General features: G+C 63.1%; 54 protein-coding genes and 1 tRNA gene (1 of these 55 cut by a window edge). 38 read left to right on the plus strand and 17 right to left on the minus strand.

The window, feature by feature from the left end:
* Window positions 1–444 carry the beginning of a class II fructose-bisphosphate aldolase gene (fba, locus tag KKP04_RS06405; RefSeq protein WP_215028163.1) on the minus strand. The gene continues 621 nt to the left of window position 1, outside the view, so only the first 444 of its 1,065 coding nucleotides appear in the window; it begins with the start codon at window positions 442–444; the stop codon falls past the left edge of the window.
* Window positions 445–585: 141 nt separating this feature from the next.
* Window positions 586–1,794, minus strand: a complete 1,209-nt coding sequence (pgk, locus tag KKP04_RS06410) for a phosphoglycerate kinase (protein WP_215028165.1) — start codon at window positions 1,792–1,794, stop codon at window positions 586–588.
* A 376-nt stretch (window positions 1,795–2,170) separates the two neighbouring features.
* Between pgk and KKP04_RS06415 the strand changes: the two genes are divergently transcribed.
* The 10 genes from KKP04_RS06415 (at window position 2,171) to KKP04_RS06460 (ending at window position 12,650) form a co-directional block, all read left to right on the plus strand.
* Window positions 2,171–2,794, plus strand: coding sequence for a class I SAM-dependent methyltransferase (locus tag KKP04_RS06415; RefSeq protein WP_215028167.1), 624 nt, complete (start codon window positions 2,171–2,173; stop codon window positions 2,792–2,794).
* Window positions 2,795–3,029: 235 nt separating this feature from the next.
* Complete coding sequence (locus tag KKP04_RS06420; RefSeq protein ID WP_215028169.1) at window positions 3,030–4,316, plus strand: OmpP1/FadL family transporter; 1,287 nt, start codon at window positions 3,030–3,032, stop codon at window positions 4,314–4,316.
* Window positions 4,317–4,668: 352 nt separating this feature from the next.
* Complete coding sequence (locus tag KKP04_RS06425) at window positions 4,669–6,021, plus strand: OmpP1/FadL family transporter (protein ID WP_215028171.1); 1,353 nt, start codon at window positions 4,669–4,671, stop codon at window positions 6,019–6,021.
* A 455-nt stretch (window positions 6,022–6,476) separates the two neighbouring features.
* Window positions 6,477–7,190: a metallophosphoesterase gene (locus tag KKP04_RS06430; RefSeq protein ID WP_251133937.1), complete on the plus strand. Its 714-nt coding sequence runs from the start codon at window positions 6,477–6,479 to the stop codon at window positions 7,188–7,190.
* Entirely contained in the window at window positions 7,190–8,239 is a 1,050-nt protein-coding gene (locus KKP04_RS06435; protein WP_215028172.1) for a glycosyltransferase family 1 protein, read from the plus strand. Before KKP04_RS06430 ends, KKP04_RS06435 begins: the two co-directional genes overlap by 1 nt.
* 22 nt (window positions 8,240–8,261) lie before the next feature.
* Window positions 8,262–9,281 (plus strand): threonine/serine dehydratase, encoded by a 1,020-nt coding sequence (locus KKP04_RS06440; RefSeq protein ID WP_251133938.1) that lies wholly within the window; start codon window positions 8,262–8,264, stop codon window positions 9,279–9,281.
* 27 nt (window positions 9,282–9,308) lie between these two features.
* A complete protein-coding gene (locus KKP04_RS06445; RefSeq protein WP_215028174.1) occupies window positions 9,309–10,226 on the plus strand; it encodes a metallophosphoesterase in 918 nt (305 codons plus the stop codon).
* A gap of 148 nt (window positions 10,227–10,374) precedes the next feature.
* Window positions 10,375–10,794 (plus strand): L,D-transpeptidase, encoded by a 420-nt coding sequence (locus tag KKP04_RS06450; protein ID WP_215028176.1) that lies wholly within the window; start codon window positions 10,375–10,377, stop codon window positions 10,792–10,794.
* 335 nt (window positions 10,795–11,129) lie between these two features.
* Entirely contained in the window at window positions 11,130–11,573 is a 444-nt protein-coding gene (locus KKP04_RS06455; protein WP_215028178.1) for a hypothetical protein, read from the plus strand.
* A gap of 246 nt (window positions 11,574–11,819) precedes the next feature.
* Window positions 11,820–12,650 (plus strand): YdcF family protein, encoded by an 831-nt coding sequence (locus KKP04_RS06460; RefSeq protein WP_215028180.1) that lies wholly within the window; start codon window positions 11,820–11,822, stop codon window positions 12,648–12,650.
* Window positions 12,651–12,772: 122 nt separating this feature from the next.
* On the opposite strand, the gene KKP04_RS06470 is transcribed toward KKP04_RS06460, so the two are convergent.
* Entirely contained in the window at window positions 12,773–15,454 is a 2,682-nt protein-coding gene (locus tag KKP04_RS06470) for a hypothetical protein (RefSeq protein ID WP_215028183.1), read from the minus strand.
* 203 nt (window positions 15,455–15,657) lie between these two features.
* Between KKP04_RS06470 and KKP04_RS06475 the strand changes: the two genes are divergently transcribed.
* The 6 genes from KKP04_RS06475 to typA all read left to right on the plus strand — a co-directional run bounded on the left by KKP04_RS06475 (window position 15,658) and on the right by typA (window position 21,923).
* Window positions 15,658–16,596 carry a DnaJ C-terminal domain-containing protein gene (locus KKP04_RS06475; protein ID WP_215028190.1) on the plus strand — a complete coding sequence of 313 codons (939 nt, stop codon included), beginning with the start codon at window positions 15,658–15,660 and terminating at the stop codon, window positions 16,594–16,596.
* Window positions 16,597–16,598: 2 nt separating this feature from the next.
* Window positions 16,599–16,934: a hypothetical protein gene (locus KKP04_RS06480; RefSeq protein WP_215028192.1), complete on the plus strand. Its 336-nt coding sequence runs from the start codon at window positions 16,599–16,601 to the stop codon at window positions 16,932–16,934.
* A gap of 108 nt (window positions 16,935–17,042) precedes the next feature.
* Complete coding sequence (locus tag KKP04_RS06485; RefSeq protein WP_215028194.1) at window positions 17,043–18,215, plus strand: FAD-dependent oxidoreductase; 1,173 nt, start codon at window positions 17,043–17,045, stop codon at window positions 18,213–18,215.
* 60 nt (window positions 18,216–18,275) lie between these two features.
* Window positions 18,276–19,253 carry a radical SAM protein gene (locus KKP04_RS06490; RefSeq protein ID WP_215028197.1) on the plus strand — a complete coding sequence of 326 codons (978 nt, stop codon included), beginning with the start codon at window positions 18,276–18,278 and terminating at the stop codon, window positions 19,251–19,253.
* A complete protein-coding gene (locus KKP04_RS06495) occupies window positions 19,226–20,017 on the plus strand; it encodes a TVP38/TMEM64 family protein (RefSeq protein ID WP_251133939.1) in 792 nt (263 codons plus the stop codon). The genes KKP04_RS06490 and KKP04_RS06495 overlap by 28 nt, the downstream gene beginning before the upstream one ends.
* 76 nt (window positions 20,018–20,093) lie before the next feature.
* Window positions 20,094–21,923 (plus strand): translational GTPase TypA, encoded by a 1,830-nt coding sequence (gene typA / locus KKP04_RS06500; RefSeq protein ID WP_215028199.1) that lies wholly within the window; start codon window positions 20,094–20,096, stop codon window positions 21,921–21,923.
* 103 nt (window positions 21,924–22,026) lie between these two features.
* Here the strand turns inward: typA and KKP04_RS06505 are convergent, their stop codons facing one another.
* The 5 genes from KKP04_RS06505 to KKP04_RS06525 form a co-directional block, all read right to left on the minus strand.
* The gene (locus tag KKP04_RS06505) at window positions 22,027–22,467 is read right to left on the minus strand and encodes an ArsC/Spx/MgsR family protein (RefSeq protein WP_215028201.1); all 441 of its coding nucleotides are present in this window, start codon (window positions 22,465–22,467) and stop codon (window positions 22,027–22,029) included.
* A gap of 5 nt (window positions 22,468–22,472) precedes the next feature.
* Window positions 22,473–23,357 carry a xanthine dehydrogenase gene (locus tag KKP04_RS06510; protein WP_251133940.1) on the minus strand — a complete coding sequence of 295 codons (885 nt, stop codon included), beginning with the start codon at window positions 23,355–23,357 and terminating at the stop codon, window positions 22,473–22,475.
* Between the two features lie 74 nt (window positions 23,358–23,431).
* Window positions 23,432–24,022: a hypothetical protein gene (locus KKP04_RS06515; RefSeq protein ID WP_215028203.1), complete on the minus strand. Its 591-nt coding sequence runs from the start codon at window positions 24,020–24,022 to the stop codon at window positions 23,432–23,434.
* Window positions 24,019–24,405 carry a group II truncated hemoglobin gene (locus KKP04_RS06520; protein WP_215028204.1) on the minus strand — a complete coding sequence of 129 codons (387 nt, stop codon included), beginning with the start codon at window positions 24,403–24,405 and terminating at the stop codon, window positions 24,019–24,021. The genes KKP04_RS06515 and KKP04_RS06520 overlap by 4 nt, the downstream gene beginning before the upstream one ends.
* A 138-nt stretch (window positions 24,406–24,543) precedes the next feature.
* Window positions 24,544–24,993, minus strand: a complete 450-nt coding sequence (locus KKP04_RS06525) for a response regulator (RefSeq protein ID WP_215028206.1) — start codon at window positions 24,991–24,993, stop codon at window positions 24,544–24,546.
* A gap of 382 nt (window positions 24,994–25,375) precedes the next feature.
* On the opposite strand from KKP04_RS06525, the gene nifH reads away from it, so the two are divergent.
* The 11 genes from nifH to KKP04_RS06580 all read left to right on the plus strand — a co-directional run bounded on the left by nifH (window position 25,376) and on the right by KKP04_RS06580 (window position 36,222).
* Entirely contained in the window at window positions 25,376–26,254 is an 879-nt protein-coding gene (gene nifH, locus KKP04_RS06530) for a nitrogenase iron protein (RefSeq protein ID WP_215028208.1), read from the plus strand.
* A 97-nt stretch (window positions 26,255–26,351) separates the two neighbouring features.
* Window positions 26,352–27,809 carry a nitrogenase molybdenum-iron protein alpha chain gene (gene nifD, locus KKP04_RS06535; protein WP_215028210.1) on the plus strand — a complete coding sequence of 486 codons (1,458 nt, stop codon included), beginning with the start codon at window positions 26,352–26,354 and terminating at the stop codon, window positions 27,807–27,809.
* 102 nt (window positions 27,810–27,911) lie between these two features.
* A complete protein-coding gene (gene nifK, locus KKP04_RS06540; RefSeq protein ID WP_215028212.1) occupies window positions 27,912–29,471 on the plus strand; it encodes a nitrogenase molybdenum-iron protein subunit beta in 1,560 nt (519 codons plus the stop codon).
* A 76-nt stretch (window positions 29,472–29,547) separates the two neighbouring features.
* On the plus strand, window positions 29,548–31,224 hold the full coding sequence (gene nifE, locus KKP04_RS06545) for a nitrogenase iron-molybdenum cofactor biosynthesis protein NifE (protein WP_215028214.1): 1,677 nt from the start codon (window positions 29,548–29,550) through the stop codon (window positions 31,222–31,224).
* Window positions 31,225–31,231: 7 nt separating this feature from the next.
* Window positions 31,232–32,614: a nitrogenase iron-molybdenum cofactor biosynthesis protein NifN gene (nifN, locus tag KKP04_RS06550; protein ID WP_215028216.1), complete on the plus strand. Its 1,383-nt coding sequence runs from the start codon at window positions 31,232–31,234 to the stop codon at window positions 32,612–32,614.
* A 46-nt stretch (window positions 32,615–32,660) separates the two neighbouring features.
* Complete coding sequence (nifX, locus tag KKP04_RS06555; RefSeq protein WP_215028218.1) at window positions 32,661–33,074, plus strand: nitrogen fixation protein NifX; 414 nt, start codon at window positions 32,661–32,663, stop codon at window positions 33,072–33,074.
* A complete protein-coding gene (locus KKP04_RS06560) occupies window positions 33,067–33,531 on the plus strand; it encodes a NifX-associated nitrogen fixation protein (protein ID WP_215028220.1) in 465 nt (154 codons plus the stop codon). The genes nifX and KKP04_RS06560 overlap by 8 nt, the downstream gene beginning before the upstream one ends.
* A gap of 13 nt (window positions 33,532–33,544) precedes the next feature.
* The gene (locus KKP04_RS06565) at window positions 33,545–33,745 is read left to right on the plus strand and encodes a CCE_0567 family metalloprotein (RefSeq protein WP_215028222.1); all 201 of its coding nucleotides are present in this window, start codon (window positions 33,545–33,547) and stop codon (window positions 33,743–33,745) included.
* 191 nt (window positions 33,746–33,936) lie between these two features.
* Window positions 33,937–34,245 carry a ferredoxin III, nif-specific gene (gene fdxB / locus KKP04_RS06570; protein ID WP_215028224.1) on the plus strand — a complete coding sequence of 103 codons (309 nt, stop codon included), beginning with the start codon at window positions 33,937–33,939 and terminating at the stop codon, window positions 34,243–34,245.
* Between the two features lie 156 nt (window positions 34,246–34,401).
* The gene (locus KKP04_RS06575; protein WP_251133941.1) at window positions 34,402–35,070 is read left to right on the plus strand and encodes a nitrogen fixation protein NifQ; all 669 of its coding nucleotides are present in this window, start codon (window positions 34,402–34,404) and stop codon (window positions 35,068–35,070) included.
* A 108-nt stretch (window positions 35,071–35,178) separates the two neighbouring features.
* On the plus strand, window positions 35,179–36,222 hold the full coding sequence (locus KKP04_RS06580) for a 2-hydroxyacid dehydrogenase (RefSeq protein WP_215028226.1): 1,044 nt from the start codon (window positions 35,179–35,181) through the stop codon (window positions 36,220–36,222).
* A gap of 37 nt (window positions 36,223–36,259) precedes the next feature.
* On the opposite strand, the gene KKP04_RS06585 is transcribed toward KKP04_RS06580, so the two are convergent.
* From KKP04_RS06585 to KKP04_RS06600, 4 genes are all read right to left on the minus strand, one after another.
* Window positions 36,260–36,574, minus strand: coding sequence for a ribbon-helix-helix domain-containing protein (locus KKP04_RS06585; protein WP_371818724.1), 315 nt, complete (start codon window positions 36,572–36,574; stop codon window positions 36,260–36,262).
* 83 nt (window positions 36,575–36,657) lie between these two features.
* Window positions 36,658–38,070 (minus strand): class II fumarate hydratase, encoded by a 1,413-nt coding sequence (gene fumC, locus KKP04_RS06590; protein WP_215028229.1) that lies wholly within the window; start codon window positions 38,068–38,070, stop codon window positions 36,658–36,660.
* A 103-nt stretch (window positions 38,071–38,173) separates the two neighbouring features.
* The gene (locus KKP04_RS06595; protein WP_215028231.1) at window positions 38,174–38,614 is read right to left on the minus strand and encodes a gamma-glutamylcyclotransferase; all 441 of its coding nucleotides are present in this window, start codon (window positions 38,612–38,614) and stop codon (window positions 38,174–38,176) included.
* An 18-nt stretch (window positions 38,615–38,632) separates the two neighbouring features.
* Complete coding sequence (locus tag KKP04_RS06600; RefSeq protein WP_215028233.1) at window positions 38,633–39,607, minus strand: NADPH:quinone oxidoreductase family protein; 975 nt, start codon at window positions 39,605–39,607, stop codon at window positions 38,633–38,635.
* A 42-nt stretch (window positions 39,608–39,649) separates the two neighbouring features.
* On the opposite strand from KKP04_RS06600, the gene KKP04_RS06605 reads away from it, so the two are divergent.
* From KKP04_RS06605 to KKP04_RS06625, 5 genes are all read left to right on the plus strand, one after another.
* Window positions 39,650–40,141: an RNA methyltransferase gene (locus KKP04_RS06605; RefSeq protein WP_215028235.1), complete on the plus strand. Its 492-nt coding sequence runs from the start codon at window positions 39,650–39,652 to the stop codon at window positions 40,139–40,141.
* A 73-nt stretch (window positions 40,142–40,214) separates the two neighbouring features.
* On the plus strand, window positions 40,215–40,859 hold the full coding sequence (locus KKP04_RS06610; RefSeq protein WP_215028237.1) for an invasion associated locus B family protein: 645 nt from the start codon (window positions 40,215–40,217) through the stop codon (window positions 40,857–40,859).
* A gap of 155 nt (window positions 40,860–41,014) precedes the next feature.
* Window positions 41,015–42,076, plus strand: coding sequence for a dihydropteroate synthase (folP, locus tag KKP04_RS06615; RefSeq protein WP_215028239.1), 1,062 nt, complete (start codon window positions 41,015–41,017; stop codon window positions 42,074–42,076).
* 237 nt (window positions 42,077–42,313) lie between these two features.
* Entirely contained in the window at window positions 42,314–43,684 is a 1,371-nt protein-coding gene (glmM, locus tag KKP04_RS06620) for a phosphoglucosamine mutase (RefSeq protein WP_215028242.1), read from the plus strand.
* Between the two features lie 203 nt (window positions 43,685–43,887).
* On the plus strand, window positions 43,888–44,535 hold the full coding sequence (locus KKP04_RS06625; protein ID WP_215028244.1) for a hypothetical protein: 648 nt from the start codon (window positions 43,888–43,890) through the stop codon (window positions 44,533–44,535).
* A gap of 58 nt (window positions 44,536–44,593) precedes the next feature.
* On the opposite strand, the gene KKP04_RS06630 is transcribed toward KKP04_RS06625, so the two are convergent.
* Window positions 44,594–46,495, minus strand: a complete 1,902-nt coding sequence (locus KKP04_RS06630; protein ID WP_215028246.1) for a pentapeptide repeat-containing protein — start codon at window positions 46,493–46,495, stop codon at window positions 44,594–44,596.
* A gap of 186 nt (window positions 46,496–46,681) precedes the next feature.
* Here KKP04_RS06630 and KKP04_RS06635 point away from each other — a divergent pair, with 186 nt between their 5' ends.
* Complete coding sequence (locus tag KKP04_RS06635) at window positions 46,682–47,074, plus strand: CidA/LrgA family protein (RefSeq protein WP_215028248.1); 393 nt, start codon at window positions 46,682–46,684, stop codon at window positions 47,072–47,074.
* Entirely contained in the window at window positions 47,071–47,793 is a 723-nt protein-coding gene (locus KKP04_RS06640) for an LrgB family protein (protein ID WP_215028250.1), read from the plus strand. Before KKP04_RS06635 ends, KKP04_RS06640 begins: the two co-directional genes overlap by 4 nt.
* 26 nt (window positions 47,794–47,819) lie before the next feature.
* On the opposite strand, the gene KKP04_RS06645 is transcribed toward KKP04_RS06640, so the two are convergent.
* Window positions 47,820–48,548, minus strand: a complete 729-nt coding sequence (locus KKP04_RS06645; protein WP_215028253.1) for an SIMPL domain-containing protein — start codon at window positions 48,546–48,548, stop codon at window positions 47,820–47,822.
* Window positions 48,549–48,680: 132 nt separating this feature from the next.
* On the opposite strand from KKP04_RS06645, the gene KKP04_RS06650 reads away from it, so the two are divergent.
* A tRNA-Ile gene (locus tag KKP04_RS06650) sits at window positions 48,681–48,756 on the plus strand.
* A 263-nt stretch (window positions 48,757–49,019) separates the two neighbouring features.
* Window positions 49,020–49,220 (plus strand): CsbD family protein, encoded by a 201-nt coding sequence (locus tag KKP04_RS06655; RefSeq protein ID WP_215028255.1) that lies wholly within the window; start codon window positions 49,020–49,022, stop codon window positions 49,218–49,220.
* A 214-nt stretch (window positions 49,221–49,434) separates the two neighbouring features.
* Here the strand turns inward: KKP04_RS06655 and KKP04_RS06660 are convergent, their stop codons facing one another.
* The 3 genes from KKP04_RS06660 to KKP04_RS06670 form a co-directional block, all read right to left on the minus strand.
* A complete protein-coding gene (locus KKP04_RS06660) occupies window positions 49,435–50,922 on the minus strand; it encodes a DEAD/DEAH box helicase (protein WP_215028257.1) in 1,488 nt (495 codons plus the stop codon).
* A gap of 285 nt (window positions 50,923–51,207) precedes the next feature.
* Entirely contained in the window at window positions 51,208–52,122 is a 915-nt protein-coding gene (locus KKP04_RS06665) for an SDR family oxidoreductase (RefSeq protein ID WP_215028264.1), read from the minus strand.
* A 137-nt stretch (window positions 52,123–52,259) separates the two neighbouring features.
* Complete coding sequence (locus KKP04_RS06670) at window positions 52,260–52,760, minus strand: Lrp/AsnC family transcriptional regulator (RefSeq protein ID WP_215028266.1); 501 nt, start codon at window positions 52,758–52,760, stop codon at window positions 52,260–52,262.
* Window positions 52,761–52,989: 229 nt separating this feature from the next.
* Between KKP04_RS06670 and trxB the strand changes: the two genes are divergently transcribed.
* Window positions 52,990–53,952: a thioredoxin-disulfide reductase gene (gene trxB, locus KKP04_RS06675; protein ID WP_215028268.1), complete on the plus strand. Its 963-nt coding sequence runs from the start codon at window positions 52,990–52,992 to the stop codon at window positions 53,950–53,952.
* A 38-nt stretch (window positions 53,953–53,990) separates the two neighbouring features.
* Window positions 53,991–54,881, plus strand: coding sequence for a LysR family transcriptional regulator (locus KKP04_RS06680; RefSeq protein WP_215028319.1), 891 nt, complete (start codon window positions 53,991–53,993; stop codon window positions 54,879–54,881).
* Window positions 54,882–55,193: the final 312 nt, after the last annotated feature.

Here is a 55,193-nt window from a genome sequence, read left to right on the forward strand (position 1 = left end):
GCTGCCCAGCACGCCGAGTTCGCCTTCGACCGACACGCCGACATAATGCGCCATGCGCGTCACATCCGACGTGATGCGAACGTTGTAATCATAGTCGGCGGGCGTCGAGCCGTCGGCCTTCAGCGAGCCGTCCATCATCACGCTGTCGTAGCCGAGACGAATGGCGCTGGCGCAAGTCTCTTCGTTGTTGCCGTGGTCCTGATGCATGCAGATCGGGATGGTCGGGTACTGGGCTTCGAGGCCCTCGACGAGCTTGCCGAGGAGGAGGTCGCCCGCATAGGAGCGCGCGCCGCGGCTCGCCTGGATGATCACGGGGCTGTCGGTTTCCTTCGCCGCTTCGAGGATGGCGATGCCCTGTTCCATGTTGTTGATGTTGAAGGCGGGCACGCCGTAACCGTGCTCGGCTGCGTGATCCAGAAGTTGCCTCAGCGTGATACGGGCCATTCTAAGCCTCTCCCTATTGGAACGAAATCGTCGGTTATTAGAAAGGAGCGCCCCGCATGCGTCCATACAACGCAGTGTGACGCTCCGTGCGAAATCATGTCAATGCGCCGCGAACGGGTTTTTCATCCGAGGGCGGAGCCTTTAACGGATGAGCGCCGCGACGCCCGGCAATGTGCGTCCTTCGAGCCATTCGAGGAACGCGCCGCCCGCCGTCGATACATAGGTAAACTTGTCCGTAACGGAAGCCGTGTTCAGCGCCGCGACCGTGTCGCCGCCGCCCGCAATGGTAACGAGCGAGCCGTCCTCCGTAAGTTTCGCCGCTTCGCGCGCGAGCGCGAACGTGCCCTCGCCGAAGGGCGGGATTTCGAACGCGCCGACGGGACCGTTCCAGAGAAGCGTCTTGCAGCCCTCGATGAGGCCGCTGAACTCGGCGACGGAGCGAGGCCCGATGTCGAGGATCATGGCATCGGCCGGGACTTCGCCCACCGGAACCACTTCTGTTGCCGCATTCGCCTTGAACTCGCGCGCGACGACGGCGTCGACCGGCAGCACGATCCGGCAGCCCGCCGCTTCGGCCTTCGCGCGGATTTCCTTCACGATGTCGATCGCATTCGGTTCGCAGAGCGATTTGCCAACCGCGACGCCGTCCGCGTAAAGGAAGGTGTTCGCCATGCCGCCGCCGATGAACAGATAGTCCATCTTTTCAGCGAGGTTGCCGAGCACGGCAATCTTGGTCGAGACCTTCGAACCGCCGACGATGGCGGCAACGGGGCGGTTCGGATTATGCAGCGCCACTCGAAACGCGCCGATTTCCGCGAGGAGCGACGGCCCGGCATAGGCCGGCAGGATGTGCGCCACGGCTTCGGTCGATGCATGCGCGCGGTGCGACACGGAGAACGCGTCGTTCACATACATATCGCCGAGCTTTGCGAGTTCGGCGGCAAAGGCGGGCTCGTTTTCTTCCTCTTCGGCATGAAAGCGCACGTTTTCGAGCATCGCGATCTGGCCCGGTTCGAGCGCGTCGACGACCGCTTCGGCTGCGGGCCCGATGCAATCATCGGCGAAAGCCACGGGTGCGCCGAGCATCGCGGCGAGCTTGTCGGCGACCGGCTTCAGCGAATATTTCGCGACGGGCTTGCCGTCGGGTCGGCCGAGATGGGAAAGGATGACGATTTTCGCTCCCAGCGACGCAAGGACGCGGAAGGTCGGCAGGAGCCGTTCAATGCGGGTCGCGTCCGTGATCTGTCCGTCCGCCATGGGAACGTTGAGGTCCGTGCGGATGAGCACGCGCTTGCCCGCGACGTCGGCGGACGCAATATTCTTCAACGAATCGAAAGCTGCTGCTGTCATTTCTCTCCCCTGACGGCGCTTTTACTGACCGGTCTTTTTTTCCGACAACGGGGCGGCCCCCTTCCGCTGGACAGGCGCGGCCGAGACTTCCTCAAGCGAGCCTAAGGTCGCTGCGTTGCGGTTTGCTGACGCTTTCTTGATTACCTGACACTTCTCGGTGCAATAGACAAGTCAGAGATATTTAACGCGCTCTTCATGCAAGCTGACTGCGGCCGATTGCAATTGTGAAGCCAGAGTCGTATGTCTTACGCTTGTCACATTCGAGCAGGTATTCAGATCACTTACGTGCCGCTGAAAGCGCGAACTTGTCCGAGGGCACGGGTATCCGATTCATTAGACGATCCCGCTTCGGCGGGGGTTTGAGATAGCGCCCTTCATGAGTAAACTCATAGAATTATCGGATCTTCCGCAGGTTGCCCAGGGGCCGGTCCTGTTCTGGCAACGCGCGATCGAAAATCCCCTCCAGGTTTGCAGCCTGTTTCCGTCGAGTCCTTTCGTGGGCCGCGCCATGACGGAGGTTCTCGGCAAGAGGATCGACTCTCATGTCATCGAGCTTGGCGCGGGCACCGGCGCGGTAACGCGGCAATTGATCCGGAACGGCGTCAAGCCTGACAAACTCACCCTCCTCGAAATCGACGCGCGCCTGGGCGGCCATCTGCGCCGCGGTTTTCCCGACGTGGATGTGTTGATCGGCTCGGCGCAGGATCTCGCGAAGCTCTGGCAGGAGCGCAACGGCGAAAATGTCGGCGCCATCGTGTCGACGCTTCCGATGCGGCTCTTCTCGAAGAAGCTCATCTACCTCGTGATGAAGAACAGCCTTCAGGTTCTGGACGAGGGCGGCATGTTCGTTCAGTTCACCTATCGCCAGACCAGCCCGGTTCCTCCGCGCGTGGTGAACGCGCTCCGGCTCAAGGCGTGGCGCTACACGCGTGTTTGGCTCAACCTTCCGCCCGCCGCGATCTGGGTCTACGAGCGCATGCCGCAACCGCGCCAAATCTGACGGCGGCACCGTGTTGTTTATGCCACTGCCAACCGTGGCGTAAATGCAGCCATCCGCCATCTTGAAGACCATCTTCTCCCAAGTCGTTGTCTTCCCGTCTCTTTTTGAGACAGTCGGCTGTGAGAAGCAACCCTTGCGGATCGGCTTGCGCCAGTTTCCGGCAAGCTGAAGCCGTTACCGCTTGCTCGATGGGCGATGCTTTTACCGCGCTCGTCCTGGAAAAGCGGGGGAACTAATGACAAGCGGCCATCATGTGAAGCACTGCCTGACGGCGGGCAGCATCCTGATTTTCGCCGTGGCAGGCGGCGGCGCGGCGAAAGCGGCCGACGCATTCGGCCTGAGGCCGCAATCCACATATTTTCTCGGCGCCTCAAATGCGGGCGCTGCCGCCGGCGGAGACGTCAGCTCGGTGATCTGGAACTCGGCCGCGACCACCGTCGCGCCCGGCCTGAATTCGTCCTCATCCTACACGGCCATAGCGGTCTCGCTGGATGAAACCGCGTATGGCGGCGATCTCGTCGACTACGGATTGCGGACCAACACGGATTCGGGAACCACGCGCGCGGCGGCGGCGTCCGTCTACACATACCAGATCAACGATCAGCTTTATGCCGGGCTTGCGATGTACGCGCCGTTCGGCCTCGTGACGAAGCCCGACAATTACTGGGCGGCCTCTCCCGTCGCCTCGACGCAGCGCATCTTCTCGGTCGATGTGAATCCGACGCTCGGCTACAAGATCACGCCGACGCTCTCCGTCGGCGTGGGCGTGCAGGCGCTCTATTATCAGACGCGGCTGAACTCAGGCCCGCTTGGCCCCTTCGCGGGCACCGCATTCCGTGGCGAAGACTGGGGCGTCGGCGGTACGGCCGGCATTCTCTGGGAGGTCGCGCCGGGCACGAGCGTCGGCGTCGGTTATCGCTCGGCGGTGAGCCTCGAACTCGACGGCAGTTATCGAGGCCCCAACGTTTACACGCGCGCAACGCTCGACCAGACCATGCCGGATCAGGTCACCTGGAGCTTGCGGCATACCGTGCTGCCCGGTTTCGCTCTCCTCGGTACGGTACAATGGGAGAACTGGAGCCGCATCGACAATCTGGTGGTTGCTTCGGGGCGCGGCACGGAAACAGTCATCAACCTCAACCTGCGCGATTCCTGGTACTTCGCCATCGGCGCGGAATATCAGTACACCCCGGACGTAACGATTCGCGCCGGTATCGGCTACGATTCATCGCCGGTGACCGATTTCAACCGCAATCCGGGCCTGCCCGATTCAAACAATCTGCTCCTTTCGCTCGGCGGCTCCTACAACTGGTCGCAGAGCATCCGGCTCGACGCGGCCTACGCTCACGCGTTTTTCGACGATGCGCCGTTCTGCGTTGCCGAGGGAGGGGGGACGTCCCATTGCGTCGGCGGCGGACAATCGGTCCTCGTGCGCGGCAGTTCCGACAATTCGGCGGACGTGTTCTCCGTCGGTCTCAAATACAGCCTCGTCCCGGCCGTGGAGCTTGAACCCTACAAGTAACGATTTTACGTCTGGCGCTTGCAAGCCTGTCGAAAATTGCGTGACAGCCATGCAACAGTGACAGGGCAAAACGCCGAACAAGTGCGCCGTCGAAACTGATGAATTCGTCAGTTTCGACGGGTCGCAGCAATTGCGTTTTATCCATCGGCGATCACCCAAACCATTATTTTAATTGGTATTGTATTCGACACGCCGCATCCACCGAAGGGCTCTTGCGGCCTGCGTTCACGCCAGTTCCGGCTTCCCGTTCCGACCGTTCGGCCCATTGCCAGCCTCCGGAATTTGATGATTTAGTTTCCTCACGAGAAAGAAAAGGCGCGGGGCATGCGCCGGGCTCGCTTGGGAGGGGACTATGGGCACATCGAAATTCGTGCGGCTGGCGTGTATCAGCACGGCCGCGTTATTGGCTGGGGCCGCGCTGACGGACGATGCGAACGCCGGTTCGTTCGCGGTGCGCGAGCAGTCCGCCTATTTCCAGGGCATGTCGTTCGCCGGTTCGGCTGCGGGCGGCGACATCAGCTCGATGTTCTGGAACTCGGCCGCGACGGCGACGCTTCCGGGCTTCAACACGTCGACCAACGGAACGATTGCTTTCGGCGACGCGGAACTTACGTCGACGGGGGGTCGGCTAACCACTACAGGTCTTCCAACCTCGACAAATATCGGCACGGATGCCTTTATTCCCGCGTCTTACGCAACCTACCAAATTAGCGACCGCCTTTACGGCGGTATTGCGATGAACGCGCCGTTCGGCTTCATTACTAAACCGGACTCCCTCTGGGCCGGTTCCGCCGTCGGCTCTACATCAAAAATCTTCTCTCTCAACCTCAACCCAAACATCGCCTACAAGCTCACTCCAGATCTTACCATCGGTGTCGGCGCCCAAGTCGAATACTTCAAGATCAGGCTCGCGCGGTCTGGTTTTGGTCCCGGCACCGGTACGTCCAATCGCAGTTACGAAGCCGACGATTGGGGCGTTGGAGCAACCGCTGGCATCCTGTGGCAACCGACATCCAGAACGTCTATCGGTCTCGGCTATCGTTCCTCCGTATCGGTTGATGTGGAGGGAACATACAAGCGTGGTGACACTTCGGTTCCCGACGGGCAAGGAGGTGTCCAGAGCATCTTGCCTCCCGTGGCTGGAGCTACAGCCACGGGCACGATCCACTTGCCCGATGAAGTGACGTTCTCGGTTCGTCAGGGCCTGTCGGATCGCCTCACCGTCTTGGGCACCGTGGAATGGCAGAACTGGAGCCGGGTCGGTGTCGTTAACGCAACGGGTTGCGCCGGGGGGACTTGTGAAAGTCTGCACCTGAACTACCGCGACGGCTGGCTTTATGCGGTCGGCCTCGAATATGCCTACAGCCCGTCGCTTACGGTTCGCACCGGCGTCGCCTATGAAACCTCGCCGATCACGGACGACACGCGAAACATTCTGATCCCGGACAGCGACCGCATCCATGTAAGCGCAGGCGCGAGCTACAAATATTCGGACAAGATCACTGTCGACTTGGCCTACTCGCATATCTTCTTCGATGAAGGGACTTTCTGCATCGACCCGGGGACCGCGAACACGCATTGCTCCTCGTTCTCAACGCCTAGCGCAGCTCTCAAAGGCACCACGGACGTCGCGGTCGATGTCGTCTCTGTCGGCCTGAAATACAAATGGAGCGATCCGGTTCCCGCTCTCGAACCCTACAAATAAGCTGAACCGGACCGCGACAAAGGGGGTCAGCGCAAGCTGGCCCTTTTTGCGTTCCGGCGGCTGCGTTACGCGTGGGCGCGGTGGAGACGCAAGGTCGCGGGGCGCGGCTTGACGGCCTGCGCGATCCCGAAGAGGCTTGTCGCGCCAGCCGCCAGCAGATCGATCACCGCTCATCGCGCGCGCGGCTTTCGCGCACTCAGCCGCAAAGCTCCGCGCCGCGCGCCCGCCCCACCTCCGCGCGCCAGCAAATCCCGAGAATCCCGGCGGCGTGTATTTTTCGTCGTAAGCTTCACCGGCGCCCGGTTCATCTGCCGTTAACGCGCTTAAAATAATCGTCTTTCCTATCCGGGGTGGATCGATGCGTTTCGACGCGATATAAGACGAGCGTGAGATACCGCGCCATCTTTCTCTCGGACATGCACCTCGCCGCGCGAGCATGCCGCTCCGAGGACTTATTGAGTTTCTTGAAGTCCCACGACGCCGCCGTGATCTTCCTCGTAGGGGATGTGATCGATTTCTGGCGGCTTCGGCGGGGACCGAGTTGGCGCGCCTCGCAGACAGAGGTCATCCAGCAGTTGCTGGCCAAGGCGCAGGCCGGGACACGCCTCGTCTATATTCCCGGCAATCACGACGAAGAGCTGCGCATTCTCGCTGGCACCACGCTTGGCCCGCTCGAGGTGCGCCTGCGCGCGATTCACGACACGGCGGACGGCCGCCGCTTTCTGGTCGTGCATGGGGACGAGTTCGACGATGTCGTGAACAAGGCGCGTTGGCTTGCCGTGCTGGGCGACATCGCCTACGACGTGGCATCGGCTGTGAATGTCGGGGTCAACGTCGTGCGCCGCGCGCTGGGCATGTCCTACTGGTCGCTGTCGGCGTGGCTGAAATACCGAGCGAAGCGCATTTTCAACGGCAGCAAATTCGAAGGCCTGCTCACGGCGGAAGCCCGGCGCGTCGGCGCCACCGGCGTGATCTGCGGCCACATCCATCATGCCTGCGTGCGCATCATCGATGGCGTGCAGTACGTGAACACCGGCGACTGGGTGGACAGCGGAACCGCCGTCGTGGAGCATTTCGACGGGCGGCTCGAAATCGTCCGCTGGACGGATCAACTCCGCGCGGTCCAGTCGAAGCCGTCCAAGACGCCGGTCGCACCCGTGACCTCGTAATGCGCATCCTGCTCGCGACAGACGCCTGGAAACCTCAGGTCAACGGCGTCGTAAACACTTATCTGAACCTGGACCGGGAAGCCGCCGCCGAAGGCTTCGACCTGTCGTTTCTCACGCCCGAGGGCTTCCGCACCCTCCCGCTGCCGACCTACGACGAGATCCGCCTCGCGCTCATCCGGCCGAGCGATGTCGCCGAGCGCGTGGACTATACGCGGCCCGATTTCATCCATATCGCCACCGAAGGGCCCATCGGCCTTGCAACGCGCGCCTTCTGCCTCAAGACGGGCAGGCCTTTCACGACGAGCTACCACACACGCTTCCCCGAATATGTGGCTGCGCGCACGCCAGTGCCCGTATCCTGGGGCTACGGCTTCGAGCGCTGGTTCCATAATGCCGGCGTGGGCGTGATGGCGGCCTCGCTGTCGCTTTGTCAGGAACTTGCGGAGCGCGGCATCCGCCGCGTACACCTCTGGTCGCGCGGCGTGGATCTCGACCTGTTCCGGCCGCGCGCCGTGGATCGCTTTCCCGATCTGCCGCGGCCGATCTTTCTTTACGCAGGCCGCGTGGCGGTCGAAAAGAACCTCGATGCCTTTCTCGGTCTCGACCTGCCGGGAACGAAAGTCATCGTCGGCAAAGGCCCGCAGCTTGAAGATCTGCGCAACCGCTATCCCGACGCGGTGTTCACCGGCGCAAAGTTCGGCGACGACCTCGCCGAGCACTACGCAAGCGCCGACGCGTTCGTTTTCCCGAGCCTAACCGACACGTTCGGTAATGTGCTCCTCGAAGCGATGGCATGCAATGTCCCGGTTGCGGCCTTCAACGTCACCGGCCCGAAAGACGTTGTCGATAACGGCCGCGTCGGTATCATCGGCGACGATCTTCGCGCAGCGGCACTCGGCGCGCTCCAACTCGACCGAAGCGCCTGCCGCGCCTATGCCGAGCGCTTCAGCTGGGCCGCATGCGCTCGCCGCTTCCGCGACATCATCGTCGAGGTCAACTGCCCGAAACCCGAAGCCTCGCGAATCGGTACCGAAAATTGCTCGAATTGAGCTATGATCCAGGCAAAACCAGATGCGGGACGCCTCCATGCAGACGCCGACGATTGACGACATTGTTGACGCGGACAAACGGATCCGGCCTTTCGCCGTCGAAACGCCGCTTCTCGAATACGGCACGCTGAACGAAAAGCTCGGCGGGCGCATCCTTTGCAAGGTTGAGGCGCTTCAGCGCACCGGAAGTTTCAAGTTTCGCGGCGCATATAACCGCGTGTCGCGCGTCGACCGGCAAGCGTTCCCCGGCGGCGTGGTGGCCTGCTCGTCGGGCAACCATGCGCAAGGCGTGGCCGAAGCCGCGCGGCTCTGCGAAATCGACGCCGCCATCGTGATGCCGTCCGACGCGCCGCAGATCAAGATCGCGCGCACGAGCGCCAGCGGTGCGGACATCGTCTTTTACAACCGCGACACCGAAGACCGCGAGGCCATCGCGCGCGATCTCTGCCAGAAACTGAATGCGGATTTCATCGCACCGTTCAACGATCCTTACGTGATCGCGGGGCAAGGCACGGTGGGGCTTGAGCTTGCGCGGCAGACGGAAGCGGCGGGGGCAATGCTTGACGCGGTGCTCGCACCCGCAAGCGGAGGCGGCCTTATCGCGGGCGTGGCGCTCGCCTTGAAGGACCGCGTGCCCGAGGCGGAGATCCATTCCGTGGAGCCGAAGGGCTTCGACGATTATGCGCGCTCGCTTGCGGCAGGCAAGCGCGTGCGAAACGAACCCGGCGCGAAGTCCATCTGCGACGCGCTGCTCATGCCCGAACCCGGCGAACTCACATTCGCGCTGAACAGGGATCGGCTCGCGGGCGGCCTCGTCGTCAGCGACGCGGGCGTTCGCCAAGCTGTGGCCTACGCCTGGCGAGACCTGAAGCTCGTGCTGGAGCCGGGCGGCGCCGTTGCTCTCGCCGCCATCCTCTCCGGCGCTCTCGACGTGGAGGGCCGGACTGTGGCCATCGTGCTGTCCGGCGGGAACGTGGATCCGCATCTGTTCGCCGAGATCATCGCCGATAACAAAGAATTGGCCACGTCGCGCCATGAATAGGTAAAAGAGCGGCTGTATCATCGCCGCATGATCACACGCCGCAGCTTTCTCACCCTTGGCGCCGCGACTGTCGGCTCGGGCCTCATCGGTGCGACGAACGCGTTCGCCATGGAGCCGCGTTATCGGCTTGCCGTAACCGGCTGGGATGTCGAGCACGCGGCCTGGCCCACTTCGGCGCCGCCGCTGCGCATCGGTGTGATGACGGATATCCATGCCGTCGAGCCGTGGATGCCCGCTCGGCGCGTCGGCGACATAGCCGCCCGGCTTACCGCGCTGAAGCCGGATATGATCGTGCTGCTCGGCGATTATGTAAACGCGCTGCGCCCGCGCTTCGTGTCGCGGCCGGTTCCGGTCAGGGAATGGGTTGCGGCGCTTGCGGAGCTTTCCGCCCCGCTTGGCGTGCATGCCGTGCTCGGAAACCACGACTGGCTCTCCGGCGAGGCGCCTGCGATCCGGCGGGCCTTCGAAAGGGCGGGGATCGGCGTTCTCGAAAATCGCGCGGTGAGGCTATCGCATCGCGGCTCGCGGTTCTGGCTGGCCGGGGTCATCGATCAGATGGTCTCGCCGACATGCGGTATCCGCGACCTCGAAACCGCGCTCGATGCCGTGACGGGCGACGATCCGCTCATCCTGTTGACGCATGAGCCGGACATTTTTCACGTAACGCCGAAGCGCGTCGCGCTGACGCTCGCCGGACACACGCACGGCGGACAGGTCTACATCCCGTTCATCGGTCGCCCCGGCCTGCCACGGCAATACAGCGGCGCCAACGCGGATTTCGCCTACGGCCATATCGAGCGGGACGGCCGCCACATGGTGGTGTCAAGCGGCCTCGGCCTCTCCGGGCTGCCGGTGCGTTTCCTCGTGCCGCCGGAAATCGTGATGATCACCCTACGCGGCGCGGGAACTTTCGGCGTCAAACTTCCTTTAACAACCGAAGCGTAAACTCTGGCATTAAGGCAAGATGCGCGTTCCGGCTGGACATGCATCGAAGCGCTTTGAAGCAAGGCGAGGCAGGCCTCTCTGCTTCAATCCAAGGCGAAGCAGCTTATGCTGTTTCGTCGGCACTTATCCGGTTGTGGGGCATTTCTCTATGGGCAAGGTTTCCGTTGCCGTTGCGAGCATCGTTGCTTGCGGCGTATCCTTTTCTGCTGCGCTGGCCGATGTGGAAGTCCGCATCAGCAAGTCGCGTCAGATGATGTATGTCTATGTCGACGGCGAACATTACTACTCATGGCCCGTCTCGACCGCGCGCGGCGGCTACAACACGCCGAACGGCGTCTATCGCCCGCAGCGTCTTGCCGTCTTCCATCGGTCTAGCAAGTACAACAATTCGCCGATGCCCTATTCGATCTTCTTCCACGGCGGATACGCGATCCACGGCTCCTACGACATCCGAAACCTCGGACGCCCCGCCTCGCATGGCTGCGTCCGTCTCCACCCGGAGGACGCGCGCGAACTTTTCGGCCTCGTCAGCGACAGCGATTACACGCGCATCGTCGTGGCGTATTAGGAGCGTTTCCACGTTTACTGCGGAGCGCCGATTTTGATTTACGGCATGACGCTATAGCGCACAATTCAGCCATCAAGGCGCAGAAGTCCCGTCCTACACGCAAAACACCTAATAACAGTACTTACGAATGACAGAAAAATAGAACTTCATTGTCTACGGCGAAGTGTTATCACGGCGTAAATCCTATCAGAAGAGGTCGTTTATGTGGCGCGCACAAGTTGCATGCCGCCGCCACACTTCCGTGGGCGCGGCTCCAATGTGAACATATTGTGTCGTATTCTAGCCAAAGATTTCAGGTAAGCAGACAGCCTCTCAAGAATACAGGGAAATTGGACATGAGATTTTTATCGGCCGCTCGCGCCGTGGTGATTGCGCTTGCCGCCTTCGTCGGCACGGCCTCAACGAGCTACGCAGACAGCGGAGCGGTAACGCTTACAATCTACAAGGCCGGCTGGATCATCGGTGGCTCCGGTGGCAGCGGCTCACTCACCTTTCAGGGCAGGCGCTATGCGCTCTCAACCGGAGGGCTGGATTACGGCCTCGTTTTCGGCGGTTCGAAGACCGTGCTGCATGGAAGGGTGAGAAACATCCGTTCGCCGCGGGATGTCGAGGGCGTCTATGGCGCAGCGGGCGCGGGGCTTGCGGTCGGTCGTGGCGCACGCGCGATCGTGTTGACCAACCAGAAAGGCGCGGTGCTGGAACTCAACGGCAGGCAGGTCGGGTTGCTGGCTAACTTGGACTTGAGCGGCCTTGCCATTACGATAGACAGACGAAGATAAGGGAAACGGCGCGCGCACTCCCCGCTTGGGAGTTCCGCGCCTCTTCCAATCAGCAGACTGCCGTTCTCAAGATCTGCGGCGCGTGGCACGCATCCGCCCCGTTGAGGACAACGAAAGACTGCGCTTTCGATCGCGCCATCATGCTGGATAATGAGACGGTCGAGCGAGATTGCCGGAACTTCCCAAAAGCGTAGCATTCTCCTCTATCGACTTGTTCCGTCGTCAGATTGAGAGCTGCGAATCTCAATGTTTTATCTTTCGAAATTTGCGTGGGCGGTGCTCCAGCCCTCCAACTTCATCGCGATCCTTCTCGTGCTCGGCGTTGTGCTGCTCGTCCTGCACCGACGCGCCGCCGCGCTTCGGTTGATCGTCGCCGCAACGGCTCTTTATGTCGTCGCCGCGTTCTCGCCGCTCGCGAACCGGCTTCTCCATCCGCTGGAACACACCTCGAAGGCGGGCACGGAACGCGATGTGGCGGGAGCGGCGGGCATCATCGTGCTCGGCGGCGGCGTTTCGGCCGCGATTCCGACCGAGGATGGCGGGATCCCGATGGGGGCATCCATCGAGCGCGTGACGGAAACGGCGCGGCTCGCTTTGCGCCACCCCGATCTGCCCGTCATTTTCTCGGGCGGAAGCGGCCAGATCCTGCAATTCGGCGACGCGCCGAACGAAGCCGACGCCGCGCGGCGCTTCTTCGGCGGCTTCGGCATCGTGCCGCCGCGTCTCAGGCTGGAAGACCGCTCGCGCAACACGCTGGAAAACGCGAAACTGAGCGCGGCGATGCTTCAGCCGAAGCCCGATCAGCGCTGGATCCTGGTGACTTCGGCGTTCCACATGCGGCGCGCAGCGGCGCTGTTCGAGGCGCACGGTTTCCGCGTGGTGCCTTGGCCCGTCGGCTTCATGACGAGCGGTGCAGGCGATTTGCGGCAGCCGTTCGGGCGCGGTTCGGAGGGGCTGCGGCGAATGGACCTCGCCACGAAGGAGTGGCTCGGGCTTTTCGTCGGGTGGTTGCGCGGCGACCTTGAGCGGACGGAACGCGAGAAACCGGGAGAAGCTTCGCGCGTTTCAGGCTCATGACCAAAGAGCCGAGGGCTGGGCCGCGAGCGGCCGCGACGTGTTCGTGTACTTCATCAACGGCGCGAAGGAGCGTGCGCCCGCCGCGGCTCGGGCCTTCCTCGCAGGGTTATGAAGCGCCGCCGTCACGGACGCAGGAACGCTTTCGCCTGCTCCGTGAGATAGGCGAAAGCCCGCGCGCGTTTCGCGTCGTCCTGAAGCGTGGACGGCAATACGCCATAAAGCGCGATCTTGTCCGTACGCGATCCGGGCATGCGGCACACATAGACGCCTTCCGGGGCGCTCGGTGCGGGCCTGATGCGCGAAACATGGAGCATGCTGCGCGCGGCTTCTTCGCTCCAGATTTCCAGCGCGAATGTGCGCCGCGCGAGGCGCAGCCATTTCGGGCTGCCGAACGGATCCGCGTCGCGACTTACCGGCTCCTGGCAGAAATAGCTGCCCTTTTCGTTCTTCACGTCGCCGGTGACGACGAGCAGCGTTTCCTGCTTCACGCCGGACCGGGTGACGATGCCGGCTTGCGCGCGGATGACGTCGAGGGCGGTATCGAGGTAGTAGCGCTCCAGAGAACCCGGTTCGAAGATCGCCTCGGGCGTGGGGCTGACATGCGAGGCGGCGATCAATTCGCGCAGGAAGTCATTCCGCGCGGCTCGGTCGGCGAGCGGCGTCGCGCCATCGGCGACCTCGACCTTTTTCGTGTCGAGGTTCACGCCCGCCTGAGCGCGCGCCAATACTTTCCTTTCATAGCGCGCCGAGGATACCTCGCGCACCAGATCGAAAATAGTCGACCACGTGGCTTCCACGGCCGAAGCGCCGATCGATCCCGCAAGTTTCGAATCGGCCGAGAGCACCGTGATCAGTGTTGAACCCGCCCGCTGCAACGACCGCACGATCGTGCCGCTGCGGAGTTCCTGCGCGGTCACGAGGGGCCTCGCTTCAAGTTCGCACAGGGGTGCGTTCGGCCCGTTGAGGATAATGGCGGCGGCCCCTGCTTCGGCCGTGCTGATGAGAAGCTCGCCCGCGTCGATGGAAGGAGGCAGGCGCAGGCGATAGGCGCTGCCGTCACTGACGGTGAAGGGCAAGCCGCGCGGGCGCTCCTGCGGCTGGAATTTCGGCCAGCCCTCGCCGATGCGCCGGTTCATGGACACGTCGAGCGCGAGGTCGCAGCCGCGAACCGGCTCGCCCTGCGCGCCCGCGATTTTGATGGCGAGGTCGGCGGCGCGCACGAAAAGCGGCTCGACCGTCACGACCACGCGCTGTCCCTCGGTCTTCACCTCACCGATACGGAAATGCGGCATCTGCATTTCCAGATACGCGGCGTCCTGCGCGCGCTTGAAGGAGGCTTCAAGCAGGTCGGCCACGAGACCGACAGGCGTGGGCGTCAGGATTTTGCCGTCGATGCTGATGCTGCCCTCTGCGCGAAGCACGTCCTCAGCGGGGAACGGCTCGCCCGACCGGCGCCGGAACACCAGCGTGAGGCGGCGCGTGGTTGAGGTCGCCCCCTTCTCCGAAGCGGGAGCGGCAGGAGCCTGCGGGGCGGCTTGCGGTGGTGGCGGCGCGGCGGCGCGGTCTTCGTCCTCCCCATTAGGAGACGGTTGAGGCAGCGGCGGCGGCTCGGGGATCGTCTGGCCGGAAGGAGCGCCTTCCTCAGGTGCCTCGGTCTGTGTTTTCGGCGCGGCTTTTTCGCTGTCGGTTGAAGGCGCGGGAGTGTCCTGAGGCGCGGGCTTGCCCGCATCCGGCGGTGCGACGGGTTCGGGCGCGGGCTTCGCGTCAGCGGGTTTGGCGTCGGCGGGCGAAGCGGCCTCGGGGGACGCCTCCGGCGACGATGGAATTTGGGGCGAGGACGGCGGAGGCGTCGGGCGCACGGTGTCGGCCTTCGGCGCGGGCGCTTGCTGTCGCGGCGCGGCTCCAGTAGTCGGCGGTGTAATCAGCGACGGCGTCGGCGGAGGGGCGAGGGGCGTAGGCCGGGAGAGCGCGGGAGGCAATACGCGACGGGGCTGCTCCGTTGGCGCAGGCGGCAGCGAAGGCGCGGGCTTGTCCTTCACCTCGGGCTTGAGCGGTTCGGCAGGCTTTGGATCGGCCGACTTCTCAGGCGCGGAAGGCGTCTTCAGCGGCAGTTCTTTCAGCGGCTTTTCCGGTTTGACGGTTCGCGGCTCCTCCGGGCGCACCGCCGCGGTCTGCTTCGACTTGACGAGGTCGTTCACGAGCGATGCGCCGAGCGTCACCGAGTCGGGCGGGCAAGACCCCTGGCAGATGAGGAGCGCAGGAACGCCGCACAGGAAGAAAGGCCGGATTTCGTCGAAACGCGAGCCGCCGCGCTTCAGGCGGAAGCTCACATCGGCGAAACTCGCGTTGAAGTCGAGCAGCTTCGATGGCGCGAAGGCCACCATCTCCGCGTCCTCTTTCAGGTCTTCTCGCGAAGCACCCTGCCGCCCCACGAAGAAGACGGGCACCTTCATGGGCGCTTGCTGGGCGCCGTCACGCGCGAGAATGCAGGTGCGCGGCGCGCGGCTTGTGAAAAGCCCGATGCGATCCGAAACGTCGAGATAGAGAGCAAACGATTTCTGATAGGTGCTGCGCCCGGCGGACGACGGGAAAAATGGCATCACCTTCGCAGGGTCGCCGAATGGTTCGAGAAGGAAGCGGCGCGATTGCAGGTCGTGGCCGATGATGAGCCTGTTTTGCGGCCATTTGGTGCAGGCATCGGAAAGCCGGTCCGCAGCCGCCGGGGCAGCGCAGATTGCAGGCGCGAGACCGGCCAGGAGGGCCAGCGCGCTGATAACGCGACGATAGACGGGCGGTGCGGGCATGCAGGGAAGCGGCCGGATGGTTGATCCGCGCAATTTACCTCGAATTGCACAGTTTCGCAAAAGCACGCGCACGGCATCGTTAATCGAGTGTCGCTTTACAGCGGTGCGAGAACAAGAACCTTCGCGGCCATGGAAACGAAGTCTTGTCTTGGCGCATGTTACGGCTAAATGAATGGCGAGTTTTAGGACATCCCACAGCGATCATGGCTGACCCTTATACAATTCTCGGCGTCGCCAAGACGGCGACCGAAGACGAGATCCGCAAGGCATACAAGTCCCTCGCGAAGAAAAATCATCCCGATCTGAACCCGGGCGACAAGGACGCGGAAGCCCGCTTCAAGGACATTTCCGCCGCGCACGCATTCCTCAGCGACAAGGAAAAGCGGCGCGCTTTCGATGCAGGCGAAATCGACGAACACGGCCAGGAAAAACCGCAGCGGCGCTATTACCGCGACTACGCGGATGCGAGCGGAAGCGAGCGCTATTACACGAGCCCCGAGGGCGGGTTCGAGGGCTTCGGCGGTTCGGGCGATTTCAGCGACCTGTTCGGCGACATCCTCCGCCGCCGCGGCGCGGGCACCGGTACGGGCGCGGGGACGGGCGGCGCGCAGTTCCGCATGCGCGGCGGCGACGCCCATTACGCGCTTCCGGTCGACTTCCTCGAAGCGGTCAACGGCGCGAAAAAGCGCGTCGACATGCCCGACGGCAAGACGCTCGACATCTCTATCCCCGCAGGCGTGGAAGACGGCCAGACGTTGCGCCTGAAGGGGCAGGGCATGCCCGGCATCGGCGGCGGCCCCGCCGGCGACGCGCTCATCACCGTCAGCGTCTTGCCGCATCCCGTTTTCCGGCGCGAGGGGCTGGACATCAGGTCCGTGTTGCCGGTCACGCTCGGCGAAGCGCTGGCGGGCGGGTCCGTCCCGGTCGAAACCGTCACCGGCACGGTCAACGTCAAGATCCCGAAGAACTCGAACACCGGGCGCGTGCTGCGACTGCGCGGCAAGGGCGTGCAGGGCGGGGCGAAGGGAGATCATCTCGTGGAGCTTCAGGTGATGCTGCCGCCCGAGCCGGACGCCGCGCTCGAAGAGTTCGTGACGGCATGGGAGCGCGACCACCCCTATAATCCGAGGCAGGGAGGCTAAAAATGATGATCGGCGAAACCGAGATCGTCGCCCGCTTCAGGCTCGACGAAAAGGTTCTCCAACGGTGGATCGCCGCGGGGTGGGTGAAGCCGAGACGCGGCCCGCAGGGCTTCCTGTTCGACGAGATCGACGTGGCGCGCACGCATTTCCTGTGCGACCTCAGCTACGACATGGACCTCGGCGACGAGGAAATGACCATGGTGCTGTCGCTCGTCGATCAGCTTCACGGCGCGCGCGCGCTTCTTCGGGCGATGACGGAGGCGGTTCATAACCAGCCCGATCCGGTCCGCGAGGCGATCCTGACACACGTCCGCGTCGTCGTGCGCCCGCGCGAATAGGCGCGGCAAAGCGCCGCCCGCCGCGCGGCGATCCGCGTTCATTATCTTGACGCGTGGCAACGCACTCGCTTTATGCTCGGCGCGAGCAAAAGAAGGCAGGGTGAGCGCGTGGCGCCGACGAAGGAAATCGTGCTGATCGGAGCGGGCCTCGCGCACGCCAACGCCTTGCGCGCGATGTGCAAGAGCGTGCATGACCACGCCCGTCTCACCGTCGTCACCCGTCAGCCGCGTACCCCTTATGCCGCGATGCTGCCCGGCTTGATGGCGGGGATCTATTCGAGCGACGACATCCATATCGAAATTGCCGCGCTCTGCCGGTTCGCGGGCGCGAAGCTTGTCTTGGGCGAGGTGTCCGGCATCGACCTCGACGCGCGCCGCGTGTTCTGCGAGGGGCGCGATCCCATCCGGTTCGACATCCTGTCCATCGACACCGGCTCGACGCCGAACACGCACGACGTGCCGGGCGCGAACGCGCACGCCGTCGCAATCAAGCCGGTCGACAAATTCCTCGCGGGCTTCGAGGCGGCGCGGGCGCGGCTCCTGCAACAACGGGGCGCGACGAAATTCGTGATCGTGGGCGGCGGCGCGAGCGGCGTGGAACTCATCTGCACCATGGAGCGCGTCCTGCGCGCCGATCTGAAGCGCGAGGGGCTTGACCCCGCCGCCGTCACCTTTACGCTGCTGACGCGCAAGGCGGCGATCCTCGACATGTTTTCACGCGGGCTCGCCGCGCGCTTCGAGAAAATCCTCGTCGCGCGCGGCATCGAGGTCGTCACCGGAAAGAACGCGCGCCGGGTTGCGGCGGGCGCGGTCATCACCGATTGCGGTACGGTCGTGCCCTATGACGAACTGTTCTGGACGGTCGAAGCCTCCGCCGCGCCGTGGCTTGGCGACACCGACCTCGCGCTCGACGAACGCGGGTTCATCGAGGTTCAGCCCACCATGGAAAGCACGTCGCATGCGGATGTTTTCGCGGCGGGCGACGTGGCGTCGTTCATCGGGCGAACCGTGCCGAAGGCGGGCATCTATGCCGTGCGCCAAAGCGTCGTGCTGGCCGAAAACCTTCGTTTGGCCGCCGAGCGGGCGCCGCTCAAGCCTTTCATCCCGCAGAAACATTACCTTCAGCTCATCACCGCGGGCGAACATTACGCGGTAGGCGCGCGCGGGGGCCTCAGCTTCGAGGGGCGCTGGGTCTGGCACCTGAAGGATCGCATCGACCGGGGCTTCGTCGCCGGGTTCAAAAAACTTGCTCCGATGGCGGAAATGGTCAAGTCGGCGTGAGAACCGCTTGGCGAGACGCCGCCGCATCCCTTATCCGCATGTGAAGCATACGGAGCCCCAATGCATCAGGCCGCACCCGCATCGAACAGCCGCCAATCGAGCGCGGCGGAAAAGTTCGCCGACCCTGTCTGGACCGCGAACGGCGAGCGGCGCGCATCGGTGTCGCTGACGCGCCTCGATACGGTGTGGTTCAACACCGGCACGCTATGCAACATCGCCTGCGAGCATTGCTATATCGAAAGCTCGCCGAAGAACGACCGGCTCGCATGGCTGACCCTTGCCGACGCCCTGCCCTTCCTCGACGAGATGGCGCGCCTGCCGCGTCCGGTCTCGCTCGTCGGCTTTACGGGCGGCGAGCCCTTCATGAATGCGGACTTCGTCGCCATCCTTGAGGAGACGCTCGCGCGCGGCTTCGAAACGCTGACGCTCACCAACGCGCTGAAACCGCTGGAGCACAGCAAGGCGGACATCGCGCGCCTCGCGGCGGCCCATGGCGCGCGCCTTCGCATCCGCGTCTCGCTCGACGATTTTCGCGAGGGCACGCACGACCGCGAGCGCGGCGGCGGGGCTTTCGCCCTTGCGCTCGACGGGCTGGAATGGCTGTGGCGCGCGGGCGTTCGCATCGAGATCGCCGCGCGCTCCCTTCAAAGCGATAGCGAACACGCGATCCGAAGCGGCTTCGCGGCGCTGTTCGCGACGCGCGGCATCTTACTGGATTGCGACGACCGCCAAGCGCTCGTGCTCTTGCCCGAGATGCGCCCCGATGTCTCGCCGCCCGAAATCACCGAAGCTTGCTGGGGCATCCTTCGCAAGACACCCGACGACGCGATGTGTTCGAACGCGCGCATGGTGGTGAAGCGCAAGGGCGCCGCGCGGCCCGCAGTCGTGGCTTGTACGCTGCTGCCGTATGACGAGCGCTTCGAACTGGGCGCGACGCTCGATGCAGCGGCCGGCGCGGTGCCGCTCGTGCATCCCTGGTGCGCGACGTTCTGCGTGCTTGGCGGCGGCTCATGCGGCTCGATGCGGGCCGCTGGCTGATGCGCGCCCGCCTGAAAGATCCGCTGTTCTGGCTCGCTCTCATCGCAATCGGCCTTGCGCTGACGGTGCATGTCATCGGCTGGCCGAGTTTTCTCACCTTCACGCATCTGAAGGCGCACCGGCAGGAAATCCTCGCCTTCGTCGCGCAGCATTACGCGCTGTCCGCCGCCGCCTATGTCGCGCTTTATATTTTCGTGGTGGCGATGTCGCTGCCGTCCGCCGTGCTGCTCACGCTCACCGGCGGGTTCCTGTTCGGCGCGGTTGCGGGCACGATCCTGACCGTGATCGGGGCGACGACGGGCGCGGCACTCGTTTTTCTCCTGGCGCGCGCGCTGGCGGGCGACACGCTCATCGACCGCTTCGGCGCCACGGGGCAGAAGCTTGTGTACGAAATCCGCGCGAACGCATGGTCCTATCTGCTCGTGCTGCGGCTCGTGCCTGTGTTCCCGTTCTTCCTCGTGAACATCGTGCCCGCCTTCGCGGGCGTGCGCCTCGCCACTTTCGTGCTGACGACTTTTTTCGGCATCATGCCGGGCACCGCGGTTTATTCGATGTCCGGCGCGGGCCTCGGCTCGATCCTCGATAGCGGCGAAACGATTTCGTTCAGCGCCATCATGACGCCCGAAATACTCGGCGCGCTCATCGGACTTGCAGTCCTGAGCCTCGCCATGATCCCGATAAGGCGCAGATTTTCGAGGGCGGCCGAAAAGAAGCAGGCTTGCAAGCCGGATGAAACACATCCCGTTCGCGAGCATTCTCATTGACGCGGGCGCGCCTTTGCCGCACATCTAGCCCCAAATCTCGCATTGCAACACGACGGAAAGAAAGGCGCGGCTCGGCATGGACTTGCGCAACATCGCCATTATTGCCCACGTTGACCATGGCAAGACGACGCTTATCGACGTACTTCTGAAGCAATCCGGTTCGTTTCGCGACAACCAGCGCGTCGCCGAACGCGCGATGGATTCGAACGACCTCGAACGCGAGCGCGGCATCACGATCCTTGCGAAGGTGACATCCATTCACTGGAAGGATGCGCGCATCAACATCGTGGATACGCCCGGCCACGCCGATTTCGGCGGCGAGGTGGAGCGCATCCTGAACATGGTGGATGGCGCCATCGTGCTGGTTGACGCGGCCGAAGGCCCGATGCCGCAGACAAAATTCGTCGTGTCGAAGGCGCTGAAGATCGGCCTTCGCCCCATCGTTGCGATCAACAAGATCGACAAGCCGGAAGAGCGCCATGTCGAAGTGGTGAACGAGGTGTTCGACCTGTTCGCGAACCTCGACGCGACGGAGGAACAGCTCGATTTCCCGATCCTCTACGGCTCCGCGAAACAGGGCTGGATGGCGCTCGACCCGCATGGCCCGCGCGAAAACATGGCCCCGCTGTTCGATCTAGTGCTGAAGCATTTCAACCCGCCGAAAGCCGAGGGCGGCCCGTTCCGCATGCTGGCTACCACCATCGAAGCCGATCCGTTCCTTGGCCGCATCCTCACGGGGCGCGTGTCGAACGGCATCGTGAAGCCGAACATGGCGATCAAGGCGCTGTCCCGCGACGGCAAGGTGATCGAACAGGGCCGCATCTCGAAGGTGCTCGGCTTTCGCGGTCTTGAGCGCACCCCCATCGACGAGGGCACGGCGGGCGACATCATCGCCATCTCGGGCCTGACCAAGGCAACCGTCGCCGACACCATCTGCGACATGTCGGTGACCGAGGCGCTCGAAGCGCAGCCAATCGATCCGCCGACGCTGACCATGACCTTCCGCATCAATGACGGGCCGTTCGCCGGTCAGGAAGGCGACAAGGTCCAGAGCCGCGTGATCCGCGAGCGCCTGCTTCGCGAGGCGGAAGGCAACGTCGCGCTGCGCATCGGCGAGACGCCGGACGCCGACGCGTTCGAGGTTTCCGGCCGCGGCGAACTCCAGCTCGGCATTCTCATCGAGACCATGCGCCGCGAAGGCTTTGAGCTGACCGTGTCGCGCCCGCGTGTCGTGTTCGACATCGACCCGGCCACCGGCCAGCGCCTCGAACCGGTCGAGGAAGTCATCATCGACGTGGACGAGGAGCATTCGGGCGCGGTCGTGTCGAAGCTCTCCGAGCGGCGCGGCGAACTCATCGACATGCGGCCTTCGGGCGGCGGGCGACAGCGGCTCATCTTCTATGTGCCGACGCGCGGCCTCATCGGCTATCAGGGCGAGCTTCTCACCGACACGCGCGGGACGGCCATCATGAACCGGCTGTTCCACAATTATTCGCCGTACAAGGGCGAAATTCAGGGGCGCCGTGCGGGCGTGCTGATCTCGAACAGCACGGGCGAGGCTGTCGCCTATGCGCTGTGGAACCTCGAAGATCGCGGACCGATGATGATCGATCCGCAGATGAAGGTTTATCCCGGCATGATCGTCGGCGAGCACACCCGCGAAAACGACCTCGAAGTGAACGTGATCAAGGGCAAGCAGCTCACCAACATCCGCGCGGCGGGCAAGGACGAGGCGGTGCGCCTTACGCCTCCGATCAAGATGCCGCTCGAAAAGGCGCTGGCCTACATTCAGGACGACGAACTCGTCGAGGTGACGCCGAAGTCGATCCGCCTGCGCAAGCGCTATCTCGATCCGAACGAACGGAAGCGCATGGAGCGCGCGGCGTCTGCCGCGAATGCGGGCTGACCGCTTTTCTTTAACGGACGACCGTTCCAAGCGCCGCACGAGCGGCGCTTTTTATTGCATGCCGCTGCCCTGACGCCGCGCCTGAACGACGCTGCGCGGCCCATCAAGCAGGCGGCGAGCAGTCGGGTTCGGGCTTTCCTGCCGCGCGCGCCGTTTCCTGCACGCAGGCGTCGGTGACGGGCGCCGCAGTATCGGCGAGCCCGATCCAGGCGCGCACCCGCTCCGTGTCGAAGCCTGCTTCGCGACGGCCATCCACTTCCATCAGCGGGCGCCGGATCAGAAGGGGATCGCCGAGCATGAGCGCGATGGCTTCCTCGGGTTCGAGCGCCGCGGGCACGATCTCGCCGGACTTGACGCGCGGCGAGGACATGTTGAACCACTCCGCCACGGGGCGCGCGCCGAAAAAGCTGCGGAGCCGCGTGGCGTCCCAATCCTCGGCGAGGACGCTCTTCACGTCGAGCGTATGGCCGCTCGCCTTGAGCAGCGCCTTCTGCCTCGCGTTGCCCGCGCAACCGGGCTTCTCCCAGAAAAAGATATGCGCCATTGAAATCAACCCGATTGCCGCGCGGAGAACCGCTTCGCCGCAGCGACCTTCGCGGGGCGCGGCTGGCCATAGGTCAGCGCCGTGATGATCGCCTGCGCGATGTCCCGGCCGCCCTTGTCGACGCCTTCCCATGAGGCGGAACGGCCGCGCGGATCGATTTCCAGGATTTTCGTCCCGGCAAACACCTCCGTACCGTCGCGGACGATGCCGCGCACGATTCCGTCGATCGGTGCCGTAACAGCCTCGCGATTGAGGAGGCCAACCGGAAAATTCCTGAACACACGCGTGCCGATCTCGACGGCGCAATGCCATCGGCCCGGCGATTTGGCGATGGCGAACCGCTCCGACCCCACCGCGCCAAGACGGCGCTCCTTCGAGGCTGGCGCGGCGGTACGGCCCGCGAAAAGCGTGATGCCGTTTTTCGTCGGCTGCGTCTCGATGGCGATATCGCAGTTTTCGCCGACGCTGAAGCCGGGACCGACGCCGACGGTTATGCTTGCGAGATGGCGAATATCCGGAACGATGGCCCGATCCTGCATGCGCGCGTCGACAAGAAGATGCACGGTGGCCATCGGAATGAGGTCGAGCAGGCCGAGCCGCGTGACGGCAACGCAATCGCCGCTGCCGAGCAGCGTCGCGGTCGCAAGCGTCGTTTCAGCATATCTGGCCTTGACGCCTTCAAGTTCGGCGCAATCGCCGAACAAGGCGTCGTGAAAAGCCATCTGCCGCCGTATCACGGGCGGGTGCGGATCGTGGGAGAGGACGGCGCTCCAGCCCGCGCGATGAAGATCGACGGCAATGGCCGAGGCGATCTCGTTCGTACCGAGGATCACCGCGAAGGCGGAGCGGAAGCTGCGAGGCGAATGGGGGGGACGCGGCATTATGGTCATGATGGACCCCTTGGCAGGGAACCGGAGGCGCGGCCATTGCGGCCATGCTCTCCGGCGCACCTTTGTGCCGCTCGTTAGACCGGACGATGCTCGTACTTGTTGCGGACCGGCAGCATGATGCCGAGACCTTCTTCGTAAGTGATCTCCGGGTAGCTTTCGTCGAAGGCGGCGGCGGCGTCGGCAATCGCATCGAGCTTGCCGGCCGTGTCCTTCTTCTTCAGCGTCTGCTTGTCGAGATAGAGAAGGTCGAGGATCTCTGCGTACACGCCCGCTTCGTCGATCGGCAGGATGTAGTACGTGATGCCGTTATGGGTCGCGCGGAACTTCTTCGAGAGATCGATATTGTTGCAGTAAAGGAAGTACTTGCCCGAGGGCGTCAGCGCATCGCCCAGAGCTTCGGCGACGTCCTTCAGATATTCGAACGAGTGCAGGTAGGTGGTGAAGAACGAGATGGTCGTTTCGCCTTCCTGCGAGGCAGCCATCACCTGATCGATCTTCAATTCCGGCGGACGCGCCTCGTCGGCGAGCTTCGGCGCGAACTTCAGCGCGATGTCGCCGCGAAAACCGAAGCGGCCAGCCTTGTGAGTCGGCGCCTTCAGAATCGGGTTCATCAAACGCCCCTCGGCCTCAAGCTTCGCGAACCCCGTGTTCGAGATATCCGTCATTGATATTTTTCCTCGTCGTTGCGGAGTTGATCCGCGAGTTGATAAAGCCGGTCTTCCAGTTCCGAGCGGACTTTTTCGTCCGTCACCACCGCGCGCAAGGCTTCCCGCATGCACTGCATCCAGGCGTCGCGCTCGCTCGCGCCAATGGGCATGGTGGCGTGGCGCGATGCCAGGCCGGTTTGCCCATGCGGCGTTGAGATCCCCGCGGGCCGGTTGAGCCATTCGCTGAAGTAGCGTTTCATCACGCCCTTGGTCTTCGCGAGGTCTTCCTGGTGCAGGTCGCGAACCGAGCGCGCCTCTGGCAACGCTTCCATCCGCTTGAAAAACTCTTCGATGATTCGGTCGACGGCTTGAGCGCCGCCAATCTTGTTCAAATACGTCATAGTCGGGCCCGTCATGTGTGGCGTGAGGATAAGCAACCTTCATACCAAATCAATTTGGCAGGAGCATAGGTCACTTTTCAATGACTTATGTCACTTGCCATGGGGACATGTCGCAAGCACGACAGCGCGTGTCAGACTTCACACACCGGCGCCCGTCCTCGGCACCCGGGGAAAGAGCTGGACCTTGGGTTTCGCGCTGATCCGGCCGAGCATGATGTCGGTCTGGCGCCGGACGGCCTCGATGGTCAAAGGCTTGACGATGATCCCGTGCGCGCCCGTTCCGATCCAGGCTTTGGCGTCTCCGCTATCTGTTTCCTCGACCACGATAGCGATTTTCGCTCCGGGCAGCCGATTGGCGATGTCCTGAAGAACAGACAGCCCCTGCGTCTTCACAAGGGCGGCATCGACGAGAAGAAGATCGGGCTTCCACTCCGCACCCTTCTCGAAGGCAGCCTCGATGTCGCGCAATTCGTGCGTCTCGTTCCCGTCGGCCAGCATGAAAGTCAGGATCGCGCTCGTGACCTCGTCGCCCGATACGACGAAGACGCGCCTGTTATCCGTTCGCGATGTGTCGACGCCGACGCGCATCGTGTCTCCTCCTTATGGGTGGCTCCATGGGCGATAACCGTAACCCGGCCCTGCAATTTCCGCGCCCGTTCATGTTCATGGCCTGTCCGTTTTCATACACGCAGGGTGTGCGTGTCGGCTTTGAAACACGTTCGCCGAGCCGCCTTTGCGACATTCTTCCGTTAAGTCCTGTTTAGAACGGTTCTTTCGGGATTGGCACGGCGCTTGCTGTTAATGGGCTGCGGGCGAGGAACTGCCAGATGCTCCGCCCTTTCGAGGAGCAAAAGCCCCGCACCTGAGCTGTTGGCGACGGCGCTCGTTGGGCGTTTCGATCACTGGCGATGAATACGCTTCCGGCCGACTGGCCGTTTGCGACACGTACGGACTACGAAGGAGACTTGCAATGGCATTGCGCCAAATCGCATTCTACGGAAAGGGCGGTATCGGTAAATCGACTACCTCCCAGAACACGCTCGCGGCGCTCGCCGAGATGGGGAACAAGATCCTCATCGTCGGTTGCGATCCGAAAGCTGACTCGACCCGCCTTATCCTTCACGCAAAGGCGCAGGACACCATCCTGAGCCTTGCGGCTGAACACGGCTCCGTCGAGGATCTCGAACTCGAAGACGTGATGAAGATCGGCTATCTCGGCATCAAGTGCACCGAGTCGGGCGGTCCGGAGCCGGGAGTTGGTTGCGCCGGTCGTGGCGTTATCACCGCCATCAACTTCCTTGAAGAGAACGGCGCTTACGAAGACGTCGACTACGTCTCCTACGACGTGCTCGGCGACGTGGTATGCGGCGGCTTCGCGATGCCGATTCGCGAAAACAAGGCGCAGGAAATTTACATCGTCATGTCGGGCGAGATGATGGCCATGTACGCGGCCAACAACATCTCGAAGGGCATTCTCAAATACGCCAATGCCGGCGGCGTTCGGTTGGGCGGCCTCGTCTGCAACGAGCGCAAGACCGACAAGGAATACGAGCTTGCGGAATCCCTCGCGGCGAAGCTCGGCACCAAGCTCATCTACTTCGTGCCGCGCGACAATATCGTGCAGCACGCCGAACTGCGCCGCATGACCGTGATCGAGTATGCGCCGGACTCGGGTCAGGCCGCGCACTATCGCAACCTCGCCACCAAGGTCCACGCGAACGCGGGCAATGGTGCAATCCCGACGCCGATCACCATGGACGAACTTGAAGACCTGCTCATGGAACACGGCATCCTGGAACAGGTGGACGAGTCGATCATCGGCAAGTCTGCCGCCGAACTCGCGGCGTAACCCTCGGGCCGCAAGGCCCATTCGCTAAGCGTCCCCGTCAGCCCTTGCCAAAGGGCTGACGGCGGGAGCGCAAAACCCAGTTTGAAAGGCTAGCGGCATGAGCCTGGGACTCGCAGAAACAGAAGATCTGAAGGCCAAGAACAAGGCACTTGTTGAAGAAGTGCTGAAGGTTTATCCGGACAAGACAGCAAAGCGTCGTGCAAAGCATCTTGGTGTTTACCAGGACGGCAAACCCGACTGCGGCGTCAAGTCCAACATCAAGTCGATCCCCGGCGTCATGACAATCCGCGGCTGCGCTTACGCAGGCTCGAAGGGCGTGGTCTGGGGTCCGATCAAGGACATGGTTCACATCAGCCACGGCCCGGTGGGCTGCGGTCAGTATTCCTGGGGTTCGCGCCGCAACTATTATGTCGGCACGACGGGCATCGACAGCTTCGGCACGATGCAGTTTACCTCGGACTTTCAGGAAAACGACATCGTCTTCGGCGGCGACAAGAAGCTCGCCAAGCTGATGGACGAAGTCCAGGAGCTTTTCCCGCTCAACAAGGGCCTTTCGGTGCAGTCCGAATGTCCGATCGGTCTGATTGGCGACGATATCGAAGCCGTCTCGAAGAAGAAGTCTAAGGAATATGGCGGCAAGCCGATCGTTCCTGTCCGCTGCGAAGGGTTTCGCGGCGTGTCGCAGTCGCTCGGTCACCATATCGCCAACGACGCGGTTCGCGACTGGGTCTTCGACAAGGCGGAAGGCAAGCCCGCGCGCTTTGAAGCGACGGAATACGACATCGCCATCCTCGCCGACTACAACATCGGCGGCGACGCCTGGGCCTCGCGCATTCTGCTTGAGGAAATGGGTCTGCGCGTCGTTGCGCAGTGGTCGGGCGACGGCACCATCGCCGAGCTTGAAGCCACGCCCCGCGCCAAGCTGAACGTGCTGCACTGCTACCGTTCGATGAACTATGTGGCGCGCCACATGGAAGAGAAGTACGGGGTGCCGTGGGTTGAGTACAACTTCTTTGGTCCGACGAAGATCCTTGAGTCGCTGCGCAAGATCGCCGCTCAGTTCGACGACAAGATCAAGGAAAACGCCGAGAAGGTCATCGCGAAGTACCAGCCGCTCATGGATGCGGTTGTCGCGAAGTATCGCCCGCGCCTCGAAGGCAAGAAGGTGATGCTGTACGTCGGCGGCCTTCGTCCTCGCCACGTGATCGGCGCCTACGAAGATCTCGGCATGGAAGTGGTCGGCACGGGCTACGAGTTCGCGCACAACGACGACTACCAGCGCACAACGCACTACATCAAGGACGGCACGCTCGTTTATGACGACGTCACCGCCTACGAGCTTGAGAAGTTCGTCGAAGCGATCAAGCCGGACCTCGTCGGCTCGGGCATCAAGGAAAAGTATGTCTTCCAGAAGATGGGCATTCCCTTCCGTCAGATGCACTCGTGGGACTATTCGGGCCCGTATCACGGTTACGACGGCTTCGCGATCTTCGCCCGCGACATGGACATGGCGATCAACTCGCCGATCTGGAAAATGACAAAGGCGCCGTTCTAAGCCGGGAACGTCACACACGCGAAAGCGGTCCGCCCTCGCTGAGGGCGGAGACCGCGAACGAGAGCGGCACGCCCGCGCCCTGAGAGACTAGAAGGTCACACAATGGTTCAGAATGCAGAAAACGTCGTTGACCATTTCCAACTATTCCGCGGACCGGAATACCGGGAAATGTTCAAGAACAAGCGCGACAATTTCGAGAACAGCACTCCCGACGAGGAAGTGATCCGCGTTGCCGAATGGACGAAGACAGTCGAATACCAGGAAAAGAACTTCGCTCGCGAAGCTCTGACGATCAACCCGGCGAAGGCCTGCCAGCCTCTCGGCGCGGTGTTCGCGGCGGTCGGTTTCGAAGGCACGCTGCCCTTCGTCCACGGTTCGCAGGGCTGCGTGGCGTATTATCGCTCTCACTTCTCGCGTCACTTCAAGGAGCCGACTTCTGCGGTTTCCTCGTCGATGACGGAAGACGCGGCGGTGTTCGGCGGTCTCACCAACATGGTGGACGGCCTCGCCAACGCCTATAACATGTACAAGCCGAAGATGATCGCCGTTTCCACCACCTGCATGGCGGAAGTGATCGGCGACGACCTGAACGCCTTCATCAAGACGTCCCGCGAAAAGGGTTCGATCCCGCAGGACTACGATGTGACGTTCGCTCATACGCCCGCGTTCGTCGGCAGCCACATCACCGGCTACGACAACACCATGAAGGGCGTGGTCGAATATTTCTGGGGCGGCAAGGCCGGTCTCGCGCCGAAGCTTGAGCGCACCCCGAACAACTCGATCAACTTCTTCGGCGGCTTCGACGGCTACACTGTCGGCAACCTGCGCGAAGTGAAGCGCATCTTCGACCTGATCGGCGCCGAATATACCATCATCGGCGACAACTCCGATGTGTGGGATACGCCCGCCGACGGCGAGTACCGCATGTATGACGGCGGCACGAAGCTTGAAGACGTTGCCAACGCGGTAAACGCCAAGGCCACGATCTCCATGCAGCAGTACTCCACGGAGAAGACGCTCGACTATATCAAGACGTGGGGCCAGGAAACGGTTGCGCTCAATCATCCGATCGGCGTGGCTGGCACCGACAAGTTCCTGATGGAAGTTTCGCGCCTTACCGGCAAGCCGATCCCGGACGCGCTGAAGAAGGAGCGCGGCCGCCTCGTCGACGCGATCGCCGACTCGCACAACCACATCCACGGCAAGAAGTTCGCGATCTACGGCGACCCGGACCTCTGCCTCGGCCTCGCGGCGTTCCTTCTCGAACTCGGCGCCGAGCCGACCACGATCCTGTCCACCAATGGCGGCAAGACGTGGGAAAAGAAGGTTCGCGAGCTGCTCGCTTCCTCGCCTTACGGCAAGGATTGCGAAGTGTACGCGGGCAAGGATCTCTGGCACCTGCGTTCGCTGCTCTTCACGCGCCCGGTCGATTTCCTCATCGGAAACACCTACGGCAAGTATCTTGAGCGCGACACCGGCACGCCGCTGATCCGCATCGGCTTCCCGATCTTCGATCGCCACCATCTGCACCGTTACCCGGTGTGGGGTTATCAAGGCGCGCTGAACGTTCTCGTCTGGATCCTCGACAAGGTGTTCAGCGAAATGGACGCTCACTCGAACGTGGCCGGCAAGACCGACATCAGCTTCGACATCATCCGCTAAACGATATGCGATGGCCCGCTTGCCGCGGGCCATCGCCGGAATACGCGGTTTCGGCCGCAAGCCTTCGGAGATTTGCATGAGCACGGTGGCGAACAAGATCCAGGACGTTTTCAACGAACCCGGCTGCGACATCAATCAGGGCAAATCGCAGAAGGAGCGCAAGAAGGGCTGCTCCAAGGCGTTGCAGCCCGGCGGTGCCGCCGGCGGATGCGCTTTCGACGGCGCGAAGATCGCGCTTCAGCCCATCACCGACGTCGCCCACCTCGTGCACGGTCCCATCGCGTGCGAGGGCAATTCATGGGACAACCGTCATTCCTCCTCGTCGGGCTCCAAGCTCTACCGTATGAGCTTCACCACCGACATGAGCGAGCAGGACGTGATTTTCGGCGGCGAAAAGCGTCTCTGGAAATCCATCAAGGAAATCGTCGAGAAATACGCGCCCCCGGCCGTGTTCGTGTATCAGACCTGCGTGCCCGCCATGATCGGCGACGACATCGACGCGGTGTGCAGGAAGGCGAGCGAGAAATTCGGCACGCCGTGCATTCCGGTGCAGGCGCCCGGCTTCGTCGGCTCGAAGAGCCTCGGTAACAAGCTCGGCGGCGAGGCGCTCCTCGATCACGTCATCGGCACTCAAGAGCCGGACTATACGACGCCCTACGACATCAACATCATCGGCGAATACAACCTCGTCGGCGAATTGTGGCAGGTGAAGCCGCTTCTCGACGAACTCGGCATCCGCATCCTCGCCAGCATCTCCGGCGACGCGAAATATCATGAAGTCGCCCGCTCGCACCGCGCCAAGGCCGCGATGATGGTGTGCAGCCGCGCCATGATCAACGTCGCGCGCAAGATGGAAGAGCGCTACGGCATTCCGTTCTTCGAGGGATCGTTCTACGGCATCGGCGACATGAGCGACACGCTTCGCCAGATGGCCGCGCTGCTCGTGAAGCAGGGCGCGCCGGACGACATTCTCGCGCGCACCGAAGCCGTGATCGAGCGCGAGGAAAAGAAGGCCTGGGCCAGCATCGCGACATTCCGCGAGCGGCTTCTCGGCAAGCGCGTTCTCCTCATCACGGGTGGCGTGAAAAGCTGGTCGATGGTCGCCGCGCTTCAGGAAGGCGGCATGGAGATCGCCGGCACGAGCGTCAAGAAGTCCACGAAAGAGGACAAGGAGAAGATCAAGGAGATCATGGGCCAGGATGCCCACATGATCGAAGACATGAAGCCGCGCGAGATGTATGCGATGCTGAAGGAAGCGAAGGCCGACATCATGCTGTCCGGCGGTCGCTCGCAGTTCGTCGCGCTGAAAGCCAAGATGCCTTGGCTCGACATCAATCAGGAGCGCCACTACGCCTATGCGGGCTATGTCGGCATGGTGGAACTCGTCCGCCAGATCGACAAGGCGCTGTCGAATCCCGTCTGGCAGCAGGTCCGCAGCCCCGCGCCGTGGGACGAGGTGAGCTGGGAAGCGCGCGCCGACGAGGCGAACGCCGCTGAAGCCGCCGCTCTCGCGGCCAACGCCGAGGCGAAGGCCAAGGCGGAGCGCGCGAAGATCCTCTGCAACTGCAATGGCGTCGAAACCGGCTTCGTCGAAGACATCATCCGCGCGAACAAGCTGACGCGCGCCGAGGATGTCGCCGCCTATGTGAAGATCGGCACCGGCTGCAAATCCTGCGCGCCGCATCTCGACGCGCTTCTCGAACGCGTCAACGGCACGGAAATCGTCCCCGCCAACTCCAACAAGGCAGCGTGAGGACACCATGGCGCGCGTTGAACTCTCGAAAAAAGCCTGCTCGGTCAATCCGCTGAAGATGAGCCAGCCCATCGGCGGCGCACTTGCCTTCCTCGGACTCAACAAGTGCATGCCGCTGCTTCACGGCAGCCAGGGCTGCACCTCCTTCGGGCTGGTGCTGTTCGTGCGCCATTTCCGCGAGGCGATCCCGATGCAGACGACGGCCATGAGCGAGGTTTCGACCGTGCTCGGCGGCTTCGAGAACGTCGAACAGGCCATCGTCACCATCGCGACCCGCACGAAGCCCGAGGTCATCGGCATCTGTTCGACGGGCGTCACGGAGGTCAAGGGCGACGACGTCGACGGCTTCCTGAAGCTCGTGCGGCAGAACCATCCCGAACTCGATCACGTCAAGCTTGTGTACGTCTCCACGCCCGACTTCGAGGGCGCGCTTGAGGACGGCTGGCGCAAGGCCGTCACGCGCATGGTGGAAGAGCTTGTCGATGCGCCGCCGCCGGGCAGTGCGCGTGAGGCGAACCGCGTGAATATCCTGCCGGGCTCGCATCTGACGCCGGGCGACCTCGACGAATTGCGCGACATCTGCGAGGCGTTCGGCCTTGAGACGACCTTCCTGCCGGACCTGTCCGGCTCGCTCGACGGCCACATGCCCGAGGAATTTTCTCCGACCACCATCGGCGGCGCCAGCGTGAGCGACATTGCCGGAATGGGCCGCGCGGCGTTCACCATCGCCATCGGCGAGCAGATGCGCGACGCCGCTGTTGCGCTCGAAGCCAAGACCGGCGTGCCGTTTCGCGTGTTCGACCGTCTCACAGGGCTCGCGCCGAACGACGCGCTCATGGCGCTTCTGATGAAGATCAGCGGCCGCCCCGCACCGAACAAGATCAGGCGTCAGCGCTCGCAGCTTCTCGACGCCATGCTCGACGGGCATTTTTCATTCGGCGGCAAGACCGTCGCAGTCGGTGCCGAGCCGGACCTGCTCTTCAGCATCACGAGCTTCCTGACCGAGATGGGCGCAACCATCGGCGCAGCCGTCACTTCGACGCAATCGCCGATCCTCCACAAGGTTCCGGCTGAGGACGTGCTCGTCGGCGACCTTGAGGATTTCGAGCACCGCGCGAAGGGCATGGACCTTCTCGTAACGCACAGCCACGGGCGACAGGCTTCCGAGCGCTTGCATATTCCGCTGTTCCGCTACGGCCTGCCGACGTTCGACCGCCTCGGCGCGGCGCATCGCGTCTCGGTCGGCTATCGCGGCACGCGTTCCCTGATCTTCGATATCGGGAACGTCTTCATGAGTGAAATTCACGAAGCGACGCCCGACATTTGGGCTGATAATTTGGCATCGCGCGGCGAGGGAAGCCATGATGATACGCCGACTGCGGCTCATTGACCCCGATGCGAGCGAACAAAAGACGATCAAGGAAAGGCCGGGCGCTATGAAAGTAGCTTTTGCAACCCAAGACCTGAAGCGCGTGGATTCGCATTTCGGATGGTCGCCGAACATAGCGGTGTATGAGATTTCCGCCGAGGACTCGAAGCTCATCGAAGTTTTCGTGTTCGAGCCGACCGGGCAGGACGGAAACGACGACAAGCTCGCGCCGAAGATCGAGGCGATCAGGGATTGCGCCATCGTCTACGTGACAGCAATCGGCGGCTCGGGCGCGGCCCGCATCGTGCAGGCGGGGCTGCATCCCATCAAGCTCGCGCAGCCGGAAGCCATCGAAGACCTCATCGCCAAGCTTCAGACCGTTCTGAAGGGCAACCCGCCCCCGTGGCTGCGCAAGGCGCTGCTCAAGGGCAAGGAACGCAAGCTCGATTTCGAAGACGAGGAGGAAGCGGTTCATGGCTGACGCCGAAACGGTCGACAAGGATCTCACGAAATCGGTATTCTTCACCGAACTCGTCAAACAATGGCGCGCGCAGGATTCCTATGGCGCGTGGGACAAGAAGTCCGATCTCGAACTTCTTGAGCCATACGTAATCGACAAGGAAAAGCGCAAGCAGATGCCGCTCATGGGCGATCCCGACCCGGAGACGATCTGGCGCCTCGAAATTTTCTATAATGCCGTGGGCCTCTCCATCGAACGCGCGACCGGAATCATGGTCTCGCCGATCATGAAGATGCATCACGAGGGCTTCGGCCGCATGGTGCTGACGGCGGGCCGCCTCGTTGTCGTGAACAAGCACCTGCGTGACGTTCACCGCTTCGGCTTCGACAGCTACGAAAAGCTCGTTTCGGAAGGCGAGAAGCTCGTGGCTGCGGGCGTCGAGATGATCGAGAAATTCCCCGAAGTGGCGAAATACTGAGGAGCCAGGCCGCATGAGCGCAATCGATGAGTTGAAGGCGGAGCTGAAAAAGCTTTCGGCCAAGGCCACGCAGGCGAAGATGGACCTGCATGACCTTTCGGAAGAATTGCCGATCAACTGGCAGCAGATCATGGACGTGGCGCAGAAGGCGCACGACGCCTATGCGATCCTCGAAAAGAAGCGCGCCGAGCTGAAGCAGCTCGAAGCAGCGTAACGACGATATCGAGGCGGGCGCGCGTTACGCCCGCTTCAAGCCGTAAGGCGACAATCGCGGACGATGAGACGCAAGGCCGGGAAAAAGCGCGGTCCTGCGATTTGCCATGTCCGAATTTGAATTTAGAGCGCCTCTAATTCCAGTTCCAGCAGGCGCGACGCAGACATCTCTAGACTGAAGGAAAAGGGCACATGGCAAACTTGACACGCGACGGCCGCGAGTGGGAGCCGCAATTTCTCATCGAAATCAATCCGGAAACCTGTATCGGCTGCGGCCGCTGCTTCAAGGTGTGCGACCGCAGTGTCATGACGCTGAAGGGCATCACGGATGAAGGCGAACTCGTCACCCTCGATGGCGACGACGACGAGGATTGCGACGACGAATTTGAACGCAAGATCATGGTTCTGTCCGACGCGGGCAACTGCATCGGGTGCAGCGCATGCCATCGCGTCTGCCCGCGCGCCTGCCAGACCTTTTCGACGACACCGCCCGCGCTTTGATCAGTGGCCGGACGGCAGCAGCGCCTTGACCGTCCGGCACATTCTTCACGATCAGGCATGCTCCTTGCATTTATGATGGCCGAACCGGGAGCGTCGTCATCGCGACACTTGCCGGTAAGCGATGCGAGGAGACCCGCAAAGCGGGGGTAATCGGCGATGTCAGTGCAGAAAGCGTCCGAAAGCCTCCCACTTTCTTCCGCGCGGGACGTCTATTCCATGCTGATGGAGGCGAGAGCCCCAGATGTCGATGCCTTCGATGCGCATGTGATTGCGTGCATCCTTGCGCTGTCCTTTGCCGAGGCGAAAGCCGAGGACATGTCGCTCGCCGCCGCCGCCGGTCTTGAGGCGGACGATCTGCTCGATCTCGTCGCATCGTGCTTCCCGGCTGCGCTCGCGTGGTTGAAGCGCGACATCGGCCATCGTCCCATCGAGCGCAGCGCCGACGAAGCCTGCCTTCTCGATCTTCTCAAGAGCGGCGCCACGGCGCAAACCGTCCTGGCGCACCGGCTTGCCGCTCTCGTGGCGCGCCGCGCGCAGCGCCCGAACCACCTCTGGCAGGATCTCGGCTTTCGCCATCGCGGCGACCTCTCCGAGCTGATGCAGCGCCATTTCGCGCCGCTCGCCCGCCGCAACAATCACGACATGAAGTGGAAGAAATTCCTCTATCGCATGATCTGCGCCGACGCGGCCTTTTCGCTCTGCACCGCGCCGAGTTGCGCGGAGTGCGACGACTTCGAAACCTGCTTCGGGGAAGAGACGGGCGAGTCGCTGCTGGCGCGTGGTCGCCGCGCCGCCGATTTGCATGGCAGCCGTGCCGGCGCTTGATACGGCAGGTTTGCACCCGATTTTCAGGACATAGTGTCACGGCCGTGACATGCCGCGCGGCGAATAAGGATGCGGCGTCGCTTCCAGCAGTGAACGATTGGGGTTTCGATGAGAATTGCCTTCTTCAGCGAACATGCCTTCCAGACGCCGTTTCTGATCGAGGCGAATCAGGAGTACGGGCACGAACTGGTGTTCTTCAAGGAGCAGCTCTCGCGGCGCACGGCACAGCTCGCGGCCGGTTTCGTCGCCGTCTGCCCCTTCGTCACCGACAAGCTCGACGCCGAGACACTGCAAATCCTGGCGGATGGCGGCACAAAACTCCTCGCGCTGCGCTCTGCGGGTTTCAATAACCTCGACCTCGAAGCAGCCGAGAGGCTCGGGCTGTGCGTCATGCGCGTTCCGGCCTACGCGCCGACCGCCATCGCGGAACATGCCGTCGCGCTGATGCTCGCCCTTAACCGCCGCATCAACCACGCCTATAACCGCGTGCGTGAGGGCAATTTTTCGCTCGACCACCTGGTGGGCTTCAATATGGAGGGCCGCACGGTCGGCATCGTCGGCACCGGCAAGATCGGCGAGTCGCTCGCGCGCATCATGCACGGCTTCGGCTGCAAGATCCTCGGCTACGACATCTACCAGAACCCGGCTTGCATTGCACTCGGCATGAAATATGTCGACCTTCCGACACTGCTATCGGAGTCCGACATCGTCTCGCTGCACTGCCCGCTGACGCCGGAAACGAAGCACCTCATCAATGAGGAGTCGTTGAGGCTCATGAAGCCCGGCTCAATGCTGATCAACACGGCGCGCGGCGGCCTCGTGAACGCGGAGGCCGTGATCGAGGCGCTGAAGCGGAAGGACGGCCTGGCCTATGTCGGCATGGATGTCTACGAGCGCGAGGAAGGGCTGTTCTTTTCGGATCATTCCTCCACGATCATTCAGGACGACGTGTTCGAACTGCTGACCACCTTCCGCAACGTGATCGTGACGGGGCATCAGGCGTTCCTCACGCGCGAGGCACTGGCGGAAATCGCGCATACGACGCTCGCAAACGTCGCCGATTACGAGCGCGGCACGCCGAACCCGAAAAACGTGTTGAGCGCGGGTGTGAAAGGCCCCGGCGGCCCGCTGCATCAGAGCCCGCGCGAATAGCCCACGCTCCGCATCGGGCGGCCGGTTCACAAAGCCCTTACTCTTGGTGGGGCGAAGTCACGGCGCGTGCTTTTGATGTGCCGAGCAGATAGACGCGGATCGCAGCGGAAAGGCCCGCAGGTCCGCGCGCCGCGTCGATCTCGGCCACGAGCGCAGCGACGGTGCGCCCTTGCTCCTCGGCCGCGGCCTTCAGTTCGCGCCAGAACGCGTCTTCGAGTGTGATCGACGTGCGGTGCCCGGCGATGGCGAGCGAGCGCTTTTTCGGCAAGGCGAGCGCGGGGGCGAACGCGGCCGCCGCGGAGCCGGGTTCCGCGCCGTTAACAGGCCCGCCGCCGGTCCTTCTGCTATGCACGATCGCTTTCCGCATCGGCTCCCGCCTCACCGGACGTAAAAAGAGGGCCGGGGAATCCCGGCCCGCCGTTGCCTCGCCGCTCGTCACACGCCCGGCTTGATCATCAGCTCAGGCTTCATCAGCGCGTTGAAGTCTTCCTCGGAGATCACGCCGAGTTTCATCGCTTCCTCGCGCAGCGTCGTGCCGTTCTTGTGCGCCGTCTTCGCGATCTTGGCGGCGGCGTCGTAGCCGATCTTCGGCGCGAGCGCGGTCACGAGCATCAGCGAGCGTTCAAGCAGATCTTCGATGCGCGCGCGGTTCGGAACGATGCCGACGACGCAATGGTCGGTGAAGCTCACCGCCGCGTCCGCGATCAGGCGGATCGATTGCAGCAGGTTGTAGATGATGACGGGCTTGTAGACGTTCAGCTCGAAATGGCCCTGGCTGCCCGCCACCGTGATCGCCACGTTGTTGCCCATCACCTGCGTGCAGACCATGGTCAGCGCCTCGCACTGCGTCGGGTTCACCTTGCCCGGCATGATCGACGAGCCCGGCTCATTCTCGGGCAGCGAGATTTCCGCGATACCGGAGCGCGGGCCGGAGCCCATCAGGCGGATATCGCTCGCGATCTTGAACAGGCTCGTCGCAAGCACGTTCAGTGCGCCGGAAAGCTCCACCTCGGCATCGTTGGACGCCAGCGCCTCGAACTTGTTCGGCGCGGTGACGAACGGCAAGCCGGTTTCGCTTGCCACTTCGTCCGCGAACTTCTCCGCGAAGCCGATGGGCGTGTTAAGGCCGGTGCCGACAGCGGTGCCGCCCTGCGCGAGGAGATAGAGGCGCGGCAGCGTGGCCTTCACGCGCTCGATGCCGAAACGCAGTTGCGTCGCGTAGCCGGAGAACTCCTGCCCGAGCGTGACCGGCGTCGCGTCCTGAAGGTGCGTGCGGCCGATCTTGATGATGTCTTTGAACTCTTCCGCCTTCGCCTCGATGGCGCCGGCCAGATGGTCGAGCGCGGGCAGCAGCGCCTCGTTCACCTGCACGGCGGCGGCGATGCGCATCGCGGTCGGGAAGGTGTCGTTGGAAGACTGCGAGCGATTCACGTGGTCGTTCGGGTGGACGGGCTTCTTCGAGCCCTTCTCGCCGCCGAGCAGTTCGATTGCGCGGTTCGAGATCACCTCGTTCGCGTTCATGTTCGACTGCGTGCCGGAGCCGGTCTGCCAGACGACGAGCGGAAATTCAGCGTCGAGCTTGCCCGCGATCACCTCTTCCGCCGCCGTTACGATGGCGTCGTGCAGGGGTTGCTCCAGATTGCCGAGCGCGAGGTTTGTCTTCGCCGCCGCCTTCTTCACGACCCCGAGCGCATGCACCAGCGGAATGGGCATGCGCTCGCCGCCGATCTTGAAATTACCGAGGCTGCGCTGCGTCTGCGCGCCCCAGTAATGGTTGGCGGGCACGTCGATAGGGCCGAATGTGTCGGTTTCGGTGCGCGTGGCGGACGGGGAGACGTTTTCTGTCATGGCCGGTCTCTGCTGATTTGCGTGGAAAGGTTGAGGGCTGGTCTATCATGCCCGCGCCGTTCGCGCCAAGCCGCACCGATTGGCGCAAAACCGCACGCTGGCGTTACAGCGGAAAGCGGCCCGACGCGATGAGCGGGCGCGCATCGACGTTGCCCGCGTAAGGGTAAACCCACACGGCGAGCGTGCCGCCGCGATGAAGCCGCACCTCAATGATCGTGCGATAAAACAGGTCGGGCTTGGTGCCGACGCCCGCACAGCCTTCGTAGGCATCGAGCGCGGCCAGCACCGCCGGGCCGTTCAGCTTGAACACCTCGCCATGGATGCGGGTTCGCGCCGCCTCCTCGAACACCGCCCCCGGAAAGCGCCCGAGATTATAAAGCCGCCCCGGCGCGCAGGCTTCGCCGACGAAACGCGCGCGCGTTTCGAGCAGCCGCGCATAGGGGCTGCGGCTCGCGCGCATCAGCGTGCCGTAGACGAAGATATGCTTCGGCTCTGCGACCGGGCGGCTTTCGCTCGCTGCCCGATGATCGGTTTCATCATTCATCCTGCTGCCCCGTTTCCCTCACGGCTTGACGACGATCTTGCCCTTGATCGTCCGCGCATCCAGCGCCTTGATCGCGTCCTTCGTCTCATCGAGGCTGAACACGCGGTCGATATGCGGGCTGATTTTCGCCGCCGCGCACCAGTCGAGCAACTTCGCCATCTGCGCGCGGAAGGCGCCCGGATCGGTGTCCACGTGACGGCCGAAGAACACGCCGCGAATATCGCAGCCCTTCAGCAGCACGAGGTTGAGCGGAATTTTCGGGATGTCGCCCGCCGCGAAGCCGATGACGAGATAGCGCCCGCCCCAGGCGATGCCGCGCAGCGCCGGTTCCGCATACGGGCCGCCGATGCAATCGTAGATCGCGTCCGGCCCCTTGCCGCCCCGAATGGCCCGCACGGCTTCCTTCACGTCGGCGCCGGTGAGGTTCAGAAGGTGCGCCGCGCCGCGATCCGCGCACAGCTTCAGCTTTTCGTCCGACGTGCCCGCCGCGATCACCTCCGCGCCGAGCGCCGCCGCCACCTCCACCGCCGCGAGCCCCGCGCCGCCCGTCGCGCCGAGCACGAGCACCGCGTCGCCCTCGCGGACGCGTCCGCGATCTTCGAGGCCGTGCAGCGCCGTGCCGTAGGCGATGGGAATGGACGCCGCCGCCTCGTCCGCGATGCCGTCCGGCACGACCACCGTGCGCGCCGCCGGGGCGATGGCCTGCTCGCGGCAACCGCCATAACCGACATAGGCGAGCACGCGCTCACCCGGCGCGAAACCCTCGACGCCCGCGCCGGTCGCGATGACGCGCCCCACCACCTCGCCGCCGGGAGAGAACGGCAGCGCGGGCTTTGTCTGATATTTTCCGCGCGTGATCAGCGTATCGAAAAAATTAAGCGCAACCGCTGTAACTTGAATCGCGACCTCGCCCGGACCCGGTATCGCGTCGGGCAGGTCCGCCATCTCAAGCGCGTCCGGTCCTTCGAGGGACTTGCACAGCACAGCCTTCATCGCCTACCTCATCGCATGCCATTTCCCGAACGAAGCTATAGCATGCGCGGATATTTCGCCATCGGAGCCGAACGGATCTCGAAGCCGATGAATCTCGGCGCCCTGATGCGGTCCGCCCATGCTTTCGGCGCGAATTTCTTTTTCACCATCGCGGCGCACGAGAAGGCTTTCGATGCCAAGTCCGACACGTCAAGATCGGTCGACCATCTGCCCTGCTATCACTGGGCGAGCGTCGCCGAGATGACGCTGCCACTACGTTGCAAGCTCGTCGGCGTGGAACTGATCGAGGGCGCAATCGATCTGCCCGCGTTCAAGCATCCGCTCCACGCGGCCTATGTGCTCGGCCCGGAACTCGGCGTGCTGTCGGACGAGATGCTCGCGCGCTGCGATCACGTCATCAAAATTCCGACCGCATTCTGCATCAATGTCGGCACGGCGGGTGCCATCGTGATGTACGACCGCGTGCGAAGCCTCGGCTCGTTCCCGGATCGGACGGATGCACTGTCGAACGCGTTCAAGCTGCGTTCGGACTAGCTTTCCGTGGACCAATGACCGACGTTCTGCTTAGGTCGAGGCTCCAGATCGTGTCTTTCAAACGGGAATTTTCATGCGGCGCCGTCTGACCCTTCCGCTTTTGTCCGTCGCAGCCTTGTCCTCGGGCGCGACCGCTCAACAGGTTCAGGTCCAGCAAATTCCGCAGACGCTTCCGCAAGGGCCGTCAGCCGTGCCGAACCCGACCCAGCCGCCACGCCCGGCGGCGCAAAGGAAACCGAAGCCGAAACCCGCACCCAAGCCAGCTTCCGTTCCCGAGGTGAAGGCAAAGCTCGTGGAGAAAGTCGGCGACTGGAATGTTTTCCTGCATGACAGCCGCGAAGGGCGCATCTGCTTCGCCGCCAGCGCGCCGACCGACATGCTGCCGAAGACGGCGAAGCGCACGTCCGTCATCTTCTACGTCAGCTCATGGCAGACGGACGGGATCTATAATGAGGTGAGCGTGCGGCAGGGCTATGCCATGAAGGCAAACGCGCAGACGACGATCACGCTCGGCGGCCAGTCCTTCGCGCTCTATGCGCTCGGCGACAAGGCCTATGCGAGAGACCCGGCAGTGGAGCGCAGGCTGCTCTCGGCGATGGCGATGGGCGGGCCGATGACGGTCAAGGCCACGTCTGCGAGGGGCACAGCCACGACGGATCAATATTCCCTCGAAGGCGCGTCCGCCGCAGTGCAGAAGCTTCGCGAGATTTGCCCCTAGAGACGGATTCACCGATCAGGTCGACCCGACCTGATCGGTGAATCCGTCTCTAAACTTCAGAAAAGAGACCGTTTTACCGATCTGATTGCGATTCAATCAGATCGGAACGGGCTTTAGCCGCCGACGCCGCGACCGCTTCACGCTTTGGAGACGAGATGCCCGGACTTTATCTGGAACCGACCGGCTTTCTTTATGGCGAGACCGCGCGCGAGGCGATTGCCGCGGGGGAAGCGCTGCCGCTTGCCGCAAGCCCGCGCATCGCGTTTTCCGCCGCACTGCTCCGGGAGGGTGGCTCCGGCCGCATCCGCAACATCTTTCTGCGCGCATCGGCCCTGCCGCAATTGAGCGAACCGCGCGTGCAGGATTTGCTCGCACGCCTCGTCGCGCCTCGTGCGGATATCGCGGGCGTGCCGATGGATGGTCCGCGTATCATGGGCATTCTGAACGTCACGCCGGACAGCTTCTCGGATGGCGGCGAGCATATCGGGGCAGATGCCGCGCTGGCGCATGCGGCGGATCTGGTGCGACAAGGCAGCGACTTCATCGACGTGGGCGGGGAGTCGACGCGGCCCGGTTCCGACCCGGTGGACGCCGAGGAAGAGTTGCGCCGCGTCCTGCCGGTGCTCGAAGGACTCGCCGCCTGGCAGACGCCGGTCTCCGTCGATACGCGCCGCCCGGAAATCATGCGCGCGGCTGCGGGGGCGCGGCTCGACATGATCAACGACGTGTCCGCGCTCACCTTTGCAAGCGACAGCCTGTCCACGGCGGCCGATCTCGGCAGGCCGGTGGTGCTCATGCACGCGCAGGGCGACACGAAAACGATGCAGGACGCGCCGTCCTATGCCGACGTCGTGACCGAGGTGTTCGACTGGCTCGAAGCGCGGATCGAAGCGGCGGTCGCGGCAGGCATCGACCGCGCAAGGATTGCGGTGGATCCCGGCATCGGCTTCGGCAAGACGCTGGCGCACAACGCGGCCCTGCTGCGCGGCATCGCGCTGTTCCACGGTCTCGGCGTGCCGCTGCTCGTCGGCACATCGCGGAAGCGGACGTTGCAGCGCATCGTGGCCGCCGAGCGTCCGGCCGACATCGACCCCGCCAGCGTTGCAGCAGCCCTCGACGCGGCCTCGCGTGGCGTTCAGATCGTCCGGGTTCACAATGTCGGAGCCACCGCGCAGGCGCTTGCGGTCTGGCGCTGGCTCAACGGCCGCAACCCATAGAATACCCGCCACGAACGCGGGCGGCTGCCATGCTTGAGAGAGCCTTGCCGGAAGCGGCGACGGTTTGTATGCAAGACACCACCACCAGTATTCATTGCGCTCTGAAACAACCAGGCTCAATTCCGTCAAACATCCGAATATAATGGTGACCTGACCGGCGTACAGAAGACGGACCCATTGATCCGTTCCAGTCAGTCGGTCTCGGTCAGTAGCGGCACAGTTTTCTTGGGATCGGACATGCGGCAAAAACTTTTTGGCACGGACGGCATTCGCGGACAGGCAAACACCTGGCCGATGACGGCCGAGATCGCACTGAAGGTCGGCATGGCGGCTGGCTACATGTTCACGAATGGCGGCCGCCGCCACAGCGTGGTGATCGGCAAGGACACCCGGCTGTCGGGCTACACCATCGAGAATGCGCTCGTATCCGGCTTCACCTCGGTGGGCATGGACGTGGTGCAGCTCGGCCCGATCCCGACGCCCGCCGTCGCCATGCTCGTCCGCTCGCTTCGCGCCGACCTCGGCGTCATGATCTCGGCCTCGCACAACCCTTATAAAGACAACGGCATCAAGCTTTTCGGCCCCGACGGCTACAAGCTCTCGGACGAGGTGGAAGCTGAAATCGAAGCCCAGGTGTTCGGCGACATCGACCGCCTGCTCGCCGAGCCGGACCATATCGGCAAGTCGCGTCGTATCGACGGCATCGTCGACCGCTATATCGAATTCGCCAAACGCACGCTCGACCGCACCATCAGCCTGTCCGGCCTCAAGATCGTCATCGACTGCGCGAACGGCGCGGCCTATCGCGTCGCCCCCGCCGCGCTGTGGGAACTCGGCGCCGAGGTGGTGCCGCTGGGTATCGCGCCGGACGGCCGCAACATCAACCGCGAATGCGGCTCGACGGTGCCGGACCACATCTGCCGCAAGGTTCGCGAGACCGGCGCACACATCGGGATCGCGCTCGATGGCGACGCCGACCGCGTCCTGATTTCGGACGAAAACGGCCAGATCGTCGACGGCGACCAGATCCTCGCCGTCATCGGGGAGAACTTCCGCGAAACGGGGCGTCTGCGGGGCGGCGGCGTCGTGGCAACGGTGATGTCCAATCTCGGCCTGGAGCGCCATTTCGAGAGGCTCGACCTCGCGCTGATCCGCACCAAGGTGGGCGACCGTTACGTGGTCGAGGCCATGCGGCGCGGCGATTACAATGTCGGCGGCGAGCAGTCGGGCCACGTGGTGCTGTCCGACTTCACCACCACGGGCGACGGCCTCGTGACCGCGCTTCAGGTCTTGAGCGTCGTGATCCAGAGCGAGAAGCCCGTCAGCGAGGTCTGCCGCCGCTTCGAACCGGTGCCGCAACTTCTGAAGAACCTGCGCTTCTCCGGCCCGAGCCCGCTCGAAAGCGAAGCGGTCAAAGCCGTCATCGCCGCGCAGGAAATGCGCCTCGGAAGGGCGGGGCGGCTCCTCATCCGCAAATCCGGCACGGAACCGTTGATCCGCGTCATGGCGCAGGGTGAGGATCAGACGCTCATCAACGGCGTCGTCGCCGAGATCGTCGCCGCCGTGCAGGCCGCCGAACAGGGCGAGCCGGTGGCCGGGGCGTCGTGAACGAGCCGCCGGCGGGACGTTTTCAGATGTTCCGCCTCTGTTCACGAAATACTTAGGATTACTTTATCCTTCAGTAACCATAATGAGCCCGATGATATTTTCGAGTAAAAAAAGCCAACCTGAAAGTGATATTTAACCTTACCGGTTTACCAATGATGCCAGACCGAATTCGCCCGTCCCATGCTGCATCAGTGGATAAAACCATGAGCTTTATGTCAGATTACGACGCCACCTCCGAAGGCCTGCTAGGCGCGGCCAGCCGTTTCGACGCCTATTTCGACGTTTACGGCCTCAGCCTCAAACAGGAGGCCGACGAGGTTCAGCGAACCGTTACTCTGATCGCCCGTTCCCCCATTTCTCCATGCGCGAAGGCGCTGGCGCTGAACCTCGCCCGCTTCCAGCCTCGCTCTGTCGAAGTCAACGTCATCTTCTCGCAGATCGCGCCCGCCGACGAGCTTGATTTCTTCGTCCGTTCGCTCGCCGACGCCTGCGGCCGGGCTCCCGAAATCATCGTCCGCTGGGCCAAGAACCGCGCCCTTCTCGATGCGCATGAGCGCCTGACGCTGGGCCGCACGCTCTGCTGGACGGGGGATTCCATGCGCCGCTCGGAGGATACGCGCAGCGCCATCGACCGCGTGGAAGATTGCACGCCGCTCGTGCTTGCCGAAGCGATCGCCAGTTTCTCGGCGCTGTGGCGCGCATCGGTCCCGCTGCCGCGCACCGCTTTTGCGCCGGTCAGGGAACCGGCCCTCGCGCGCGCGGTGGCGTCGTCCCCGATGATGGAAGCGCCGATGTCCCTCGAAGCCAACATCGTGCGCCTCGATGAATATTTGCGCTGGCGGCGGCATTAGCGCCGAATCCGAGCGAAAAATTTTGCAAGGGCGGCCGCGTGCCGCCCTTTTTCGTTTCTCAGCGGACCTTGAGCAAATTTCTCAGCGCGAGCAGGAAGAGGAAGATCAGCGCCGCGCTCAGGATCGCCTGAAAGAGCGCCAGAGACGACACGACGAGCGGCATGATCGGCGTACCGCCCGGCTCCAGACCGTAGAGGCAGCCGAAAACGCGGCGGGCGTTCATGGAATCGTGCCAGTCGATTTGCAGGAGCGCGCTTCTGAGCGAGAGATAGATCGCTTCGAGGACCGGGTTCGACGTGCCCGAAGCGCAAGGCGAACCGATTGCGGCGGGCGGCCATTTCAGGAGCGAAGCGGCGCTCCCGCGCGCGGCGAGATAGAAGCACGCGAACGCCAGGACAGACAGCACCCACAGCGCCGCCGGTCTCAAAAGCGAGCGGCCGAAATTCGCAACGCCGCCGTAAATGTAGCCGAGCCAGAAGCGGCCGATGCCCGAGCCGAACGGCCGGTCGCTCCAGAACCTCCGGCAGCGGAACTCCTGCGCGAAAAATTCCTGCTCGCGGGGAAGATCTTGCGCCTCGGATGCCAGCTTCTTCAGACGGCGGAACTTGGCCGAAGCGTCCGGGTCGGCGCAAACCTTCGCCGCCTTGAAGAACGGCCCGCGCGGATCGGCAATTCCCGCCTTTTTCCACGAGTGGAAGCGCTTCAGCGGATCGGCCACCGTCATGTTGTCGAGGCGCGGCGGCTCGTGGAAGTTCGCTTCGAGGAAATCCGGCACGGCCTTGAAGTTTGCGCGCGCGAGCACGAACGCGACGCGGCTTTGCGCGGCACTGAAGTCGGCCTTTGCGACGAAAGCGGCCGAAGCGAACGAAACGGGCGCTTCAAATCTTGCCTCGCGGAACACCGCGTCGCCTTCGAACCGGCTTTCGGCGAATGTGGATGTCTTGCCGAGGCTGAAGCCCGCGAAATCTGCATGACTGAGGAACCGCGCACCCGCGAAGGTTACGCCGCCGGAAAATCCCGTCTGGCGGAAAATCGCGGGCGCGCCGAACTCGGCGGCCGAAAAATCGCTCTCGCCCGAAAAACGCGCGTCGGTAAAGGTCGCGTCGAGCGCGAACTTTGCGCCCGGAAAGCGGGCTTTTCCTTCGGCGCGCATGTCCACGAAAGAGGCGGGCTTGTCGAACCGCGCATCGCGGAACGAAACGTCGTTCCAGAACTGGCCGCGATCGAACCGCACCTCACCCTTGAACGCCGCCTCCGCAAACCGCGCATCGCCGGTGAACTGCGCCTCCACGAACCCGGTATTGCCGAGAAACTGCGCGGCGTTGAACCCGGCCGAGGCGGAGAACACCGCGCCGTCGAACATGGCGTCCGAGAGAAAGCGCGCCTCGTCGAACCGCGCGGCGGCGGCAAACTGCGCCTTCGAGAAATCGGCGCTGCCGGAAATCAGGCTGGAGCGGAAATCCGCCTTGCCGGTGAAGCGCGTCCGCTGGAACTTCGCGCCATGGCTAAGTGGCCCGTTCTTCTCCTTCAGAAATTGCGCGCGCTCGAAGTCGGACGCGCCGTCGAAAAGCGCGTCGTCGAAGACCGCCTGCCCGGAAAATTTCGCAGCCTTGAAGGTCGCATCCGCCTGAAAATGGGCGCGCGCGAACGTGGCGGAAAGCCCGAACTCCGCACCGGCAAACGAAACCGGACGCTCGAACACCGCGCCTGTGAGGTTGACGGGGCCAGGGAAGATGAAGCCGTCGAAATCGATATCGTCTTCGAAACGCTCGTTCGCGAAGTCGGCCTTCGCCACTTTGAGCCAGAGGCGCGTTTCATCGTTGTCGCCATCGCCGAACCAGTTCAGCGAAAGCGTTCCCGCCTCCTCGAAATTCGCTTTCGATTTCAGAACCTGCGATGCCCAGTCGTTCCAGGCCGCGCGGCCCATGTCGAACAGCGCCCGCGTCTCCTGCCCATTCATGCAGCCCCAAGCCCCATCGCCCGCCGCGGCGATTTCCAGAACCCAACTTCACACCCCGAGTGATGAACAGCCTTTCCATCATGAATTGGGCGGGCGTGAGGTATTCCCCCGGAAATTAGGCTATGAAACGCGCCTTGCAGTTGTGATTACCTTTCCCGCCGGATTCCCGCCACCAGGAGCATTGCCATGGTCGAATGGTTCACCGTCCTCATCGTTTTCCAGCTTGCGGGAGAAATCCTCTCGGCGGCGACGAAACTGCCCGTTCCGGGGCCTGTGTGCGGAATGGCGCTGCTGTTTGTCGCGTTGGTGATCTACCGGGGCGTGCCCGAGGGGCTTGCGAAAACCGCCGAAGGCTTACTGACGAACCTGTCCCTGCTGTTCGTGCCCGCGGGAGCGGGCGTGATGCTGCATTTCGGCGTGCTCGGCCACGACTGGTTACCCATCGGCGCATCGCTCATCCTGAGCACGCTTCTCACCATCGCAGTGACGGCGGCGCTGATGGCATGGCTGTCACGCAAGGCTTCGGGGAGTGCGCAGGGGCCGAAGCCTGCCGCGCCGGAGCCGGAGGCGCGCTCATGACGAGCATCGCCGACATCTGGGTTTACCTCTCCGCGAGTCCGCTGCTGCATCTCGCGCTGACGCTCGTCGCCTATCAGGCGGGCTACGCCGTCTATCGCTGGCGGAAATTCAACCCCCTGTTCAACCCGGTGCTGATCGCAATCCTGATCCTTGTCACGATCCTGCTCGTGACGCATACGAGCTACCAGACCTATTTCCAGGGCGCGCAGTTCGTGCATTTCCTGCTCGGTCCGGCGACAGTGGCGCTCGCGATCCCGCTTTACCGTCAGGTGGCGCGGGTGCGGAAGTCGGCCCTCGCCGTGACCGTGAGCCTCATCGTCGGCTCGATCACGGCGGCGGCAAGCGCTGTCTTGATTACGTGGGTTCTCGGTGGCACACGCGATTCGTTCGTCTCGATGGCCGCCAAATCGGTGACGACGCCCATCGCCATGGGCATCACCGAGCAGATCGGCGGCCTGCCGACATTGACGGCGATGTTCGTCATCCTCACCGGCATCACGGGCGCAATGCTCGGCGCGCCGCTGCTGAACGCACTCGGCATCAAGGACTGGGCCGCGCGCGGTCTCGCCATGGGCACGGCGTCGCACGGCATCGGCACGGCGCGCGCGCTACAGGTCAACGAGGTCGCGGGCGCGTTCGCGGGGCTTGCGATGGGGCTGAACGCGCTGGCGTCGGCCCTGCTGATCCCCGCCGCGTGGCATCTCTTCTTCGGGGGATAGGCGGGAGAATGCGGCCGCTTCCGTCGCTACGGTTTGATGAGTTCGATCGCGATGCGCACCTGCGCCGAGAGCGTTTCCTCGCCGACTTCGACCGGCACGGACTGCGCCTTCGCGTATGCCGCCCCGCGGAACACGGGTGCCGGCGATCCCGCGCCGTCCTCCGCGATGGAAAGCACCGCACCGAGCTTCATCCCGGCGGCTTCGGCATAGGTTTTCGCCTTCGCAAGCGCGGCCTCCACCGCCTTGCGGCGGGCGTCGCCGAGATATTTCTCAGGCTCCGACACCGCGAAATCCGGCCCGGAAATCCGGTTCGACCCGGCGGCGACCGATGCACCGAGGATTTCGCCCAGCCGGTCGAGGTTGCGCACGGTGACGCTTACCGTGTTCGAGGCGCGGAACGTCGTGATGCCGGCACCGTCCTTGCGCGGGTAACTCGCCGTCGCCGTCTGCGGATACAGAGAGAATTGCGATGTCTGCAAATCCTTCTTCTCGATTCCCGCCGCCGCGACTTCGGACAGCACCTTCGCCGTGGCCGCGCTGTTTTTCGCGACAGCCGCTTCCGCGTTGGCGTCCTCGGTGGCGACGCCGATGCGGATCACCGCGATGTCGGGCTTGACCTGCACGCTGCCCGTACCAGATACCTCGATCATAGGCGTACGCTGTGCGGGAACGTTCAATTGCTGCGGCTCGGCCCATGCGGCTGTCGAAAAGGCCACCGCAAAGGCCGCCACCGGAACAAGGAATGCTTTTCTCATGGTGCTTTCTTCGCTAAGAATCGGATTGGCACCGCATATGAGACTTGGCATCCGGCAGCGTTAGCTGTGCCGCATATTAAGTTTCGGTAGGCTTTTCCGAGATCGGCCGGATGAAAGGGACGTCTCGCTTCAGGGCGTGTAGCTCAATGGTCAGAGCTAGCGGCTCATAACCGCTTGGTTGCAGGTTCGAGTCCTGCCGCGCCCACCACATTCCGATTTTCCGACATCCGGCCGGGTCCAAAACGGCAATTAATATCCAATTAAATCAGCACTTTTGTGTCCGAAGCGGATTGAGGATGGGAAGCGTGAGCTTGCGAACCTCTGCCCAGAACGGCCCATGGACCCGACGCCCTGCCCACGAAAGCGATTGACGATCTGCGAGCCGAAGCCTTGGCGGAAGGTTTGCAAAACGCGGCTGGAACCTTCCGGCTCAGAAGCAGTTTATCTGACAGTAAAATGGAGGACATTTCCATGAATTGGGATCAGATCTCGGGAAACTGGAAGCAGTTCGAGGGCAAGGTGCAACAGCAATGGGGCAAGCTTACCGACGACGACCTGTCTGAAGCCAAGGGCGATGCGAAAGTACTCGCGGGTAAAATTCAGGAACGCTACGGCGTCACAAAGGAAGAGGCTGAACGCCAGGTCGACGAGTGGCATCGCTCGCTTCACTGATACGCTTCGGCGCGCGCGCCAAGCGTACACGCGAAAATCGTGGCGTCGGCCAGTCAGCGACTCGGGATGATGCGAACCTCGCACGAGCCTCGGTGGACGCTCGCCCCCGGCAAGGCTGGATCGGCATAAACGATCCGGCCGCAATGCCACCTACACAGCATGACTCACGCAGATCTGAAAAGATCGGCGTGAGTTGTTTCGTCTGGGAGAGATGTTAGCTCGCGACGCGAACCGGTCGCATCAAAAAGGCCGGAACGTGATCGCCAAGGCCGACCACCGGGGCCGATGTCGCCGGCGGCAGAAGTTCACGATGGTAGCGCGACACACTGGAACCGTCGCCATTGCGGCGGTTCCGCGCAGGGCGCTCCGCTGTCGATGTCGAAGCGGCTCGCATCGGACGAGCGTCATCCGCAGATGGCGTCTCCTGCCGGATCGGGCGAACTTCCGCGGTTTCGCGCGGCTTGGCTGCGACTACCGCTTCCTTGCTTCGCCCACGGCCCGCGCCGCCGCGCTCACCGCGACGCGACCGCTCGCGGCGCTCGCTGAAGTCTGTGGCGGCGAGGTTCTCCGTCGAAGGCTCGCCGTCGATCCATTCGATCTTCGCCTTGCAGAGATTTTCGATGGCGCGGACGCCCTTCATCTCCTTCGGCGTGACGATCATGGCGGCGTAGCCGTCACGGCCCGCACGGCCCGTGCGGCCGATGCGATGCACATAATCTTCGGGGCTGATCGGCACATCGAAGTTGAACACATGGCTCACTTCGGGGATGTCGAGGCCGCGCGCGGCGACGTCGGACGCCGCGAGATAGGTGATTTCGCCCTTCCGGAAGGCTTCGAGCGTCGCCATGCGCTGGCGCTGGTCGAGATCGCCGTGGAGAGCGCCCGCGTTGAAGCCGTGCTTGACGAGGGATTTATGAAGAACCGCGACGTCGCGCTTGCGATTGCAGAAGATGATCGCGTTCTGGATCGTCGCCACCTCGGACCGCATCAGTTCGCGGAGCACATGGCGCTTCGTCTTCGAATCGGCGGGGGAAAATTTCAGCTTCTGCGTGATGTTCTTCGCCGCGGTGGCCGGAGCGCTGACGCGAACCTGCTCGGGGTTCTTGAGGAACTGGTCTGTCAGCTTCTGGATTTCCGGCGGCATCGTCGCCGAGAAGAAGAGCGTTTGCCGCGAGGGCGGAAGCAGCTTGCAGATGCGCTCGATGTCGGGGATGAAGCCCATGTCGAGCATGCGGTCCGCTTCGTCGATGACGAGATAATCGACTGCGTTCATGAGAAGCTTGCCGCGTCCGAAATGGTCGAGAAGTCGGCCCGGCGTTGCGATCAGAATATCCGCACCGCGTTCGAGCTTTTTTTCCTGGTCATCGAAGGACACGCCGCCGATGAGAAGGGCGACGGTCAATTTGTGCTGCGAACCGAGCGTCTCGAAGGCTTCGGCCACCTGGGCGGCCAATTCGCGCGTCGGCTCAAGGATGAGCGAGCGCGGCATGCGGGCGCGGGCGCGCCCCTGTTCGAGCATGTTCAACAGCGGTAGAACGAAGGAAGCGGTCTTGCCAGTTCCCGTCTGGGCGATGCCGACGACATCGCGGCCCTCCAGGGCGAAGGGAATTGCCTGGGCTTGAATTGGGGTGGGTATCGTATACCCTGCTGCGTCGATGGCAGCCAGCACTTTGTCGCTGAGCTTAAGGTCTTTAAAAGTCATATCCCGTTGGGTTTTTGGAACCACGTCATCATGGGTTCAGTGAGTATCATCCGCACAATGCAGATAGATGACAGCATGCGTCAGGCACTAGTTTCCAGCGTCGCATCAGCGGGCAGATTGCGACCCACATCGGATTACCATGCTGCCAGGAAGTGCTGCGATGGCAGAATTTCAAAATTCTGCCTTGACGCTTGGCTGGAATATGATCTCAACGCCAACCGCAGTCAACCCCGAACCGGCCAATAGTGCCGATTAGCGCAGGATCATGACGCCGCTGCAACAGGCTCACGCCGACGCGGGCGCCTTTTCGAGCGCGGCCTCGACAAGGCGTTCGCTTTCCGTCCAGAGGCGTTGCGAGGCATGGCGGTCTTCCACGATGGGGTTCGACCGCGCGGGGCGCTCCTTGACGAAATAAAGCCCTGTCTTGCCTTCGATTTCCTGCGCGGTCGCGACGTAAAGGGAATTTTCCGCGCCCTGCTCCGGCGTGAGAACCAGCGGCTTCAGAATCGACCAGGCCGCGCCCATGACGCCGCCGACATTGCCGATCCCCGTGCCGACGACGCCCGGATGCAGGCAGTTCGCCGTGACGGGCTTCGGCGGAAGGCGGCGGGCCAGTTCCACCGTGAAGAGCACATTCGCCAGCTTCGACTGCGCATAGGCGCCGAACACGCTGTAGCGTCGGCTCGACATGAGGTCGCCGAAGTCGATGGAGGCGCGGTTGGAAGCGTTCGACGCCACGGTCACGATGCGCGCCTTGCGGCGCTCCTCGCCGCTGCCCGCAAGCGTCGGAATGAGCGTGTTCGTGAACAGGAACGGCGCGAGGTGGTTCACGGCGAACGTCGTTTCGTAACCGTCGACCGTCAATTCGCGGACGGGCGCGAACGCACCGACATTGTTCACAAGGATGTGGACTTCCTTATAGGCGTTGGCGATCCGGTTTGCCGCGTCGCGGACGGACTTCAGGCTCGCGAAATCCGCCAGCACCAGATCCGGTTCGTTGCCGCCCTGCCGGGCGATCAGACGCTTTGCGTCTTCGCCGCGCTCCTGGCTGCGGCAAACGAGAACGACTTTCGCACCCGCCTTTGCAAGGCCGAGCGCGGTGTAAAGACCGATGCCGGAACTCGCGCCGGTAATGACCGCGGTCCGACCGGCCTGACTCGGGATCGGCTGCTTTTCCTTCCGGTTGAGCGGAATTCTCATGCGCGTCTCCGGGGCAGGGGGTTATGATGACCCTTTCATTCTTACTATATAGATGTTGCGTGGACATTTGCGACACGCGCGCGAGACGATCTTTCGTCGATCACCAACCGGGCCGCCCGAAGAAATCGCGCAAAGCCCTATTCGATGGCGGCGCCGGGCTCGCTCTTCGCCGTCTTGATCGTGAAGGAGGTCTTCACCGAGCTGACATTCGGCGCCGCGGTCAATTCGCGGATGATGAAATTCTGGAAGGTCACGAGATCGGGCGCAACGCATTTGAGGAGGAAGTCTGTGTCGCCCGAGAGCATGAAAGCTTCGCGCACAATCTCCCACTGGCGAATGCGGGCCTCGAAGGCGGAGAGATCGGCCTCGGACTGGCTTTCGAGCCGCACGAAAGCAAAGGCTGTCAGGTGGAAGCCAAGGCGCGGGAGATTGAAGACGGCATGATAGCCGGCGATGATGCCGGTTCTTTCGAGTTCGCGCACGCGCCTCAGGCACGGCGGCGCCGAAAGCCCGACGCGCGCCGCCAGTTCGACATTGGTTATCCGACCGTCCCGCTGCAACTCGGCAAGGATCTTCCAATCGGTTGCATCGAGTTTGGTTGGAATTGTCGAATCTTCCAGTGTTCGCACCGACGCCATTGGGATTCCCTCGGGCTGTTGGCCAATCCCGCCCAGCGAGATATGTGGTGGCCGCTCTGTTGCAACGCAACAATTTTTGATCCCAACGTCGGCGCAGCAGCAAAAAAAGTCAACAGAGGTTTGTATGTCAACGCCCGCGACCACAGGCTTGACCGAAACGCCTTGGCAGCAGGCGCCGTAGCGCCTATTTTGCGATGCGAAATGCTAATTCAGAAGGGATGAGCCTGCAATGGCGGCACGTCATCACAGGGTGGTCATCGTCGGTTCGGGGCCTGCGGGCTACACGGCCGCTATCTACGCCGCGCGCGCGATGCTGAACCCTCTCCTCATCGAGGGCATGCAGCCCGGCGGCCAGCTCACCACCACCACCGAGGTGGAAAACTATCCGGGTTTCGCCGAGCCGATCCAGGGGCCGTGGCTCATGGAGCAGATGCGCGCACAGGCCCTTCACGTCGGCGCGGAGATCGTCCAGGATCTGATAACATCGGTCGATTTCTCGCGCCTTCCGCTCGTGCTCCACGGCGACAGCGGCGCGATTTACCACGCCCGGTCCGTCATCATATCGACCGGCGCACAGGCCCGCTGGCTCGGCATCCCGAGCGAACAGGACTTTCGCGGCTACGGCGTGTCGGCCTGCGCCACATGCGACGGCTTCTTTTATCGCGGCAAGGACGTGCTCGTGATCGGCGGCGGCAACACGGCGGTCGAGGAAGCGCTTTTCCTCACGAGGTTCGCGAGGAGCGTCACCGTGGCGCACCGCCGCGATTCCTTCCGCGCGGAGAAGATCCTCCAGAACCGCCTGTTTTCGAACCCGAAGGTCAAGGTGCTCTGGAACACGGTTCTTGACGAGGTCGTGGGAACCGAAAAACCGAAGGCGGTGACAGGCGCGCGGCTTCGGGATACCGTGACGGATGAGGTAACGGTGTTGCCGGTGGATGGAATATTCATCGCGATCGGCCATGCTCCGGCAACCGAAATATTCAAAGGACAACTCGATACGACGTCCGGCGGGTATCTCGTCACGGCGGCGAAATCGACAGCCACGAATGTTGCGGGCGTTTTCGCCGCGGGCGACGTGACGGACGACATCTACCGCCAGGCCGTGACAGCGGCCGGCATGGGATGCATGGCGGCGCTCGACGCCGAGCGTTATCTCGCGAGTTTGGAAACACTGGCGCGGGCGGCCGAGTAAGGCCCCGGGCGCCACGCATGAAAGGGCCCGGCCTCCGTATGGATTGGGACAAGCTCAGGATTTTTCATGCCGCTGCGGAGGCTGGCAGTTTCACGCATGCGGGCGAGACGCTGACGATCAGCCAGTCGGCCGTGAGCAGGCATATCGCCTCGCTCGAACGCGATCTCAACGTGCCGCTCTTCCACCGACATGCGCGCGGCCTTGTTCTCACCGAGCAGGGCGAACTTCTCTATCGCACGGCGCAGGAGGTTTTTTCCAAGCTCGCCACGACCCAGATCCTGCTTGCCGATAGTCGAGGCAAACCCAACGGTCAGTTGAAAGTCACGACCACCATGGCGCTCGGCACGGGCTGGCTGACGCCGCGCCTCAACGAGTTCTTGAAGCTCTATCCCGACATCCAGCTCCAGCTCATCCTCGATGACGAAACGCTGAACCTTACAATGCGGGAAGCCGATGTCGCCATCTGGTTCGGTCCGCCTTCGCAGCAGGATTTCGTCCGGCGCAAACTGTTCACCGCCCATTTCCACGTCTACGCTTCGGTGGACTATGTTAAAAGGAACGGTCGGCCACGCAATCTGGAAGATCTGGACCGCCACCGCATTCTGACTTATGGCGGCGTGTTGCCGAGCCCCTTCAAGGAAATGAACTGGCTGGAGACAGCGGGCCGCGACGGCCGCAGTCTTCGCGATCCGTCGATGCGCATCAACAGTCTCTTGGCTCTGCGTGAAGCCGTGCTGCAAGGCATCGGCATCGCGGTGCTGCCGGACTACCTTGCGAAGGATCACCAGCGGCTCGTCAACGTGCTCGAAGAAGCCGAGATGCCCGTTTTCGACACCTACTTCGTCTATCCCGCCGACCTGAAGGACACGAAGCGCGTGAACGCCTTCCGCGACTTCCTCGTCGAGAAGTCTCGCGAGTGGTCGTTCTGAGGTCAGACGGACCGTGTCCCGGCGCTCTGCACGCTGACGCTGACACATCCACCTCATAGAATCGAGCCGCGTCGCATGCAAATGCCGGTTGCAGCCGGAATGCGTTACTGAGGCTTTCCTGCAACAGATGTGGTCGATTAGACCGCTTTCCCCGGGCGGGATCTTGCACGGTCTTCGCGCGACGGGTTCCGATCCCGTACACTTTCTATTGGTAGTGTTGATTCGCCTCGCTTCCCGCGATGCGAGTGACGGCAGTCCTGCGTAGAGCGATTTTCGAAAGCCCGGAGGTGCGTTTCCTCGGGTGGGTCAGGC

This window comes from Rhodomicrobium sp. Az07, from assembly GCF_018619475.1.
GTDB lineage: Bacteria > Pseudomonadota > Alphaproteobacteria > Rhizobiales > Rhodomicrobiaceae > Rhodomicrobium.

Excerpts from the sequence above, each read along its gene's own strand:
- pgk (WP_215028165.1), bottom strand. The coding sequence starts at position 1,794 with ATGACAGCAGCAGCTTTCGATTCGTTGAAGAATATTGCGTCCGCCGAC.
- KKP04_RS06680 (WP_215028319.1), top strand. The coding sequence starts at position 53,991 with ATGGATTGGGACAAGCTCAGGATTTTTCATGCCGCTGCGGAGGCTGGC.
- folP (WP_215028239.1), top strand. The coding sequence starts at position 41,015 with ATGCCCGGACTTTATCTGGAACCGACCGGCTTTCTTTATGGCGAGACC.
- KKP04_RS06525 (WP_215028206.1), bottom strand. The coding sequence starts at position 24,993 with ATGCGCGTCGGCGTCGACACATCGCGAACGGATAACAGGCGCGTCTTC.
- KKP04_RS06520 (WP_215028204.1), bottom strand. The coding sequence starts at position 24,405 with ATGACGTATTTGAACAAGATTGGCGGCGCTCAAGCCGTCGACCGAATC.
- KKP04_RS06470 (WP_215028183.1), bottom strand. The coding sequence starts at position 15,454 with ATGCCCGCACCGCCCGTCTATCGTCGCGTTATCAGCGCGCTGGCCCTC.
- nifX (WP_215028218.1), top strand. The coding sequence starts at position 32,661 with ATGAAAGTAGCTTTTGCAACCCAAGACCTGAAGCGCGTGGATTCGCAT.
- KKP04_RS06475 (WP_215028190.1), top strand. The coding sequence starts at position 15,658 with ATGGCTGACCCTTATACAATTCTCGGCGTCGCCAAGACGGCGACCGAA.
- KKP04_RS06480 (WP_215028192.1), top strand. The coding sequence starts at position 16,599 with ATGATGATCGGCGAAACCGAGATCGTCGCCCGCTTCAGGCTCGACGAA.
- KKP04_RS06440 (WP_251133938.1), top strand. The coding sequence starts at position 8,262 with ATGCGGGACGCCTCCATGCAGACGCCGACGATTGACGACATTGTTGAC.
- KKP04_RS06630 (WP_215028246.1), bottom strand. The coding sequence starts at position 46,495 with ATGAATGGGCAGGAGACGCGGGCGCTGTTCGACATGGGCCGCGCGGCC.
- KKP04_RS06560 (WP_215028220.1), top strand. The coding sequence starts at position 33,067 with ATGGCTGACGCCGAAACGGTCGACAAGGATCTCACGAAATCGGTATTC.
- KKP04_RS06505 (WP_215028201.1), bottom strand. The coding sequence starts at position 22,467 with ATGGCGCATATCTTTTTCTGGGAGAAGCCCGGTTGCGCGGGCAACGCG.
- nifK (WP_215028212.1), top strand. The coding sequence starts at position 27,912 with ATGGTTCAGAATGCAGAAAACGTCGTTGACCATTTCCAACTATTCCGC.
- KKP04_RS06450 (WP_215028176.1), top strand. The coding sequence starts at position 10,375 with ATGGGCAAGGTTTCCGTTGCCGTTGCGAGCATCGTTGCTTGCGGCGTA.
- fumC (WP_215028229.1), bottom strand. The coding sequence starts at position 38,070 with ATGACAGAAAACGTCTCCCCGTCCGCCACGCGCACCGAAACCGACACA.
- KKP04_RS06445 (WP_215028174.1), top strand. The coding sequence starts at position 9,309 with ATGATCACACGCCGCAGCTTTCTCACCCTTGGCGCCGCGACTGTCGGC.
- KKP04_RS06665 (WP_215028264.1), bottom strand. The coding sequence starts at position 52,122 with ATGAGAATTCCGCTCAACCGGAAGGAAAAGCAGCCGATCCCGAGTCAG.
- KKP04_RS06580 (WP_215028226.1), top strand. The coding sequence starts at position 35,179 with ATGAGAATTGCCTTCTTCAGCGAACATGCCTTCCAGACGCCGTTTCTG.
- KKP04_RS06425 (WP_215028171.1), top strand. The coding sequence starts at position 4,669 with ATGGGCACATCGAAATTCGTGCGGCTGGCGTGTATCAGCACGGCCGCG.
- KKP04_RS06660 (WP_215028257.1), bottom strand. The coding sequence starts at position 50,922 with ATGACTTTTAAAGACCTTAAGCTCAGCGACAAAGTGCTGGCTGCCATC.
- KKP04_RS06490 (WP_215028197.1), top strand. The coding sequence starts at position 18,276 with ATGCATCAGGCCGCACCCGCATCGAACAGCCGCCAATCGAGCGCGGCG.
- KKP04_RS06495 (WP_251133939.1), top strand. The coding sequence starts at position 19,226 with ATGCGGCTCGATGCGGGCCGCTGGCTGATGCGCGCCCGCCTGAAAGAT.
- KKP04_RS06455 (WP_215028178.1), top strand. The coding sequence starts at position 11,130 with ATGAGATTTTTATCGGCCGCTCGCGCCGTGGTGATTGCGCTTGCCGCC.
- glmM (WP_215028242.1), top strand. The coding sequence starts at position 42,314 with ATGCGGCAAAAACTTTTTGGCACGGACGGCATTCGCGGACAGGCAAAC.
- KKP04_RS06575 (WP_251133941.1), top strand. The coding sequence starts at position 34,402 with ATGTCAGTGCAGAAAGCGTCCGAAAGCCTCCCACTTTCTTCCGCGCGG.
- KKP04_RS06655 (WP_215028255.1), top strand. The coding sequence starts at position 49,020 with ATGAATTGGGATCAGATCTCGGGAAACTGGAAGCAGTTCGAGGGCAAG.
- fdxB (WP_215028224.1), top strand. The coding sequence starts at position 33,937 with ATGGCAAACTTGACACGCGACGGCCGCGAGTGGGAGCCGCAATTTCTC.
- KKP04_RS06600 (WP_215028233.1), bottom strand. The coding sequence starts at position 39,607 with ATGAAGGCTGTGCTGTGCAAGTCCCTCGAAGGACCGGACGCGCTTGAG.
- KKP04_RS06670 (WP_215028266.1), bottom strand. The coding sequence starts at position 52,760 with ATGGCGTCGGTGCGAACACTGGAAGATTCGACAATTCCAACCAAACTC.
- nifN (WP_215028216.1), top strand. The coding sequence starts at position 31,232 with ATGGCGCGCGTTGAACTCTCGAAAAAAGCCTGCTCGGTCAATCCGCTG.
- nifD (WP_215028210.1), top strand. The coding sequence starts at position 26,352 with ATGAGCCTGGGACTCGCAGAAACAGAAGATCTGAAGGCCAAGAACAAG.
- KKP04_RS06605 (WP_215028235.1), top strand. The coding sequence starts at position 39,650 with ATGCGCGGATATTTCGCCATCGGAGCCGAACGGATCTCGAAGCCGATG.
- KKP04_RS06640 (WP_215028250.1), top strand. The coding sequence starts at position 47,071 with ATGACGAGCATCGCCGACATCTGGGTTTACCTCTCCGCGAGTCCGCTG.
- KKP04_RS06645 (WP_215028253.1), bottom strand. The coding sequence starts at position 48,548 with ATGAGAAAAGCATTCCTTGTTCCGGTGGCGGCCTTTGCGGTGGCCTTT.
- trxB (WP_215028268.1), top strand. The coding sequence starts at position 52,990 with ATGGCGGCACGTCATCACAGGGTGGTCATCGTCGGTTCGGGGCCTGCG.
- typA (WP_215028199.1), top strand. The coding sequence starts at position 20,094 with ATGGACTTGCGCAACATCGCCATTATTGCCCACGTTGACCATGGCAAG.
- KKP04_RS06515 (WP_215028203.1), bottom strand. The coding sequence starts at position 24,022 with ATGACGGATATCTCGAACACGGGGTTCGCGAAGCTTGAGGCCGAGGGG.
- nifE (WP_215028214.1), top strand. The coding sequence starts at position 29,548 with ATGAGCACGGTGGCGAACAAGATCCAGGACGTTTTCAACGAACCCGGC.
- KKP04_RS06420 (WP_215028169.1), top strand. The coding sequence starts at position 3,030 with ATGACAAGCGGCCATCATGTGAAGCACTGCCTGACGGCGGGCAGCATC.
- KKP04_RS06565 (WP_215028222.1), top strand. The coding sequence starts at position 33,545 with ATGAGCGCAATCGATGAGTTGAAGGCGGAGCTGAAAAAGCTTTCGGCC.
- KKP04_RS06510 (WP_251133940.1), bottom strand. The coding sequence starts at position 23,357 with ATGACCATAATGCCGCGTCCCCCCCATTCGCCTCGCAGCTTCCGCTCC.
- KKP04_RS06460 (WP_215028180.1), top strand. The coding sequence starts at position 11,820 with ATGTTTTATCTTTCGAAATTTGCGTGGGCGGTGCTCCAGCCCTCCAAC.
- KKP04_RS06635 (WP_215028248.1), top strand. The coding sequence starts at position 46,682 with ATGGTCGAATGGTTCACCGTCCTCATCGTTTTCCAGCTTGCGGGAGAA.
- KKP04_RS06610 (WP_215028237.1), top strand. The coding sequence starts at position 40,215 with ATGCGGCGCCGTCTGACCCTTCCGCTTTTGTCCGTCGCAGCCTTGTCC.
- KKP04_RS06435 (WP_215028172.1), top strand. The coding sequence starts at position 7,190 with ATGCGCATCCTGCTCGCGACAGACGCCTGGAAACCTCAGGTCAACGGC.
- KKP04_RS06595 (WP_215028231.1), bottom strand. The coding sequence starts at position 38,614 with ATGAATGATGAAACCGATCATCGGGCAGCGAGCGAAAGCCGCCCGGTC.
- KKP04_RS06625 (WP_215028244.1), top strand. The coding sequence starts at position 43,888 with ATGAGCTTTATGTCAGATTACGACGCCACCTCCGAAGGCCTGCTAGGC.
- KKP04_RS06415 (WP_215028167.1), top strand. The coding sequence starts at position 2,171 with ATGAGTAAACTCATAGAATTATCGGATCTTCCGCAGGTTGCCCAGGGG.
- nifH (WP_215028208.1), top strand. The coding sequence starts at position 25,376 with ATGGCATTGCGCCAAATCGCATTCTACGGAAAGGGCGGTATCGGTAAA.